We start from the raw sequence: 57,671 nt of genomic DNA on the forward strand, positions 1-57,671 counted from the left end.
ACCTGCCCGGATCGGCCTCAGGCGCTCATCCGCCAGTGCACCACGTACCCGGCGGCCTCGGCCGCGATCAACGCGTCCAGCTTCGCCAGGTTCGTCCGCCGCGACATCCGGAACGCCCGCCCGCGCCGCGCGTCCAGCACCAGCGGCGTCGCGCCGGGCAGCACGTCCGCCATCGTCTGCTGCATCACCCGCAGCGCCACGTTCGCCGCCTCCTGCGTCAACGGCGCCTCCTTGACGTACACCGTCACCGCGGCCCGCGACCCGTCCGGCGCGATCAGCCCCAGGTGCGGCCGGACCCGCAGCGTCAGGTCGCCCGCCTGCCACCGCGCCGCGCCCGTCGGCACGCCCGTCGCCCGGGTCGACCGCAGCCACGGCACGAACCCCTCCCGCACCTCCTCGAACGCCCGCGCCTGACCGGACCGGCCGTGCTCGTGCGCCGCCGCCACCGCCTTCTCCAGCTCCGCGGCAGGGTCGGGAGAGTTGGCCGCGCGCCGTATCGCGTCGCGCACGGGGTTGTAGAACCCGGCCACCCACTGCTCCGAGGACAGGTAGATGCGCCGCTGGTCGGACACGATGCTGATCCGGCCCCGCTGGCCGCTCATGGCGTACTCGGTGAAGGACAGTGCGGTCACGCTGATCGGCTCCACGACAGGCTCCCCTCGCGCGGTCGAACTCGTGTTCGATTCTACCGGCGGGGTCCGACGAAAACGGCCTGCGAACGGGCTACCCCCGGACCCTCGCGAGCAGCGGTCCCAGCTCCGGGTCCTCCGCGATCTCGGCGAAGGTCGCGACCAAGGTCTCCTCGTAGAACGAGGACGCGGTCGCGTGCACCTCGCGCCCGGCCGCCGTCAGGCAGCCGAACACCCCGCGCCGATCGGTCTCGCACACCACGCGCTCGGTCAGCCCCGACTGCTCCAATCAGGTGATGAGCCGGCTCACCGAACTCTGGTTGAGCCCGACCGCCCCGGTCAGCTCCTGCATGCGCAGCTCGCCGTCCGGCGACCCGGCCAGGGCGGACAGCGCGTCGAACTCCGACATCCCCAGGCGGAACCTGCGCCGGAGGGCGCGCTCCAGGTCGGCGTCGACCCGGTCGTGCAGCGCCCGGAGGTCCGACCAGGTGGCGCGGACGGACAACTTCGACCCCCTGGGCGACGGGTGCGGGGGCCCATCGTAGGTCGGTCCACCACCCCGCGGGTCGCGGTCGGGCCCACGGCCTAAGCTGCGGCCGGGGAAGGGAGCCGAGCGTGCCCGAGCGACCGGACATCGACCTGACCAAGCCCAGCGCCGCCCGCGTCTACGACTACTACCTCGGCGGCGCGCACAACTTCGCGGTCGACCGCGAGATGGCCGAGCAGGCCATCCGCATGTGGCCCGAGCTGCCGCTGATCATGCAGGCGAACCGGGCCTTCCTGCGGCGGGCGGTGCAGCACTGCGTCGAGCGCGGCGTGACCCAGTTCCTCGACCTGGGCTCCGGCATCCCCACCGCGGGCAACGTGCACGAGGTCGCCCGCGCCGCCGACCCGGGAGCGCGGGTCGTCTACGTCGACAACGACCCGATCGCGGTCACCTACAGCCGCACCATCCTCGGCGACGACCGGCAGACCGCCGTCGTCCAGGAGGACCTGCGGCGACCCGCCGACGTGCTGTCCTCCCCGCAGGTGCGCGACCTGCTCGACCTCTCCCGCCCGGTCGTCGTGATGATGGTCGCGGTGCTGCACTTCGTGCCCGGCGACGCGACCGGGGTCGTCGCCGCCTACCGCGACGCCGTGCCGCCGGACAGCCTGCTGGTCGTGTCGCACGCCACCCACGACGGCCAGGACCGGCAGGCCGACGAGCACACCGACCTGTACCGCCGCCGCACCGCCACCCCCATGACCATGCGCACCAAGGCCGAGGTCGAGGAGCTGTTCACCGGCTTCGACCTGGTCGAACCGGGCGTGGTGCACCTGCCCCTGTGGCGGCCCGCGTCACCGGAGGACGTCGGCGAGCACCCCGAGCGCGTCGCCGGCCTGGCCGCCGTGGGCGTCAAACGCCGGACGAACGGCCCGGTTCCCACCTTCGAGTGATCGAACAGCCCGCTGACCTGTCGATGTCGTAGTTTCGAGACCTGGCAGGTGCGGCTGCCACCGAGGCTCCTCCTGACCCGGTTGGAGCGAGTGCCTCCAGAGCGCGTCCGACGGCGGCGTGCCCGCATCCCCACCGACTCCCGCGATCCGGCGTGCCCGGACCGCGGTGGCGCCGACCGGGCGGCGGCCGGAGGTCCCTCGTGCTGACAAGCTCCGATCTGCGCAAGCGCTGCCGGTGCACCGGCGAGACGCCGAACGAGGTCCGCAGACAGCGCGGCGGCGGCGACCCGGGTCCGCTCGTGCCCGTCGCCGGTCCGGGTCAGCAGCGCTTCGAGGCCGGGATGCTCCAGGCGGTGGTCCGCGCCATGGCCCGCATGCGGCGGCGCGGCCACCCGCTGCGCCCGACGGCCATGGTGGACCGGGTCCGGCTGGACGCCGGCACGGTCGGCCTGCGCGTGCACGACACCGCGCTCGACCACCTGCTCGCGGAGGTGCTGCCGGTGCTGTCCGGCGACCGGCTGCGCGGCGTCCCCGGCGTGCGCGCCCACCCCGGCCGCGACCACCTCGACCTGCGCGGCCCCGACGGCGGGCTGCGACTGCTCGGCGTCACGCGGAAGCGCTGGCGACAGGCCGTCGAGGCGGGCCTGCCCACCAGGGCGCCGGACACCGGACCCGACCGGCGCACCTCGTGGCCCACCGCCGTGATGAGCGGCGTCCTGCGCAGGCTCCCGCTGTGGCGCGGCGCGGCGTGGCTCGACGGCGTGGTCGTCGGCGACGCGCTGGAGCTGTACTGGCGCAACGGCCCGCCCGCCGAGGCGGTCGCCGCGATCCTGACGCGTTCCGCCTGCGCGGTCCCCGGCGCGGCGGCGCGGCCCTACGCGTTCCGCGACGCCGTGCGCGGCGTGGCCCTGACCGAGTGCGCCGAACCGGCCGGGCGGGTCGACCACCCGGACCCGAAGTGGGCGTGGGACCTGTGGCTCGCCACCACCGCGCCGGGCGGCGCCGTGCACGAGCGGGCCGTCCGGCCGGTGCGCCCCGCGGCCGACCTGCCGGACGTGTGGGAGCAGCCCGAGATGCGCGCCGCGCTGGCCCTGCGCCGCATGGACGCCGTCTACCGGCTGCTGCTGCGCCACGGCGTCACGCGCCACCGGCTCGCCACCCTGACCGGCCAGTCGCCGCGCGAGGTGGACGACGTCCTGGCGGGCGGCCGGGTCGAGTCCTACGACGCCCTGGCCGGCATCGCCGAAGCGCTCGGCGTGCCACCGGGCTACATGGGCCTGGCCCACGACGAACGCCCCGTCCACGACGAGCCGTGCCACTGCGAGCACCTCGACGAGCGCACCAAGCGCGACCGCTTCCTCGCCCACGCGGCCCTGGTCACGGTCGGCGCCGACCTGCCGACGTGGGGCTGCCGCACCCCGGTGTGCCGCTCGAACCCGCCCCGGTGACCCGGTGCGGGCCGACCACCGGCCGGCCCGCACCGCGCGGACTAGCCTGCGGCCTTCTCGCCGTCGAACAGCCGCTCCCGCACCCGCTCCTCCTCGGTGACCTCGATCCGGCGCACCGCGTACCGCAGCATCGGCGGCGCCATCAGCGACGTGACCACGGCGACCAGCACGACGATCGTGTACCCGGCGGTGGTCAGCACCCCCAACCGCAGGCCCACCATCGCCACGACGACCTCGATGACGCCGCGGGCGTTCAACCCGGCCCCGAGCGCCAGCCCCTCCCAGTGGCTGAGCCTGCTCAACCGCGCGCCCAGGTAGGCCCCGACGAACTTGCCGAGGATCGCGATGACCAGCACCACCACCGCGGCCAGCAGGACCGGGGGCTTGGCCAGCTCCGTCAGGTCCATCCGCAGGCCGGCGGTGGCGAAGAAGATCGGCGCCAGCACGCCCATCACGAACGTCCGCAGCGGCGCGATCTTCTGCCGGTCCAACAACCCGGAACTGCTCAGCAGCACGCCCATCACGAATGTCCCCAGGATCGGCTCCAGGCCGAGGGCGTGCGTGCCCGCCGCCGAGGCGAACAGCAGCAGCGCCACCACCGCGACCGTGACGGCGGGGTCGTCGGACCTGTTGGCCCGGGTCAGGCCGAACTTCACCACGGGACGCCCCAGCAGCAGGGCGACCGCGAGCACGCCGACGAGGCTGCCGATGGTCAGCGCGAGGTGCCCGGCCCGCATGCCGGTGGTGGCCATGGCCGACACGACCGACAGCAGCGACCAGCCGACGACGTCGTCCACCGCGGCGGCGCTGATGGTGAGCTGCCCGATGTTGCGGTGCAGCAGCTTCATCTCCAGCAGCGTCTTGGCGATGACCGGGATGGCGCTGACGCACATCGCGACGCCGAGGAACAGCGCGAACACCAGTCGCTCGCTGCCCCCGGCGACGAGGGACTCGGGCAGCACCATGCCCACCGCGACACCCAGCCCGAGCGGGATGAACAGCCCGCCGGCGCTGACCCAGGCCGCGGTGCGCCCCTTGCGGCGCACCAACCCCATGTCGACGTGCATGCCGGTGAAGCCGACCAGCATCAGCACCCCGAGTTGCCCCACCGCGTCCAGCAGGTGGATCTGCGCGGCGTCGGACGGGAACAGCCAGTTCGACAGAGGGGGGATGACGTGCGCCAGCAGGGAGGGTCCGAGGATCACGCCCGCAGCCAGCTCACCCACCACCGCGGGCATGTTGAACCGGGCCGCGAGCTTGCCCAGGGCGAAGGCGACGCCCAGCAGCACGGTCAGCTGCAGCAGGAAGACGAGCATCGGGTGCGCGGCGATGGGCGTGGGTGGTGCGGCGAGCACGATCATCCTTAGTCCTCCCCGGCGAACGAGACCTGCCTCACGACCTTTCGCGCATCCGGGGGCGTCGCGAAAGCCAAAAGAGAGCACTCGCATCGTCTTGCCGAACCGAGCGGCCGACGGGAGTTGACAGGCGGGAGGTGACAGGCGGCGGGGGAGACCGCGCCGCCGCGCAGGGGTGGAGCGGACCGGGCGTGTGTGGGCCGATCCCGACCGGAGACCGGCCCCACCGCCATCAACAGCGCTTGCGCGCCCCCGGCAGGATTCGAACCTGCGACCTCGGGATTAGAAGTCCCTCGCTCTCTCCACTGAGCTACGGAGGCTTGAGGGGCTGGTGACCACGCGGTGTAGCAGCGTAGCCGCCCCACCGGACACATCGTCCGGAAGACGTCCGGTGTTTCCGTCCAGGCGTCGGAAGCGTGATCAAGACGGGTGTAAAGTGACCCAGATCACGGTTTGGGGGCCGTGGAGGCCCGCTGGACGAGTGAAACACCGAGTCTCGTCGGCTCGTCCGGTCTGCCCCCGTCGAGCAAGCGGAGCGCCAGTTCACCCGCCCGGCGGCCCTTCTCGGCCAGGGGTTGACGCACCGTGGTCAACGGTGGGTCGGCGTGCTCTGCCGCGGGGACGTCGTCGAAGCCGATCACCGACACGTCGTCGGGCACGCGCAGGCCCAGGTCGCGCACGGCCTGGAGGGCGCCGAACGCGAGTTCGTCCGACATGCACAGCAGCGCGGTCGGCCGGGTCGGCGACGAGAGCAGTTCGCGCGCGCCCTGCCGGCCGAGTTCGCGGCTGCTGCGGGCGCACTCCCACACCGGTGCGCCGTGCCCGACGACGTCGAGGTAGCCCTGCAGCCGCTCCGTGGTGACGCGGAACGGCGACGTCGCCGCGCGCTCCGGCGTCACGCGGCCGCCGCGGCCGTCGGGGTGCAGGGCGAACGCGACCACGCCGACGTGCCGGTGCCCGAGCGACCGCAGGGACGACGCGGCCAGCCGCGCGCCGCCGGCGTCGTCGACCTCGACCCGCGCCGTGCCGTCGAGGACGGGCTGGTCGATGACGACCAGCGGCAGCCCCCGGACGCGCACGGCGTCGAACGCGGGCGCGTCGGAGGGCAGGGAGTAGGCCACCACGACGTCGGCCTGGGCGCGGGCCACGGTCTCCCTGCGCGGACCGCCGCGGTCGCGGCCGGGCATCAACACCAACGTGTGGTCGTGGCCGTCCACGGTCGAGGCCAGGCCGTCGAGCACCACCGACAGCGCCGGATCGGAGAACGAGGCGGACAGTTCCTGTCCGAGCATGAACCCGACGGCGGCGCTGTGCCGGGTCGCGAGGCTGCGCGCCACCGGGTCGGGGCCCGCGTAGCCGAGGGTGGCCGCGGTCTCCAGGATGCGCTCGCGCAACGCGGCGGACAGCTGGTCGGGCCGGTTGTAGGCGTTGGACACGGTCGCCCGCGACACGCCGACCACGCCGGCCACCGTGTCGAGCGTCGGCTTCCGAGGGCGGTCCACGCGCTGAGCGTAGCCAGGTAATCGAGTGGAAGTTCTGAAGCGCTTCAGACACACTGGCCCGCATGCCCACGCCACGCCTCGCCGTCTTCGCGGTGTTCCTGTTCAACGGGGCGCTGTTCCTGTCCTGGGCGGCCCGCATGCCCGCCCTCGCCGCGCAGGTCGGCGCCACCGAGGCCACGCTCGGCCTCGCCCTGCTCGGCGCGAGCCTCGGCCTGGCGCTGACCGCGCCGTTCGCCGCGCGCGCCTGCGCCCGGGTCGGCGCGCGGAACCTGGTCGTCGTCGGCGCGGTGGTGACCGTGTTCGCCGTGCCCTCCCTCACGCTGGCCGCGTCACCGCTGCACCTGGGGCTGGTCCTGTTCGTGCTCGGCTCGTGCAACGCGATGCTCGACGTCGGCATGAACGTCGCCGCGGTCGCCGTCACCCGCGCCCTGGACCGGCCGCTGATGCCCCAGTTCCACGCGGGGTTCAGCGTCGGCGGTCTGGTCGGGTCGCTGGGCGCGGCCGCCGCCGCGAGCGCCGGCTGGGGCCTCACCCGCCACCTGCTCACGGCCGCCGTCGTCGGCGCGGTCGTGGTGGCCTGGGTGGTCAGGGCCGTTCCCGGCGCGACCGGCGAGGCGACCGCGCGGCCGGCGGGCGACCGGCCCGTGCTCACGCGCCCGCTGCTGTGGCTGCTGGCCGGCGTGACGCTGTGCTCGGCGATCGCCGAGGGCGCGGCGTCGGACTGGTCGGCCCTGTTCTTCGTCACCGAGCGCGGGCTGGACGAGGCCGCCGCGGCGGCGGGGTACGCGGGCTTCTCGGTCGCCATGGCCGCCGCCCGCCTGCTCGGCGAGCCGGCGCAGCGCCGCCTCGGGCCGCACCGGCTGCTCGCGGCGGGCGCGGTCGTGGCGTCGGCCGGGTTCGCGCTGACCGTGCTGGTGCCGGTGGCCGCGGCCGGCTTCGTCGGGTTCGGGCTCGCGGGCCTGGGCCTCGCCTTCGCGTTCCCCGTGGTCATGGACCTCGCGGGCGACGCGGGCAAGCGCGCCGACGGCACCGGCGGCGAGCGGGAGATCGGCCTGGTGACGACGGTCGCCTACACCGGTTTCCTGGCCGGTCCGCCGCTCGTCGGCGGCATCGCGCACGCGAGCAGCCTGTCGGTGTCGCTGGGGTTCGTGTCGGTCGTGATCGCGCTGATCGTCCCGGTGGTGTGGCTCGCGCGCCGGTCCCGCGACCGCGAGTTCACGCGTTCGGGAGCCGGTTCAACCCTGCCCTGAGCAGCGGTTGCATGGTGGCGATCATCTGCTCGTCGACCCCGCCGGGCTGGGCCATCGCCACCAGGATGCTGCGGTTGGCGTTCACCGCCAACGTCGCCGTGCACGTCATCTCCTGGCCGCTCAGGTCGCAGTACACCCAGGTGGAGTGCCCCTCGACGACGACCTCGTGCCCCCGCTCCTGCCGCTGCCGCACCTGCTCGTACTTCTGGTAGAGCGCGGCGACGACCGTGCGGCCGGCGGGCGTGCCGTCGTCCAGGACGTACTGGCACGACTCCTGGATCACGTCGTCCTTGCGCGCCGGCTCCTTCCTGAGCGGCCCGATGGCCTTGAGGTCGTCGGCGCTGAGCAGCGAGCACGGCTCGACCCCGACGACAGTGCGCGGCCGGGCGATCCTCGGCGCGCCGCCCCCGCCCGCCGGCGTCGTGGTGCCCGCCGTCGACGTCGTGGCGTCGACCTGCGGCAGCGCGTCGCCGTTGACGGTGTAGCTGCACCCGGCCGTCACGATCAGGGCGAGGGCCAACGCGGGTGCCGAGCGGGAGCTGGTCACGTCGGGCAACGGTAGCGGGTGTGATCTGCGCACGTCCGGCGGTTGGTCGAGCGCCACCCGGGCCGCCTAGGCTCGTGTCGTGCCCACTGAAGCGCCCACCAGAACCCAGCGCACCGGCCTGGTCCCCCTGCTGGCCGTCGGCGCGACGATCGCCGCGCTGATCGCGGCGGGACTGCTGGCGGTCACCGGCGACGACCGGCCGGGGCTGATCGTCGTGCGCGTGCTGACCGAGTCGGCCGCCGTCGTGACGATCGGGTCGCTGCTGCTCGCGGCGTTCCTCGTGCCGCCGCAGGGCAGCGGGACGCTCGCCGCCGACGGGTACGCGGCCCTGCGCACGGCCGGCTGGGCGGCGCTGGCGTGGACGGCGGGCGCGGTGGCGTCGGTGCCGTACACGGTGGCCGACGCGCTGGGCCAGCCCGTGTCGGTGCTGCTGGAGCCGTCCGTGCTGTTCCGGGTCGCGGGCCTGGTGGAGCAGGCGAAGGCGTGGATGATCACCGCCGTCCTGGTCGCGCTGCTCGCGCTCGGCTGCCGCCTGGTGCTGTCCTGGGGCTGGACCTCGGCGCTGTTCTTCCTGTCGGTGTTCGCCCTGGTGCCGGTCGCGGTGACGGGGCACTCGTCGGGCGGCGGCTCGCACGACGTGGCCACGAACAGCCTGCTGTACCACCTGGTCGCGGCGGCGCTGTGGGTCGGCGGCCTGATCGCGCTGCTCGCGCACGGCCGTCGCGGCGGCGACCACCTGGGCCTGGCCACGTCGCGGTTCTCGAAGCTCGCCCTCGTGTGCTGGATCGTGATGGCCGTCTCCGGCGTGGTCAACGCCTACGTGCGGCTGCCGCTGGACCAGCTGTTCGGCAGCGACTACGGGCTGCTGGTGCTGGGCAAGACGGTGGCGCTGGTGGTGCTCGGCGTCGTCGGGTACTTCCAGCGCGAGAGGGGCGTGAAGGAGGTCGTCGCCACGGGCTCCGGGCGGTCGCTGCTGCGGCTCGCCGGCATCGAGGTACTGCTGATGTTCCTCACGCTCGGCCTGGCGTCGGCGTTGAGCCGCACGCCCCCGCCGGTGGAGGGGAGGGCCCTGCCCAGCTCGGTGGAGCTGAAGATCGGCTACGACCTGTCCGGCTCGCCCACGCTGGCCCGCACGCTGTTCGACTGGCGGTTCGACCTGGTCTTCGGCACGGTCTTCCTGGCGCTGGCCGCGGTCTACGTGCTGGGCGTGCTGCGGCTGCGCAAGCGGGGCGACGCGTGGCCGGTCGGCCGCACGGTGGCGTGGGTCGCGGGCTGCCTGACCGTGGTGTTCGCCACGTCGTCGGGCCTGGGCCGGTACGCGCCCGCCATGTTCAGCGTGCACATGGAAGCGCACATGCTGCTGTCCATGCTGGCGCCGATCCTGCTGGTGCTGGGCGGTCCGGTGACGCTGGCGCTGCGCGCGCTGCCGACCGCGGGGAGGGGCAACCCGCCGGGGCCGCGCGAGTGGCTGCTGGCGTTGACGCACTCGCCGGTGGCGAAGCTGCTGACCAACCCGTTCGTGGCGCTGGCGCTGTTCGTGGGCTCCTTCTACGGCCTGTACTTCTCGGGCCTGTTCGACGCGGCCCTGGACTACCACTGGGCGCACCTGGCGATGAACGCCCACTTCATCCTGGTCGGCTACGTCTTCTACTGGCCGGTGATCGGCATCGACCCGTCGCCGAACAGGCTGCCGCCGCTGGGCCGGCTGGGGCTGCTGTTCGCCTCGATGCCGTTCCACGCGTTCTTCGGCATCGTGCTGATGAGCTCGCAGACGGTGATCGGCGAGGACTTCTACCGCTCGCTGGCCCTGCCGTGGGTGCCGTCGCTGCTGGAGGACCAGCGGCTGGGCGGCGGCATCGCGTGGGCGGCGGGCGAGGTGCCGCTGGTCGTGGTGATGGTGGCGCTGCTCGTGCAGTGGGCCCGGTCGGACGGCCGCGAGGCCCGTCGGTCGGACCGGCGGGCGGACGCGGACGGTGACGCGGACCTCGCCGCGTACAACGCGATGCTGCGCAAGATGTCCGGGAAGAACGACTAGAGCGGCCCGCGGGCCGCTCCTCCGCCGAGTTGTCCACAGGCCGCCGAGTTGTCCACAGTTCGCCGACTCGCCCTGTCGCACCGCCTCCACCAGCGGCAACCTGGTCTCGTCCGACCACTTCGGAGGAGGAGACATGGCCTACAACGAATCCCGCGTCACGGTCTGCGGCAACGTGGCGAGCGGCATCGCCCACAGCAAGGCCCGCACCGGCTACAGCAGGGCGAGCTTCCGGCTGTTCACCGCCGAGCGCCGCTGGGACGGCGAGCAGCGGGCCTGGGTCGACGGCGACCAGATGTTCCTGTCGGTCACGTGCTGGCGGGCGCTGGCCGACAACGTGCACGCCTCCCTGGACAAGGGTGATCCGGTGGTGGTCAGCGGCCGGATGACGATCAAGGAGGTGGAGTGGGAGGGCAAGCCGCGGCAGGTCCTCGACATCGAGGCCACCTCGGTCGGCCCCAACCTCGCCCTGTGCACGTCGATCACCACGCGCCCGCGACGGACACCCGGAGTCGTCGGGGCACGGGCCGCGCCGGAGCCGGAGCGGCCGGAACCCGCGCCCGTGGCCGCCGAGGCACCCGCCCTGCCGAAGGCGCGCAGGTCGGGCGGGGCGGCGGCGGTCCGGGAGGGCGAGCCGGCGCTGGTGCGGGCGGACGACACCGCACGTCCGAAGGAGGTGGCCGAAGCGCCGCTCTGAACCAATCGGGCCACGAAACCTTCCCAAGACCCGATCGCGGCGGAGAATGCCCGGGCAGTCGTCGCCGTTGCGAGCGTGGAGGAGGGAGGTCGTGGGTCGGCGCCAGGGGCGTGACCCGCGCGCAGGCATCGGGGGTTGACACCGCTACGAGTTCGCGCATCCGACCGGACGTGCTGGTCGCAGGGTCGCGCCTGAGCGGCTGAAGGGCCGTGTGACAGGTGTGGGTGACCCACGTTCGCGTTAACTCTGCGTTGTCCCCGCGTCGTTGCCGGCGTCCGAGGTTAGGGCCCGATCGGCACCGCTCTACGATCGCGGGCATGGCCGAGTTCATCTACACCATGAAGAAGGTGCGCAAGGCGCACGGGGACAAGGTCATCCTTGATGACGTCACGATCATGTTCTACCCCGGTGCGAAGATCGGCTTGGTCGGCCCGAACGGCGCCGGCAAGTCGAGCGTGCTGAAGATCATGGCCGGCCTGGACACCCCGGGCAACGGCGAGGCCTACCTGTCGCCGGGCTACTCGGTGGGCATCCTCCAGCAGGAGCCGGCGCTCAACGAGGACAAGACCGTCCTGGGCAACGTCCAGGAGGGCCTGGGCGAGATCAAGGTGAAGCTCGACCGCTACAACGAGATCGCCGAGAAGATGGCCGTCGACTACTCCGACGAGCTGATGGAGGAGATGGGGCAGCTCCAGGAGGAGCTGGAGCACGCCGACGCGTGGGACCTCGACTCCCAGCTGGAGCAGGCGATGGACGCCCTCCGCTGCCCGCCGCCCGACGCCGACGTCAAGGTGCTGTCCGGTGGTGAGCGCCGCCGGGTGGCGCTGTGCAAGCTGCTGCTCAGCAAGCCCGACCTGCTGCTGCTCGACGAGCCCACCAACCACCTGGACGCGGAGAGCGTCCTGTGGCTGGAGCAGCACCTCGCGCAGTACCAGGGCGCCGTCCTGGCGGTCACCCACGACCGGTACTTCCTCGACAACCTGTCCCAGTGGATCCTGGAGCTCGAACGCGGTCGGGCCCACGTCTACGAGGGCAACTACTCCACGTACCTGGAGAAGAAGGCCGAGCGCCTGGCGGTCCAGGGCAAGAAGGACCAGAAGCTCCAGAAGCGGCTGAAGGACGAGCTGGACTGGGTCCGGTCGGGCGCCAAGGCCCGCCAGGCCAAGTCCAAGGCCCGCCTCGGCCGCTACGAGGAGATGGCCGCGGAGGCGGAGAAGACCCGCAAGCTCGACTTCGAGGAGATCCAGATCCCGCCGGGCCCGCGTCTGGGCAGCGTCGTGGTCGAGGTCAACAACCTCAAGAAGGGCTTCGGCGACCGGGTGCTGATCGACGGCCTGTCGTTCAGCCTGCCCCGCAACGGCATCGTCGGCGTGATCGGTCCGAACGGCGTGGGCAAGACGACGCTGTTCAAGACCATCGTCGGGCTGGAGAAGGCCGACGCGGGCGAGGTCAGGATCGGCGAGACGGTCAAGCTCTCCTACGTCGACCAGAACCGCGGCGGGCTGGACCCGAAGAAGAACGTGTGGGAGGTCGTCTCCGACGGTCTCGACTACATCCACGTCGGCAGCGTCGAGATGCCGTCGCGGGCGTACGTCAGCGCGTTCGGCTTCAAGGGCCCCGACCAGCAGAAGCCGGCGGGCGTGCTCTCCGGTGGCGAGCGCAACCGGCTGAACCTGGCGCTGACCCTCAAGGAGGGCGGCAACCTGATCCTGCTGGACGAGCCGACGAACGACCTGGACGTCGAGACCCTCGGGTCGCTGGAGAACGCCCTGGAGCAGTTCCCCGGCTGCGCCGTGGTCATCTCGCACGACCGGTGGTTCCTCGACCGCGTCGCCACGCACATCCTCGCGTGGGAGGGCACGGACGAGAACCCGGCGAGCTGGTACTGGTTCGAGGGCAACTTCGAGGGGTACGAGAAGAACAAGATCGAGCGACTCGGTGCGGACGCGGCTCGTCCGCACCGCGTGACCTACCGCAAGCTCACAAGGGACTGAGGGCCGGGTACGACACGTGGCGGCGAGGGGCGAGGCGCAGGCGGACGTCGAGGTGAGCACGCTGGTCGTGCCCGCCTGGCGGCTGCGTTGGCGGGCACCGGAGCTCGCTCTGGTGCTGGGCGAACGCGCCGTCGCCCTCGCCTCCACCCGGCGCGACGAGGTCGACAGGTTGCGCGCGGAGGCCCTCGTGGTCTTCGCGAGCAACCGCATGGGCCGCGGCGTGAAGACCGCCGACCGGGCGCTCGACGCCCTGAAGGCGGCCGAGGCCGCGGCCCAGCACGAGACGGCCTGGCGGCTGCGGGTCGAACTGGCGGACAGCGCCAGGTCGGTCGGCGCGCCGCTGACCGGCTTCGCGGCCGTGCGGCCGGTCCTGGAGGCGGACGGCGTTCCGGCGGGTCTGCGCGCCGGTGCGCTGGTGCAGGCCGCCGAGTGCCTGGTCTCGGTCGGCAGGGGACCGGCGCTGGGTCGGGCGCTGGACGAGGCGGACCGCCTCTACCAGGCCGACCCGGTGCTCGACCACGACACGACTTTGCTGCACCGCGGCCTGCTCCGGGCCGTCGCGGCGGGCCGTCACCGCCGCTGGGGCGACCTGGCGGCGGCTGTCGAGGCGTGCCGGGAGGGCCTGTCCTTCCTGGCGGGTCTCCAGGACCCCGAGTCCGACAACGGCCAGGTGAGCGGCAGGCTCAGCGTCGAGCTGGTCTGCGCCCTGCTCGACTCGGGCAAGCCGGGCGAGGCGTCCGAGGTCGGCACCCCGCTGCTGGAACGCCCCGTGCGCGCCCCGTCGGCCACCGCCGCGGGTTGGCTGAGGCTGGCGCTCGCGACCCGCGTCCACCTGCCCGCCGGCCGGGTCGCCCTGGCCCGCGACCTGCTGCGCGACGTGGCCGACAGCGCCGAGCGCCACCAGCTCGACACCCTGCTGGCGGAGAGCCTCCTGGCGCTGGCCCACGTCCACGAGGTCGCCGGCAACCTGACCGACGCCCTGACCGACCTGCGGTCCGCGCACGCCGCCGAACGCAGGCGCGCCCGAGCCGTCTACGCCGTGCGGGCCAGGCTCGCCGCGGAGTTCTCGGGTGTCCACCGCCACCCGGCCGGCGGACTGCACGACGACCTGATCGCCCTCCTCGACGCGGGCAGCACCGCCACCACCGCACCGCCCGCGGCACCCGCGGACGCGAACCTGACCCCGGAGGCCAGGCAGCAGCTGCGCCAGTGGCGCCCGGTCCAGGTGCACCGCAACGAGGGCATGCGCGTGAAGCGCTCCCGCCGGGCCGCCGAGGACATGACGGTGGACGGCATCTCGGCGGCGAGGGCCCACGCCGCCGACCGCTGGCGCCTGGTCCAGCCCTTCGGCACGGACGAGCCCGACCACACCCCGAGCACCAGCGCCCCGGCCGCCGACGCCCAGGCCAGGGGAACCCAGACCGCCGGAACCCAGGCCGCCGAGGCTCCGGTCGGCGGCGCTCCGGGCGCCGATGCCTCAGTTGCCCACGCTCCAGGCACCGACGCTCCAGGCAGCGGCACCTCGGGCACCGGCGGCTCGCCGGCAGCGCTCCAGGCCAACGCACATCAGGCCAACGCACATCAGGCTGCCGCGCTCCGGATCGACACGCCTCAGACCGTTGCAGCCCGGACCGGCGCGTTCCCACCCGCCGCGCCGACTGGGGGCGCGCCGACTCCTGCTGGGCCGATCCCTGCCGCGCAGGCCTCGGCCGAGCAGCCACCCGCGAGCCAGCCACCCACGAGCCAGCCGCCCTTCGGGCAGCAGTTCGCGAGCCGTCCGCCCGGCAACCCGCCGCAGTTCGGCAACGCACCGCAGGCCGAACAGCCGGGCGGACGACGCCGGGCACCCGACCCACCCCCGCAGCAGCCGACGCAAGGCCGTCCCGAGCACGCCAGAAGCGGCCAGGCCAAGCCCATCGCACCAACCGCCCTCTCCCAACCCCCCATTCCTCCAGGCGGCTTGGCACAAGGCCCCACCACTCCTCCCGGCGATCGGCTTCCGGGTCCTCTGCCCGGCATGCCCCTGCCGGTGTTCCCCACCCCGCCCGTTCCGCCGGCCTCGGCTGCCTTCCCCGCGCCGCCCGTCTTCCCGCCCGCGCCGGACGTGCCCGTCAGCCTCGACCCGTCCGCGATGTCGAGCGCCGAGAGCCGTCCGCGCGTCGAACCGGAATCCGTGGTCGAGAAGACCGCGTTGATCCCACGCATCCCGGCTGAGCCCTCGCCGACCTCCGAGCCGGTCGTCGAGGCCGGCCCTCCTGGTGCGGCGGGCGAGGACGGGGAAGGGGGGCGGAGCGTTCCCGCTGCCGGGTTGATCGCTGCCGCCGGCGCCATGCGCAGCGGGCGGCGGCGTGCTCGGGAGGCTTCCGAGGAGGAGGCCGAGCGGGACGCCGGGGAGTCGAACGTGCTCGACAACCTCAAGGCCGCCGGGCTGCTCGACCCGCAGCGTGCCGGTGGGCGGCGTCGGGCTCCCGAAGTCGAAGCCGCCGAAATCGAGGCCGCGCAGGTTGAAGCAGCACAGGTCGAAGCGCCTGAGGCGCCGGGAACTCCTGGGGCACCGGGAACTCCCGAGGCGGTGCGGGCGGTCGGGACCTCCGAGGGCGAGACGGTGAAGTGGAAGGTCGAGGCCCCCGCCCGGCTGCGCGCGGACGGGCCTGCCGCCGACGAGCCTGCTGTTGACGAGCCCGCCGTTGACGAGCCCGCCGCCGATGAGTCGGTTGCCGACGAGCCCGTCGCAGACGAGCCCGTCGTGGACGAACCGGTCCTCGACCCGCCGGTCGGGGACGTCGACATGTTCGGCTCTCCGACGATGGTGCAGCCCGCCATCCGGGATGATGTCCCGCCTGTCGGACTCGGTGCCGCATTTGCGAAGGGGCCGCTCATCCCCACGGCACGGGTACCCGACCCGCCGGATTTCCCGGCGTCCGCCGTGGACGCGTTCCCAATGCCGCCGCTCGGCGTCGACCCGCGTCGGGATGACGTCTCGGTGACACCGGTCCCGAGCAGTCACGAACCGGTTACCGGAACATTCCTGACGAGTGGTGGAACTCACTCCGCCGCGCCGCAGAATTCGTGGCTCGGCGCGGTCGAGCGTGACGGGGTTGCGCCCTCCGCAACGCCTGGCGGGCCGGTGGGGGCGGATGCGGTCCTGGAATCCGACCGATCCGTCGACCTCGGACACCATCAGCCGCAGCCGGTGCCGGTGCCGGTGCCGGTGCCACAGTCGGAGCCAGAGCCGGTGCGCGAGCCGGAGTCGGACCTGGAGCCGAGGTCCGAGCCGGACCCGGAGCCGCTACGGGAGCCGGAGCCCGTCACGCCGCCCGCGCCGGAGCCCGTCACGCCGCCGTCCGTGCCCGAGCCGAGTCAGGTGCCACCGGTGCCCGAACCCGACCAGGTGCCGCCGGTGCCGGTCCCGGAGCCCGTGCCCCCGAAGCCGTCGCCCTCCGGGTTCCTGGGCGCGGCCGACGTGGAGGACGAGGGGCCGGAGCAGCCGTTCGTCACGTCCGTCGTGGTCGGCGGTCGCACGATCGACCTGCCCGCCGTGGTCCAGCCGCCCGTGCTCGAATCGCCCAGTGCCACCCGGGCCGCCCGCGCCGCCCGCCGCCCCAAGGGCGACCTGACCCTCGCGGAGTTGCTGGCCGAGGCGCTGGTGGCCTACGAGGACGCGCGGCGCGAGGGCGACGGGTTCCCGGATGACGAGATGGACGAGGACACCGCGCCGGTCCGGTCCCCGGAGCCCCAACCCCTCCCGGTCGAGCCGCCGCAGGCCGAACGGCCGCCGGTCGGACCTCCGCCGATCGCACCGCCCGGGGTCGAGCCCGTCCCGGACAACGAGACGACCGCACCCATCCGCCGCCTGGACGCACCCCGGTTCGACACCTGGACGCTTCCCGAATCTTGAAATGATTTGAGGTTCTAATAAGGTTTCCCGCGGGTAACAAAGTGGGAAATGCACCGGGCTGCGGTAAAATTCTCACTTTCGCGCAAGTGGTTCGATTCAGTGCGAGGGTTGCGGGTAACGGGTTCGCGCGCGTCTGGTTAAGTGGTGCGCGGACCCGGTACACAGAGGTACCGGATAGCGTGGAGTCGCCTGAACATGACCTCGACTGGAGTCCCGTCCCGATCCGAGCACGCCACCGGCAACGGCGCCGTGGCCCGCACGGCCAGTCCTGAACAGGCCCGTGACGAATTGATCGAACGGGCCGCAGCCAACGCCCCCGAGCTCACCGACCTGATCCGCCTGTACTACCGGCACGTCCCGGCCGAGGAGGTCATCGACGACGACCCGGTGGACCTGGTGGGCGCGGTGCGCTCGAACTACCAGCTCGCCGAGGCCCGCGTGCCCGGGCGCCCCGTGGTGCGGATCATCAACCCGACGCGCGCGCACGACGGGTGGGCGTGCCCCGCCACGGTCGTGCAGGTCGTCACCGACGACATGCCGTACCTGGTCGACTCGGTGGCCTCCGAGCTGACCCGCGGCGGCGTGCAGGTGCAGCGGGTCGTGCACCCCATCGTGGTGGTGCGCCGCGACCTGGTCACGGGCGCCCTGCTGGAGGTCCTGCCGACGGCGGACCCGGCCAAGCCGCCCGCCGACGCGATCGCCGAGTCGTGGATGTGCGTCGAGGTCGACCGGCTCACCGACCCGGACCGGGCGCGCGAGCTGGAGACCAGGCTGCACACCGTGCTCAACGACGTGCGCGAGGTCGTCGAGGACACCGACAAGATGGCCGGCACGGCGCTCCAGCTGGCCGACCAGCTGGAGGCCGACCCGCCGCCGCTGCCGAAGCACGAGGTGTCCGACGGCGCGAACCTGCTGCGCTGGCTGGCCGACGAGCACTTCACGTTCCTCGGCTACCGCCGGTACGAGCTGCTCCACGACGACCCGGCCACGGACGGCGAACCCGCCCTGCGCGCGGTCCTGGCCAGCGGGCTGGGCGTGCTCCGGCAGGACAGCCTCGCGGCGCGCAGCCTCACCGCCGGCCCCGACGCGGGCGCGCAGGCGCTGTCGCCCGAGCTGCTGGTCCTCACCCAGGCCAGCGCCCAGTCGAGCGTCCACCGCTCGGTCTACCCGTACTACGTCGGTGTGAAGACCTTCGACGAGAACGGCGCCGTGACCGGCGAGCACCGGTTCCTCGGCGTCTTCTCCACCACCGCCCTGCACGAGGACGTGCTGGACATCCCGGCCATCGAGCGCCGGGTCCGCGACGTCATCCACCGCGCCGGCTTCCCGCTGCACTCCTACTCGGGGCAGCGGATGCTGGAGGTGATCCAGAACTACCCGCGCACCGAGCTGTTCTCGGTCGACACGGACACGCTCTACCAGACCGTCACGGGCGTCATCGCGCTCGCCGAGCGCCGCAGGCTGCGCCTCTTCCTGCGCCGCGACCCGTACGGCCGCTTCTACTCCTGCCTGGTCTACCTGCCGCGCGACCGCTACACCACGACGTCGCGCCTGGCCATGCAGGAAGTGCTGATCGACCAGCTCGGCGGCCTGAACCTGGAGTACAGCGCCCGCGTCGGCGAGTCGGCGCTGGCGCGCGTGCACTTCACCGTGCACACCGACCCCAAGAGCCTGGTCGAGCCCGACACCGGGTACATCCAGCAGTTGCTGGCCGAGGCCGTGCGGTCCTGGGACGACCGCATGGTCGAGGCCGTGCTGGACGACCAGGGGCAGGGGCTGGGCGCCGAGTCGTCGTCGGAGCAGGGCCAGCGGTTCGCCGCGGCCTTCCCGGAGGCCTACAAGGAGGACTTCACCGCGACCGAGGGCCTGGCGGACTTCCGGCGCATCGAGGCGCTCAAGCCGGGCGACCTGGACATGGTGTTCTACGTGCCGCGCGCCGCCGAGGCCGGTGAGCGGCGGTTCAAGCTGTTCCTGGTCGGCGCCCGGATCACGCTGTCCGACGTGCTGCCGATGCTCCAGCGCATGGGCGTGGTCGTGGTCGACGAACGCCCCTACCAGCTGGTCCGCGAGGACGGCGCCGAGTGCTGGATCTACGACTTCGGCCTGCGCATCGACCAGGGCGTGCTGGACAAGCTGTCCGGCGACGACCTGGAGTCGGTGCAGACGCGGTTCCAGGAGGCGTTCGCGGCGGCGTGGCGCGGCGAGGCCGAGGTGGACGGCTTCAACACCCTCGTGCTGAAGGCCGGCATCACCTGGCAGCAGGCCGCGATGCTGCGCGCCTACGCCAAGTACCTGCGCCAGGCGGGCACCCCGTACAGCCAGGACTACATCGAGGACGCCGTCCTCGCGCACACCGACGTCGCCAAGGCCGTGGTGGAGCTGTTCGAGGCCCGGTTCGACCCGGGCCTGACCGAGGAGCAGCGCGACAGCCGCACCGAGCACCTGGCGTCCGGGATCACGGCGCTCATCGACGACGTGACCAGCCTGGACGCCGACCGCATCCTGCGCAGCCTGCTGACCCTGGTGCAGGCGACGCTGCGCACGAACTACTTCGTGCGCGACGCCGGTGGCAACCCCCGCGCCTACCTGGCGGTGAAGCTGGACCCGCGGGCCATCCCGGACCTGCCGCAGCCGCGTCCCCGCTTCGAGATCTTCGTGTACTCGCCGCGCGTCGAGGGCGTGCACCTGCGGTTCGGGCCGGTGGCCCGCGGCGGCCTGCGCTGGTCCGACCGGCGCGAGGACTTCCGCACCGAGATCCTGGGCCTGGTCAAGGCGCAGGCGGTGAAGAACGCGGTGATCGTGCCGGTCGGCGCGAAGGGCGGCTTCGTCGTGAAGCGCCCGCCCGCCGGGACGGGCGACCAGGGCCTGGACCGCGAGGCGTTCCTGGCCGAGGGCATCGCGTGCTACCGCATGTTCATCTCCGGCCTGCTGGACCTGACCGACAACCTGAACTCCGGCACCGTCGTCCCGGCGCCGCAGGTCGTCCGGCACGACGGCGACGACACCTACCTGGTGGTCGCCGCCGACAAGGGCACGGCGCAGTTCTCCGACATCGCGAACGAGGTGTCGGCGTCCTACGGCTTCTGGCTGGGCGACGCGTTCGCCTCCGGCGGCTCGGTCGGCTACGACCACAAGGCCATGGGCATCACCGCCCGGGGCGCGTGGGAGAGCGTGAAGCGGCACTTCCGCGAGCTGGACCTCGACACCCAGTCCGAGGACTTCACCGTCGTCGGCGTCGGCGACATGTCCGGTGACGTGTTCGGCAACGGCATGCTGCTGTCCGAGCACATCCGGCTCGTCGCGGCGTTCGACCACCGGCACGTGTTCATCGACCCGGACCCGGTCGCCGCGACGTCCTACGCCGAGCGCAAGCGGCTGTTCGAGCTGCCGCGCTCGTCGTGGGACGACTACGACCGCTCGCTGATCAGCGCGGGCGGCGGCGTGTGGCCGCGCACCGCGAAGTCGATCCCGGTCAGCGAGCAGGCCCGCGTCGCCCTGGGACTGCCCGAGGAGGTGACGAAGCTGTCGCCGCAGGAGCTGATGAGGGCGATCCTGGTGGCCCCGGTCGACCTGCTGTGGAACGGCGGCATCGGCACCTACGTGAAGGCGGGCGTCGAGTCGCACGCCGAGGTCGGCGACAAGGCCAACGACGCGATCCGCGTCAACGGCGCCGACCTGCGGGTGAGGGTCGTCGGCGAGGGCGGCAACCTGGGCCTGACCCAGCGCGGCCGCATCGAGTTCGCCCGTTCCGGTGGACGTGACGGGCAGGGCGGCAAGGTCAACACCGACGCCCTGGACAACTCGGCGGGCGTGGACTGCTCCGACCACGAGGTCAACATCAAGATCCTGCTCGACGAGCTGGTGCGCGACGGCAGGCTCGACAACGGGCAGCGCAACGAGCTGCTGGGCCAGATGACCGACGAGGTCGGCGAGCTGGTGCTGGCCGACAACTACTCGCAGAACTTCGTGCTGGGGGTGTCCCGGGCGCACGCCGCGCCGATGCTGCCGGTGCACGCGCGGCTCGTCGCGGACCTGGAGCAGCGGGGCGTGCTGGACCGCGCGCTGGAAGCGCTGCCCAGCGCGGCGGAGTTCAAGGCGCTGGAGAAGGCGGGCCAGGGCCTGACCTCGCCGGAGCTGGCCACGCTGCTCGCGCACGTGAAGCTGGCGCTGAAGGAGGAGGTGCTGGCCGGCGACCTGCCCACGGTGGACGTGCTGGCCCGCAAGCTGCCCGCCTACTTCCCGAGCGAGCTGCGCGAGCGGTTCGGCGACGCCGTCGCCGGGCACCCGCTGTCCCGCGAGATCATCACGACGGTGCTCGTCAACGAGGTCGTCGACGGCGGTGGCGTGTCCTACGCCTACCGGTTGGCCGAGGAGATCAGCGCGTCGGCGACGGACGCGGTGCGCGCCTACGCCGTGGTGACGTCGATCTTCGACCTGCCGTCGCTGTGGCGGGAGATCCACGCCCTGGACAACGTGATCGCCACGCACGTCCAGGACGACATGGTGCTGGAGACGCGCCGCCTGCTGGACCGGGCGTCGCGGTGGCTGCTCACCAACCGCCCGCAGCCGTTGCCGGTGGGCTCCACGATCGCCCGCTTCCAGCCGGTGGTGGCCGCGCTGGCGCCGCGCGTGCCGGACATGCTCCAGGGCAACGAGCGGGAGTCGCTGCTCGGGCAGGTCGAACGGCTGGTGTCGCACGGCGTGCCCGAGGACCTGGCCCGCCGGGTCGCCTCGCTGCTGTTCACCTACGGCCTGCTCGACGTGACCGAGGTGGCGGAGCTGGCCGAGCGCGACGAGCGCGAGGAGGGGCGGACCGCCGGGGCCGAGCGGACGCACGAGGAGACGGCCGAGCTGTACTTCGCGCTGTCGGACCACCTCGACGTGGACAAGATGCTCAGCTCGGTGTCCGGCCTGGAGCGCATCAACCGCTGGCACGCGCTGGCGCGGCTGGCGCTGCGGGACGACTTCTACTCGTCGCTGCGGTCGATCACGATCGACGTGCTGCGGTCGGGCGACCCGGGTGACGGCCCGGTGCAGAAGATCGCCGAGTGGGAGCAGGCGAACGCGTCCCGCCTGAGCCGCGCGCGCGCCGCGCTGGAGGAGATCAACCGGGTCAGCAAGCTCGACCTGGCGACGCTGTCGGTGGCCGCGAGGCAGGTCCGCAGCATGATCCGCTGACGACGCGACCCGCTGACGACGGGGGCGCCGCGGGACCTCCCCGCGGCGCCCCCGTCGTCGGTCGGTGTCAGCCCAGCAGCCACGGCCCGGTGTAGTTCAGGTCGTACGGCATGTCCGCGGGCGTGCCCGCGGCGTCGAAGCAGCGGACGTTGATCCCGCTGGTCCCGCTCCAGTGGTCCACCTTGCAGAACTGGCCGTCCCAACCGCCGGACGCCGCCGCGTGGACGTTGCCGGTGGCGAGGTCGGCGTGGGTGAAGCGCAGGGAGTAGGCGCCCGTGCCCAGTCGGGTGGCCGTCGCGCCGCCCGCCGGGACCTCGTGCAGGTAGGACGCGGCGGGCGGGTACGACGCCTCGGTGGGCCGGTGCGCGAGGGCGTAGCCGGACCGGTGCCCGTCGGTGTTGCAGCACCCGCTGAGCCCGAGGGTGTTGGTGCGGTCGGTGAAGGTCAGCGCGAACCGGCTGTCGACCGGCGTGCCGGCCACCGAGTGGCACCGGACGGAGATCGAGATGACGCTCCCCGGTGTGGTCCAGCCGAAGCTGAAGACCGCGCACCGCTCGCCGCCCGACCCGTAGGCCGTCACCTGGGCGTGCCCGCCCCGCACGAGGTGGCCGATGCCCGGCACCAGGACCTCGTAGGTGCCGACGCCCGTGCGGAGGACGGTGTTGGACTCGCCGACCGAGTTGTACTGGTACGTCGGGGTGGGCGTGTACGACGGGCTGGTCGGGTTGCCCGCGAACAGGTAGGCGCCCGGGTAGGTCTGCCCGTACTCCAGGCCGCGCCACTGCGTGACGTTGGTGAAGTTCGCGGTGAACCGGCTGTCGACCGGCGTGCCGGCGTGGGTGGAGCAGCGGACGGTGACGACCTGGTCGTCGCCCGACACGAACCAGTTCCCCACCTTGCACCGGTGCGTGCCGGGGCCGTACGCCGTGGCGTGGGCGACGCCCCCGACCACCCCGAGGCCGGGGAAGCGCACCGCGTAGACGCCTAATCCCGATCGGGTGATCGTGTTGGCGGCGGTCAAGCCGGTGCTGTTCATCTGGTAGGTCGGGTGGGGTGCGTAGGACGCGGCCGTGGGGTTGTCCGCCCACACGTAGCCCGCGCCGCGCACCGGCCCGCTGTCGGCGCTCGCTGAGCCGCCGGTCACGACGGCGGTCAGCGCGATCACGGCGACCACCGCCGAGTTGATGAGTGCCCGCATCCGGTTCCCTTCGTCCTGGTCGAGTCCCGGGATCGTGGCGCACCGCGGCACCGGGCACCAGCGAAGCCGACGGATCATGCGGAAGGGGACGTGGCCGGGGCGGGGGCGCCGGGCGCGTCCCCGCCCCGGCGGGCGCGCTAGTTGCGCCAGGTGTCGTCGAGCGCGGCCGGCGCGGTCGCCGTGCGGTTGCCGCCCGACTCCCACGTGACGTTCCCCGACGCGTCCTTGCGGACGTACTTGTACTGGAACGCCGTGCCGCTCGGCAGCGACACCGACGCCCGCCACGTCGGGTAGGTCGCCGGGGACAGCGCCACCGCGTCGGCCGGGTTCCACGAGCCCAGGGACGGGTGGTCGCCGACCACGAAGACGTTCTGCCCGGTCACGGTCGTCGCGTTCACCGCGAACGACGACGCGCCGGTCGGCGGGGGCGTGGTGCCGCCGGTCGAACCGACGTGGATCGCCAGTGCCTCGCCCGCGCCCAGGGTGGCGGTGAACTGGCCGTTCGAGCCGACCACCACACCGGCGCAGCCCTCCCGCTGCACGTTGCAGTAGGTGCCGGCGGGCAGGGACGTCTGGAACGTCCGGGTCAGCGACGAGCCCTCCCGGTTGATCGCGACGAAGCCCTTGTTCCCGCGCCCGAACGCGATGGCGTCACCGCCGTTGTCCCACCAGTTCACCACCGCCGTGCCGGCCACGGTGTTGCGGAACGGCACCATGTTCGCGATCTGCGTCCACCGGTGCTGGCACTTCCAGCCGCCGGTGTAGCACTCCGAGCCGCCGGGCGGGCCCGCGTCGTGGTCGGAGAACTCGTAGCCGGAGTACACATTCGGGGCGCCGTAGGGCCAGGCCAGCATGAAGACGTTGGCCAGCGTGTAGGTCGACCCGTCCTTGTAGGTCAGGGTGGAGCCGTTGCGCTCGGTGTCCCAGTTGTCGACGAACGACCGCGCCCGGTTGCCGGGCAGGAACCCCCAGGACTGGCCGAACGTGCTCAGGTACGCCAGGTTCTCGTTGGCGAAGATCCGCTTGATGTCGTAGGCGTAGCGGAACTCGTCCACGTCGCCCGACCCGGTGTACTCGCCCGGCTGCACGGCCTCGCCCGCGCCGTAGATGACCTCGTGCACCCAGAACACGTTCGGGTTGCTCAACCTCGACTTGATCGCCGACAGGTCGGCCGCCGCGATGTGCTTGGCCGCGTCGATGCGGAACCCGTCGACGCCCATCGCGATCAGCCGGTTCAGGTACTCGGCGATCCTGCCGCGCACGTGGTCGCTGCCCGTGTTCAGGTCGGACAGGCTGACCAGCTCGCAGTTCTGCACGTTGTCGCGGTTGCGGTAGTCGGTGATGTTCGTGCGGCAGGAGTGGAAGTCCTGGTCGGCGTAGTAGCCGGGGTAGTTGTACTTGGTGAACGACGAGCCGCCGGTGCCGGTGCCGCCGGAGATGCCCGCCATGTGGTTGACCACCGCGTCCGCGATGACCTTCACGCCGGCCGCGTGGCAGGTGTTGATCATGTTCCGGAACGCGGCCTCGTCGCCGAGGCGACCGGCGATGCGGTAGCTGACCGGCTGGTAGGAGGTCCACCACTGCGGGCCCTGGACGTGCTCGGTGGCGGGGGAGACCTCGACGAACCCGTAGCCCTTGGGGCCCAGGACGTTCGTGCACTCGGTGGCGACCCGGGAGAACGGCCACTGGAACAGGGTGGCGGTGACGTCCTTCGGGCCGGGCGGGGTTGCAAAACTTTGCGGAGCCGACAGGAGGCTCAGCGCGAGCACGGTTATCGCGAGCAGTGCTCGCCGGGATGCGGAAACCACGGTGTCTCCTCGATGGCAGGGTGTGCTCTAGGTCATACCAGCTGCCAGACTTGCTGAAAACACTTGCAAAGTATTTCATTGCCCTCCGGCCGAAGCCGAACCGATCCGGAAGGACTCCCCATGGCTCAGGACTGGTGGCGCGAGGCCGTCATCTACCAGGTGTACGTGCGCAGCTTCGCCGACTCGAACGGCGACGGCGTCGGCGACCTGCCCGGCATCCGCTCCCGGCTGCCCCACCTCGCCGACCTCGGCGTGGACGCGGTGTGGATCACCCCGTTCTACGCCTCCCCGATGGCCGACGGCGGCTACGACGTGGCGGACTACCGCGACGTCGACCCCTCGTTCGGCACCCTCGACGACGCCCGCGCGCTCATCGCCGACGCGCACGACCTGGGCATCCGGGTCATCGTGGACCTCGTCCCCAACCACACCTCCGACCGGCACGAGTGGTTCCAGGAGGCGTTGCGGGCAGGCCCCGGCTCGCCCGAGCGCGCCCGCTACCACTTCCGCGACGGCCTCGGCGAGGGCGGCGCGACCCCGCCGAACGACTGGGAATCGGTGTTCGGCGGCCCCGCGTGGACCAGGGTCCCGGACGGCCAGTGGTACCTGCACCTGTTCGCGCCCGAGCAGCCCGACCTGAACTGGGACCAGGCGGAGGTGCGCGACGAGTTCCTCGACGTGCTGCGGTTCTGGCTCGACCTCGGCGTGGACGGGTTCCGCATCGACGTCGCGCACGGGATGGTCAAGGCCGACGGCCTGCCCGACGTCGGCACCCCGAACCACCTCACGCTGCTGGGCACCGAGGCGCTGCCGTTCTTCGACCAGGACGGCGTGCACGAGATCTACCGCGACTGGCGCAAGGTGCTCGACTCCTACCCCGGTCAGCGGATCGGCGTGGCCGAGGCGTGGACGCCCACCCCCGAGCGCACGGCCCGCTACCTGCGGTCCGACGAGCTGCACCAGGCGTTCAACTTCCACTACCTGACCGCCGACTGGGCCGCCGCCGACCTGCGCGAGGTCATCGACGACTCGCTGGCCGCGATGGCGCCGGTGGCCGCGCCGACGACCTGGGTGCTGTCCAACCACGACGTGCGACGGCACGTCACCCGGTACGGGAGCGTGGCGCGGGCGCGGGCCGCCGCGCTGCTGATGCTCGCGCTGCCCGGCAGCGCGTACGTCTACCAGGGCGAGGAACTGGGCCTGCCGGAGGTTCCGGACCTGCCCGAGGAGGTCCTCCAGGACCCGGTGTGGGAGCGGTCCGGGCACACCGACCGGGGCCGTGACGGCTGCCGCGTTCCCATCCCGTGGACGTCCGACGGCCCGTCGCTGGGCTTCGGCGACGGCGACCCGTGGCTGCCGCAGCCCGCGGACTGGGGGCGGCTGAGCGTGGCGGCCCAGACCGGCGACCCGAATTCGGTGCTGGAGCTGTACCGGTCGGCGCTGGCGGCGCGGCGGGCGCACCCGGACCTCGGCGCGGGCTCCGAAGTGGAGTGGCTGGACGCGCCGGCGGACGTGCTGTCGTTCCGCCGCAACGGTTTCACCTGCGTGGTCAACACCGGTGCGGGGACCGTGCGGCTGCCCGCCGACGGCGAGGTGCTGCTGTCCTCCGCGGGTGTCGCGACCGAAGGCGCGGACCTCCTCGTGCCGCCGGACACGACCGTGTGGCTCACGCGCCCGTAGAGTCACGGGGTGTGACAGCGCGCCTCAGTGACATCGCGAACCAGGCGGGCGTGAGCGAGGCGACCGTGAGCCGGGTGGTCAACGGCAAGCCGGGGGTCTCCTCCGCCACCCGGCAGGCCGTGGTCGCCGCGATGGACGTCCTCGGCTACGAGCGCCCGCCCAGGCTCCGCCAGCGCAGCGCCGGGTTGATCGGGTTGATCACCCCCGAGTTGAACAACCCGATCTTCCCGGCGTTCGCGCAGGTCATCGAACAGGTGTTGACGCGCGACGGCTACACGCCGGTGCTCTGCACGCAGACGCCCGGTGGGTCCACGGAGGACCAGTTGACCGAGATGCTGGTCGACCGGGGCGTCACCGGCATCGTGTTCGTCGCGGGCCTGCACGCCGACACCACGGCCGACATGGACCGGTACGTGAAGCTGGCCGGGCGCGGCGTGCCGTTCGTGATGATCAACGGGTTCACCGACCAGGTGTCCGCGCCGTTCGTGTCGGTCGACTACCGGACCGCCGTGCGACTCGCCGTGTCCCACTTGGTGGAACTCGGGCACGAGAAGGTCGGGCTCGCCGTCGGCCCGCCGCGGTTCGTGCCCGCGCAGCGCATGGTGGAGGGCTTCACGCTCGTCCGCCCGCACGCCTCCGACCTCGTGGAGCACTCCCTGTTCACGGTCGAGGGCGGCCAGGCGGCGACCGGCGCGCTGCTCGACCGGGGGTGCACGGCGATCGTGTGCGGCAGCGACCTGATGGCGTTCGGCGCGATCCGCGCGGCCCGCCACCGGGGCCTGTCCGTGCCCCGCGACGTGTCCGTGGTCGGGTTCGACGACTCGCCGCTGATCGTGTTCGCCGACCCGCCGCTCACCACGATCCGCCAACCGGTCGAGGCGATGGGGCAGGCCGCCGTGCACGCGCTGCTGGAGGAGATCGGCGGCACGCCCGCGCCGCACGCCGAGTTCGTGTTCCAGCCCGAGCTGGTGGTGCGCGGCTCCACGGGCGCGGCCCGCGGCCGGTGAACGTCCCCGCCGCCCGGATGAGGGCGCAGCGGCTCTCGCCGACCCGCTCGACCGGCCCGCCCCCGCCGCCCGCCTGGCGGAGGTCGGCATCCCGCTCGACCCGGCGTCGCAGGCCCCCGCGCACCCGCTCGCGTTCGCCGCGCACTCCGGCGTGCTCCGGCGGGACCTGGACGACACCCACCGGCTGCTGCGCGCCGACCGCGAGCCGCGCCGCGCGGACGACGGCGTGCGCGAGCTGTGGCGGCGCTACCGCCGCGCGTACGGCCCCGCGTGCCGGACGACTTCGCCGCGTGGAGCGGCCTGCCCAAGAGGATGGCCGGGGACCTGCCCGAGGTGGTCGGCGAACCGGCCGCGCCCACCGGCGCGGTGCGGCTGCTCGGCCACTTCGACCCCTACCTGCTCGGCTACCGCGACCGCTGCGCGGTGCTCGACCCGGCGCACGCGCGGCTCGTGCGGACCGGCGGCGGGTTCCTCACCCCGCACGTCGTGGTCGACGGCCGGGTCGTGGCCGTGTGGCGGCGGGTGCGCGGGCGCGTCGGGGTGATCCCGTTCGGCGACCGCCCGGACATCGCGGAGGAGGGCGCTGACCTGGGCCGCTTCCTCGACGTGGACGCCGCCTCAACCCGGCGGTAGCGCCTGGATAGTGTTCCTGCCAGGCATCGACACCGGGAGGCGCGTTCAAGTTGGGTGTGTTCGTCACGGGTGTGCGCCCGCGCTGGTCGGACATGGACGCCTACGGCCACGTCAACCACGCCAACACGGTGACGCTGCTGGAGGAGGCCCGCATCGACCTGCTGTTCACCGAGGCCGCCCGGCACGGCGTGCCGGACATGGCGCGGGGCGTGGTGGTGGCCAGGCTCGTGGTGGACTACCTCGCGCCGCTGGTGTTCACCGGTGACGAGGTCGTGGTGGAGATGTCGGTGCGGGAGCTGAAGGCCGCCTCGTTCACCCTCGACTACAGCGTGCGGGACGGCAAGCAGGAGGGCAGCGCCGTCGTCACGACCGCTGAGACCCTGATGGTCCCGTACAACTTGACGGCCGGGCGCCCCCGCCGTCTCCTCGAAGCCGAGCGCGACTTCCTCGCGGGCTGGCGTGCCGGAGGTAATGGTGCCTGAACTGGTCTTCACCGATCCCGCCGAGCGGGACGACCTCGGCGCGTTCGTCGCCCGCGCCGTGCGCCTGGACCCCCAGTCCGTGGTGCGGCTGCGCAACCGGGAGTCCGGCGACCTGCTGGACGCCTGGGTGGCGACCCCGTTCGACGCGCTGGCCACCCGCACGGTGGCCGGCCGGGTGACCCCCGCCGACGTGACGGTGTCCGCGACCGACCTGCTCACCGGCCTGGCCGTGGTGCGCGACGCCACCGTCGACCCCGGTCCGGCCCGGGACATGATGTGGCGCTCCGCGCTGCCGCCCGCGACCGGCTGGCTGGCCGTGGACCGGCTGCCCGGCAGCGTGGTGTCCGACCTCGCCGAGAAGGGCGTGGCGGTGGCGCGCGAGAACGCCGGGCCGCGAGGCAACCCGCCCGCGTCGCTGCTCGACCAGACCGTGCTCACGGTCAGCGGCTCCGGCCTGGACGTCAAGGTGCCCATGCGGTGCCTGTTCGCGCTGTCCGGCATGGGCTTCCTCGGCGGCGACGACGTGCGGATCACCGCCACCGACTCGTGGCTGCGCATCGACGCCCGCTTCGGCGCGGTGGTCCGCCGCCGTCACTCCATGCTCCCCCTGCTGGTCTGATCCCACTCACGTTCGAGTGCCCTTTCGGGGTCAGCCGACTACTTTGGGTGGTCGAGCTGGTTGTGGGGGTACTGCGTGGAGTTCAGGGTGTTGGGGCCGGTCGAGGCCGTGGTGGACGGTGGCACGGCCCCGGTCGGCGGGCCGAAGCCGAAGACGTTGCTGGCATTGCTGGCCGTCCACGCCGGCAGGGTCGTGTCGCTCGACCAGCTGGTCGACGCCGTGTGGGGGGAGCACCCGCCGGAGCGGTCGCGGTCGGCGATCTACACGTACGTGTCGTCCCTGCGCCGGGCACTGGGCGACGTGCTGTCCCGCTCCGGCGGCGGGTACCTGCTGGCCGCCGATCTCGACCAGGTCGACCTGCACGTGTTCACCGCCGAGGTCGCGCAGGGGCGCGAGGCGCTCGCCGAGGGCGACCTGGAGGGCGCGGCGGCCCGGTTCGCCGCGGCCCTGGGCGCGTGGCGCGGCACCCCGCTGGGCGGCGCGCAGGGCGCGTGGGCCGAGGGCGAGCGATCGAGGCTGGAGGAGCTGCGGTTCGGCGCGCTGGAGGACCGCTTCGACGCCGACCTCGCGATCGGGCGCGGCGAGTCCCTGGTCCCCGAACTGAGCGCGGCGGTGGCCGAGAACCCGCTGCGCGAGCGGCTGCGCAGCCAGCTCATGCTCGCCCTGCACCAGGCGGGGCGGCAGGGCGACGCGCTCGCCTGCTACCAGGAGGGCAGGCGGGTCCTGCTCGACGAGCTGGGCCTGGAGCCGGGCCCGGCGCTGCGGGCCACCCACGAGCGCGTCCTGCGCGGCGGGACGAGGACGCAGGACGTCGAGCCGGCACCCCGCGCCGCCCGGACACCCGGCCAGCTGCCGTTCGACATCGCCGACTTCACCGGTCGCGTCGCGGAGCAGGACCGCCTGGTGGCGCGGCTGACGACGGCCACCGGCGCGGTGCGGGTGTGCGCGATCTCCGGCCCGCCGGGCGCGGGCAAGTCCACGCTCGCCGCGCACGTCGCCCACGTGGTGCGTGACCACTTCGCGGACGGCCAGCTCTACGCGGACCTGCGCGGGGTGCACGCCGTGCCCGCTGCGCCGGCCGAGGTGCTGGCGGGCTTCCTGCGCGCCCTCGGCGTCGCCGACGCAGCCATCCCGGCGGAACCGGAGGAGCGCGCGCAGCTCTACCGCACCCTGGTCGCCGACCGCCGGGTGCTGATCGTCCTGGACGACGCCCGCGACGAGCGCCAGATCCGCCCGCTGCTGCCCGGCGGCGCGACCTGCGCGGTGCTGGTCAGCAGCCGCGAGCGCCTGGGCGCGCTGAGCGGCGCCGCCCAGCTGCACCTGCGGGTGCTGCGCGAGGACGAGGCCGTGGAACTGCTCGACCGGGTCGTCGGCGACGACCGGGTGCCCGCCGAGCACGGCGCCGCCCGGGAGATCGTCCGGCTGTGCGGGCGCCTGCCGCTGGCGCTGCGCATCGCGGGTGCCCGGCTCGCCGCGCGGCCCCAGTGGAAGTTGTCGCGGCTGGCCGACAGGCTGGGCGTGCAGCGGCGCGTGCTCCAGGAGCTGACCCTGGGCGACCTGGAGGTGCGCGGCAGCCTCGCGCTGAGCTACGACGGCCTGGGCGAGCGGGAGCGCACCGCCCTGCGCCGCCTCGGGCTCCTGGACGTGTCGACGTTCGGCGGCTGGCTCCTCGCGCCGCTGCTGGACTGCACCCCGGACGAGGCGGAGGAGGTCGTGGAGCGGCTCGTGGACTCGCAACTGCTCGACCTGACCGCGTCCGACGACGGTGCCGCGCTGCGCTACAGGCTGCACGACCTGACCCGCGCGTTCGCCCGCGAGCGCGGTGAGGCCGAGGAGCCCGAGGGGCAGGTGCGGGCGGCGTGCACGCGCGCCGCCGAGGCGTGGCTGTCGCTGGTGGAGCTGGCGGGTAGCCGGATGCCGCACGCCAGCTTCGGCGACGCGGTCAGCGCCCTCGACCCCCGCTACTTCGACCCGACCACCGCCGACGACGTGCTGGCCGACCCGGAGGCGTGGTTCGGCGCCGAGCAGGCCGGTCTCGTGGGCGTCGTGGAGCGGGTGTCCGAGCTGGACCTGACCGACGTGGCCGTCCGCCTCGCCGCGGCGCTGTGCTCGTCGCGGTTCTCGGTGCGCAACCTGTTCGGCCAGTGGTGGCGGACGCACTCGGCCGCCCTGGAGGCGGCCCGGCGCGCGGGCGACCGGGCGGGAGAGGCGCGGCTGCTGTCCGGCCTGGGCTGGCTGCGCTACGAGCAGGACCGGTTCGACGAGGCCGCGTCGTACTACCAGCAGGCGCTGGAGGCCTACCGCGAGGACGGCGACGTGCCGAACCAGGCGTCCACGCGGCTGGCGCTGAGCACGGTGCTGCGCGAGCGCGGCGCGCTGGACGAGGCCGTCGCGCTGCTGGACGAGGCGCTGCCGGTGCTGCGCTCCTCGGGTGCGCGCCACCTGGAGGCGCAGGCCCTGCACGGCCTGGGCCGCGTGCTGACCGAGCGGGGCGAGCTGGGGCGGGCACTGGACGCGTGCGAGCAGGCGGTGCGCGTCTACCAGGCGGTCGGCGACCGGCGGGCCGAGGCGATCGCGCTGCGGTCGGTGGGCATCGCGCACCGCGCCGCCGGGCGCTGGGCCGAGGCCGCCGAGTGCTGCGCCCGCGCCGTCGAGCTGCTGCGCCCGCTCGACGACCGGCTGATGTCGGCCTACGCGACCCAGGCGCTGGCGAAGGTCCGCATCCGGCAGGGGCGCGGCGACGCGGTGCGCAGCGAGTTGCTGGAGTGCCTGGCCACGTGCAACGAGATGCAGGACGGCTTCGGCCAGGCGCTCGTCCTGCGCACCCTGGGGGAGTTGGAGCTGGCCGTGGGGCGCCCGGACGTGGCCCGCCGCTACCTGGACCGCTCGCTGTACTGGTGGGAGGCCTTGGCGCTGTCCGTGTGGCGGGCCCGGACGCTGCGCGACCTGTCGGCCACCCTCGCGGCCCTCGGTGAGCCCGACGCGGCCGACGCGGCGTGGACCGAGGCCCTGGGGATCTTCACGACGCACGGCAGCCGCGAGGCGCACGAGCGGCGCCCGACCATCCCGGCACCGCGGGCGAACGCGATCGTCTGTACCGTTTAAGGTCGGCTGACCTGTGTAATTCGGGCCGGGAACCACACGTTCCCGGCCCTTTTCACAGGTCGTGGCCGCCTCAAAACCGACTCAAAACGCGCTTTGAGCTTTCTCGCAGACCTCCCGGACAGAGTTGTGCCGACACCAGGGCACGACCGAGGAGGAACCGAGATGAAGGTCCTGACCAGCACGAGCGCGACCAGGGTCGCCACCGCCTCCGTAGTGGCGGGCCTGCTGACAGCGGGACTGTCCGCCGGTGCGCTCACGACCGCCGCGCAGGCCGCCGAACTGCCTCCGGGGGCCGGCCGCGTCGGCGTGCTGTCCGGCAGCGGCCAGGTGCACGTCAAGGAGGGCAACCTCCACTCCCCGTGGGTGCTGGACATCGCCACCGGCATAGACCGGTTCGACCTGGCGGGCGACCGGGTGGGGGTGCTGGACACCGGCGGCACCCTCTGGGTGAAGAAGGACAACCTCCACACCCGGTGGGAGCGCTTGGCCGACGGGGTGCGGGACTTCCGGCTCGCCGGCGACCGGGTCGGCATCGTCCGCACCGACGGCACGGCGGCCGTCAAGGAAGGCCCTCTCGACTCCCGGTGGGACGAGCAGGCCAACGGCGTCGGGGAACTGGAGATCACCCCCGACCGCATCGGCGTCGTCGCCACCGACGGTCAGGTCAACGTCAAGGAGGGCGGCCTCGACGCCCCCTGGGTCCCCCAGATCGGGTCGATCGCGAACCTGGAGCTGTCCGGTGACCGCATCGGCGTGGTGCGCACCGACGGCACGGCCGCGGTGAAGGAGTCCAACCTCTGGTCGAACTGGGTCGAGCAGACCAATGGCGTCGTCGACCTGGAGCTGTCCGGCAGCCTCGTCGGCGTCGTGCTGGACACCGGCCTGGCCACGGTCAAGGAGGGCAACCTCTACGCGGGCTGGGTCGACCAGCTCGGCGGCGCCGCGGACCTGGAGATCTCCGGTGACCGCATCGGCGTGCTGCGCACCGACGGCTCCGCGGTCGTGAAGGACGGCGGCGTCCACGGACCCTGGGTCGAGCAGACCAGCGGTCTCAAGCAGCTCCGCCTGGCCACGGCCGCCCCGACGTCGACGGCCGGCCACGTGTCGATCGGCGACATCACCGCGATCTACGGCTCCTCGTACTCCACGGACACCGTCGCGGCGGGCCTGCCGAGCCTCAACCAGGTCATGGCGGAAAAGGGCATCACCACCCCGACCCGCAAGGCCGCGTTCCTCGCGACCCTCAAGCACGAGAGCGGCTTCCGCTACAACGCCGGTGAGGCGGGCAACAGCGACGTCTACCGCGGTCGCGGGTTCATCCAGCTGACCTCCGCCGCCAACTACGGCTCCGCCGGTCGGGACCTGGGCCACGACTTCCTGAACAACCCGTCCGACGCCGCCTCGCTCCAGTGGAGCGCCAGGATCGCCGGCTGGTACTGGACCGTCGCCCGCAACATCAACGCCGCCGCCGACGCCTACGACATGGGCGCGGTCGGCCGGGCCATCGGCTACTCCTACGCGCTCGACCCGACCGAGACCGGCAACCGCTGCACCTCCTACAAGCGGGCCCTCGCGCACTTCAACGGCGGCAGCCTGCCCGTCCCCGAGTCCGCGATCGACTGCACCCGCTGACCCGGACCGCTCGACCGACACCCCTGGCTCGACCCGACAGCCCTGAGAGGAACACGACGATGTCGATCAAGACCACCGTGCGCCGCGCGGTGACCACCGCCCTGGCCACCGCCCTGCTGGCCCCCGCCCTGACCCTGCTCGGCGGCACCGCCTTCGCCGACACCCGCACCGACATCCGCGACCTGGCCAGAAACAACATCGGTAAACAGACCTGCAGCACGAACAGCCTGGGTGGCCAGGGCTTCATCGACTCCTGCCGCATGGCCCACCCGTGGTGCGCGGACTTCGCCCGCTGGGTCTGGGGCAAGGCGGGCCTGAACACCGACCGCCTCACCCCCGCCGCGGGCAGCTTCTACCTCTACGGCCAGAACAAGGGCACCCTGCACAACGACGCCGGCTACGTCCCGCAGGTCGGCGACGCGGTGGTGCTGAACTACCAGGGCAACGGCTACGCCGACCACGTCTCGATCGTCGACTCGGTCACCGCGACCGCGATGACCACGATCAACGGCAACTACGGCGGCTCCGGCCCCACCACCTCGTCCGTCCAGTACGCCACCGGTGGCAACCGGGTGGGCCAGTACATCGCGGGCCAGCGGATCTCCGCCTTCGTCAGCCCGGTCGGGGTCGGCAACCCCGTCCCGACCACGACCCCGCGCATCGGCATCCTCACCACCACGGGGGCCGTCCTCGGCAAGGAAGGCGCGCTGAACACCGGCTGGACCACGGTCCACGGCGGCGGCATCGCGAAGGCGAAGTTCGACGGCGACATGGTCGGCGTCCTCGACGCGGGCGGCACCCTGCACGTCAAGCAGGGCGACATGCACCAGGAGTGGTTCCCGCAGATGGGTGGCGTGAAGGACTTCGCGCTGGAGTCCGCCTCCGGTCGCATCGGCGTCCTGCGCACCGACGGCACGGTGGCGGTGAAGGAGGGCGGCCTCCAGGGCAGCTGGGTCGAGCAGACCAACGGGGTGGCCGAGCTGACGCTGTCGGGCAATTGGATCGGCGTGGTCTACACCAACGGCGTCGCCTCGATCAAGCAGGGCAACCTGTACGACTCCTGGGCCGACCAGCTGGCCGGCGTCAAGAACCTGGCGATCGACGCGACGTCCGGTCGCATCGGCGTCCTGCGCACCGACGGCACGGTCACGGCGAAGGACGGCGTCTACGGCACGAACTGGACCGAGCAGACCAACGGCGTGGTCGACCTGGAGATCTCCGGTGACTGGATCGGTGTGGTGTTCGCCAACGGCATCGCCTCGGTGAAGGCCGGCGGCCTCCAGGACGGCTGGGCCAACCAGCTCGGCGGCGTCCAGGACATGGAGATCGACGCGGCCACCGGCCGGCTCGGCTTCCTGCGGCCCGACGGCACGCTGGCGGCCAAGGCCGGCGGTGTCCACGGCACCGAGTGGCACGAGATGGCCGACACCGTCGTCGACTTCGACGTGACCGGCTACTGACGACACCCCGCCCCGCTGGGCCCCCGACCGGAAACGGTCGGGGGCCCAGCGGTCGTTCACCGGGAGGCGCGCGTGGTCGTGCCGATCAGCAGGGCGGAGGTCCTGCGCCGGGCCGCCACGTGGGTGGGTGTGCCCTACAGCCAGTGGGCGTTCCACACGAACGCCCACGGCACCTACCGCACGGACTGCTCGGGATTCGTGTCGATGGCGTTCGGGCTGCCCGACGTGCCGCACGGCGGCCTCAACACGGTCGACCTGATCGGGGTGAGCACGCCGATCGACAAGGACGACCTGCTGCCCGCCGACGTGCTGATCGACCCGACCGGCGACCGCACGACGCGGCACGTCGTGCTGTTCGAGGCGTGGGCCGACGACGAGCGGGCGCACTACCTGGGGTGGGAGCAGTGCGGCGGGCTCGGCACGGTCCGCCGCACGCTGGTCTACCCCTACCACGGCGGGCCGCGCGGCTACCGGCCCTACCGGCTCCGCCACGTCCACGACCTGGACTTCTGACTCCCGGGGGACGCTCGGACCGGGACGCCCCACCCCGGGGGAGTGGTGCGGGCGCGGGCGAGGGGACCGGGCCCGCACCACGTCCGCCCGGGGATCGGCCGGGGCGTCGTGTCACACGAGCCAGACCGCCGTGTCAGGGGGCAGCTGGTTGCCGTCCATCGGACCGCTGGCCAGCAGCACCCCGCCGGGCGGCAGCGGCACCGGGCCGCCGGAGGTGTTCAGGGCGCAGATCAGGCCGCCGCCCTTGCGCCGGAACGCGAAGCAGCCCGCCGGTGCGCCGTACCACTCCAGTTCCTCGCCGTTGAACGCCGCGTTCGACTTCCGCAGCTCCAAGGCGTGCCGGTAGAACGACAGCATCGAGCCGGGGTCCTCCAGCTGCGACTCGGCGGTCAGGCCCGCCCACTCGCCCGGCTGCGGCAGCCACGTGCCCGCGGCCTCCGAGAAGCCGAACGGCGGCGTGTCGCCCTCCCACGGCAGCGGCACCCGGCAGCCGTCGCGCCCCCGGTCGGCGTGCCGCGAGCGGACCCAGATCGGGTCCTGGAGAGCCCAGTCGGGCAGCTCGACGTTCGGCAGGCCCAGTTCCTCGCCGTTGTAGAGGTAGACGACGCCGGGCAGCGCCAACTCCACCAGGACCATCGCCCGCGCCCGCTTCGCGCCGAGCGCGCCGCCGCCGTAGCGGGTGACGTGCCGGGGCACGTCGTGGTTGGACAGCGTCCAGGTCGGCGGGGTGCCGAGGCCGCGCACGGCGTTCAGCGAGTGGTCGACGGCCGCGCGGACGGCGTCGGCGTCGAACGGCGCCTCCAGCAGCCGGAAGTTGAAGCCCAGGTGCAGCTCGTCGGGCCGCACGTACGCCGCCCACCGGGCGTCGTCCTTGACCCAGATCTCGCCGACGGCCATCCGGTTGGGGTACTCGTCGACGACCTTGCGGATCAGCCGGTGCACGTCGTGCACGGCGTCGTTGTCGAACCGGGGGTCCACGGCGTTGTCGTGCCGGACGCCCGAGCCGAGTTCGGCCCTCGGGTCCACGTTCCGCAGGTCGCGGGGCTTGGCCATGCCGTGGGCCACGTCGATGCGGAACCCGTCCACGCCCCGGTCCAGCCAGAACCGCAGGGTGCGCGCCAGGTCGGCGGCCACCTCGGGGTTCTCCCAGTTCAGGTCGGGCTGCTCGGGCGCGAACAGGTGCAGGTACCACTGGCCGTCGGGCACCCGCGTCCACGCCGGGCCGCCGAACTGGCTGGGCCAGTTGTTGGGCGGCACGGAGCCGTCGAAGCCACCGCCGTCGCGGAAGACGTAGCGCTCCCGCTCGGGAGAGCCGGGAGCCGACCGCAGGGCGGCCTGGAACCAGGCGTGCCGGTCGCTGGTGTGGTTGGGCACGACGTCGATCGTGACCTTGATGTTGTGCTCGTGGGCCTCGGCGACCAGCCGGTCGAAGGCCGCCAGGTCGCCGAACAGCGGGTCGACGTCACGGGGGTCGGCGACGTCGTAGCCGTGGTCGGCCATCGGGGAGGTGAAGAACGGCGTGAGCCACAGCGCGTCGACACCCAGCAGTTCGAGGTAGCCGAGCCGGGACCGGATGCCGTCGAGGTCGCCCACGCCGTCACCGTTCGCATCGGCGAACGACCGGACGTAGACCTGGTAGAAGACGGCGTCACGCCACCAGGCGGACTCGTCGGCGATCTCTTGGGGGAGGTCGGAGGATCGTCGCACGAGAGGTCATCCTGCCATTCGCAACCGACAAGCCGTCCCCGTTCGGGTGATCACCGGTTCACGACCAGGCGTTCATGAGGCTGTTCGCGGCCATGTCGAGGTACGCCCAGAGCTGCTTGCGGTGCTCGTCGGACATCTCCTCGGCGTCCACCGCGACCTTCATGCAGCGCAGCCAGGCGTCCCGCTCCACGGGCCCGATGACGAACGGCGCGTGCCTCATCCGCAACCGGGGGTGACCGCGCGTGTCCGAGTACGTGTGCGGGCCGCCCCAGTACTGCATCAGGAACAGCCGGAATCGCTCCTCGGCCGGGCCGAGGTCCTCTTCGGGGTAGAGGGGGCGCAGGACCGGATCGGTAGCCACCTCTTCGTAGAAGCGCTTGACGATCCGGTGGAAGGTGTCGTACCCGCCCACCGCGTCGTAGAAGTTCTCCGGAGGAGTGGTCACCCCTCCATCCTGCCACCCGCCCCCGACGAACCCCGATCGAGAGTCCGACCCCCGGGTCCCGGGAGTCGGGCTCCCGGGTCCTGGGACCCGGGGGTCGGACTCCCGGCGCGGCTAGGACTTGAGCGAGATCCCGGCGTCCTCCAGGGCCGGCATCAGCTTGGCCCGCAGGGCCCGCTGCACGGCCCACTGGCGGCCGGGGCGGACCTTCACGGTGACGCGCATCGTGATCCCCTCGGGCGTGACCTTCTCCACACCCAGTACCTGTGGCTTGTCGGTCACGTCCTTCGCCATCAGCTCCTCCGCGGCGGCTTTGTCGACCGCCGCGGTGAGGACCTCGGTCGCCGTGCTCAGGTTGGCGCCGTAGGCCAGCGGCAGGTCGACGACCGCCACCGCGAAGCCCTGGGACGAGTTGCCGACCCGCAGGATCTCGCCGTTGCGGACGTACCAGACCGTGCCGTTGGTGTCGCGGATCGTGGTGATCCGCAGCGCCACCGCCTCGACGGTGCCGGTCGCGGGCCCGAGGTCGACCACGTCGCCCACGCCGTACTGGTCCTCCAGCATCATGAACATGCCTGCCAGGAAGTCCTTGACCAGGTTCTGCGCGCCGAAGCCGATCGCGACGCCGAGGATGCCCGCCGACGTGAGGATCGGCGCGACGTTCATGCCCAGCTCCGTCAGGACCTGGATGAACGCCACGCCGAACACGATGATCGTGATGAACGACTTGAGCACCGAGCCGATGGTCTTGGCCCGCTGCTCGCGCCGCTCGGAGACGAACGCCCCGAGGGCCTGGGGCGCCCGCTCGCGCAGGGGCCTGAGCAGCTTGGGCTTCTTGCCGCCGTTGCCGCGGGTCATCCGGTCGATCAACCGCCGCAGCACCGCCCGGACCACCACGGCGATGATCACGATCAGCGCGATGCGCAGGGCGCCCTCGGCCATCTTCGGGCCGTTGGTCAACCACCACTCCACGGCGAGGGTCGACTCCACGTCCACGTTCACCCGCTCAGTCCTCCTAGCTAGCTCACAGCTCCAGGCCCGTCGCCCGGGCCAGGAAGGTCAACTGGTCCACGGCCAGCCCCACCGACCGGCTCACCGATCGTCCCGCGTGCCCCACCTCGGTCTCCCGGCGGATCAGCACCGGGTGCTTGGTCGGATCGCTCGCCGTCGCGCCCTGCAGCGCCGCGCACATCTTGCGGGCGTGGTTGGGGTCCACGCGGCTGTCCGACTCGAACACCGTGAACAGCACCGAAGGGTACTCAACACCCGGCCGCACCCGGTGGTACGGGGAGTAGGCCAGCAGCCACTCCAACTCCTCCGGCACCGACGCCGAACCGTACTCCTCGGACCACAGCCGCCCCAGCAGGAAGCGCTCGTACCGCACCATGTCCAGCAGTGGCGCCGAGCACACCACGGCCGCGTACAGCTCCGGCCGCTGGGTCAGCGCGGCGCCGACGAGCAGGCCGCCGTTCGAGCCGCCCATGATCGACAGCTGCTGCGGCGTGGTCCACCCGTCGGCGATCAACCGCTCGGCGGCGGCGTGGAAGTCGTCGAACACGTTCTGCTTCGACTCCCGCATGCCGGCCCGGTGCCACTCCTCGCCCTCCTCGTCGCCACCGCGCAGCGACGCGTGCGCCCACACCCCGCCCGCCTCCGCCCAGGCCAGGGTGGTGGCGCTGTAGCCGGGGCCGCGGCCGACCGCGAAGCCGCCGTAGCCGGTCAGCAGCGTCGGCCGGGGCAGGTCGGGGTGCCGGGACCCGGACACCACGAACATCCGCACGACCGTGCCGTCGGCCGACTCGTAGGCGACCTGCCGGGTGGACAGGTCCGGGATGTCGACCGCGCCCGGCGCGGCGGCGTGCAGCTCCACGGCCCCGGTCGCGACCGAGAACCGGTACACCGACGTGGGCGTGGTGAAGTCCGACCAGCCGAACCACAGCACGTCGCGGTCGCCCGGCGTGCGCACGTCCGCGGTGGACATGCCGTGCAGCGAGCCGGTGCCCGGCAGCGGCACCTCGCGCACCCACGTGCCGTCCGCGTCGTGCAGGTGCAGCTCGGACACCGCGTGCCGGGTGCGCGCCAGCACCAGCGAGCCGTCCAGCCACACGGCCCCCTCCAGCACCGAGTCCGGCTCCTCGGCCACCAGCTCGGTCCAGTCGCGGGGGGACGCCGGGTCGGCCGAGCACAGCCGGAACCGCGGCGCGTCGAGGCTGGTCAGCAGGTACAGGCGCCCGTCGGGCTCGATCCACGCGGTGCACTGCGCGCCCTCCTCGGTGAGGACCACGGGGTTCAGCGCGCCGTCGCCGTGCAGGTCCGCGATCCACACCGAGTCCTTGCGCACGGTCCCCGGTGCGCCGTTCACCACGAGCCACCGGCCGTCCTCGGACACCGACAGCCCGTAGTAGTACGTGTGGTCGAGACCGTCGCCGTGCACGTTCACGTCCTCGGACGCCGGCGCGCCCACGCGGTGCCGCCACACGCGGCGGTGGAACTGCCGCTCGTCCTCGGGCACCAGCGCGGGGTCGACCCGCCGCACGTAGAAGAACTCCTCGCCGCCGGGCAGCCAGCCGACCGGCGAGTACCGGCAGCGGTCGACCGGGCCGTCCAGCAGCTCCCCGGTGTCGACGTCGAGGACGTGCAGCAGCGAGTGCTCGTCACCGCCCACGGACACCTGGTAGGCCAGCCGAGTGCCCTCCCGCGACGGCGACCAGCGGTCGAGCGTCGTCCGACCGGACGGGTCGAGCGCCGAGGGGTCCACCAGCGCCCGCTCCACGCCGTCGACCAGCACGTACAGCACGGCGTGGTCCTGGTCGGGGTCGCGGCGCGCGTAGAACGCCCGCCCGGCCCGCCACACCGGCGTGCCCACCGAGCCGGTCCGCATCAGCTCGGCCAGCCGGGCGCCGAGCCGTTCCCGGCCCGGCATCGCGTCGAGCCACGAGCGCGCCAGCGCGTCCTGCGCCTCGGACCACGCGGCGGTGCGCGGGTCCGCCGGGTCCTCGAGCGCGCGGTAGGGGTCGGCCACCAGGTGCCCGTGCAGGTCCTCGACGAGGTCGAGCCGCTCGGCGGTGGGATAGGTGATCGTCGCAGGCAGCGCTGCGCGGGAGTCCTCGGTCACCCGGGTCAGCGTAACGACCCTGATGAAAACGATCACCAATTGGGGTGTGTTCACCGAAGTTTCGGCCACGACTCCGTGACACGTCACATATCACAGGTGATTTTTGAGGGTGATCTGTGGTCTTCTGTAGTTGAACCGGTGGAGGTGGTCGCGTGCCAGACCGACAACCCACCCCGATCGGCGCCCTGGTGAACGCCGGGCTCGCGCCGTCGGTCCCGTCCGGCCAAAAACAGCCCGGTGTGCACGCTGTGGTCGGCGGGGAGGGAGCCGGTCAGGCGCCCTTGGTGCTGCCCTGGGGAAGACGCAAGGTCCTCCTGCTCAACGCCACGTTCGAGCCGCTCACCGCCCTGCCGCTGCGGCGCGCGGTGGTGCTCGTCGTGTGCGGGAAGGCCGAGGTGGTGCACGGTGACCCGGCGGGTGCCGTGGTGCACTCCTCGACGTCCGAGGTCGTCGTGCCGTCGGTCATCAGGCTGTCGAGCTACGTGCGGGTGCCCTACCGCGGCCGGGTGCCGCTGACCCGCGCCGGGCTGATGCACCGCGACCGGTACCGCTGCGCCTACTGCGGCGGGCGTGCCGAGACGATCGACCACGTGGTGCCGCGCAGCCGGGGCGGGCCGCACACGTGGACCAACTGCGTGGCGTGCTGCGCGAAGTGCAACCACCGCAAGGCGGACAAGCTGCTGTCCGAGCTGGGTTGGCGGTTGCGCGTGGTCCCGAACGCGCCCCGCGGGCCGCACTGGCGGCTGCTGGCCGGCGTCACCGAGGCCGACCCGCTGTGGCTGCCCTACCTGGGCGAGCCCGCGGCCTGAGCCGATCCGGTGGTCACGCCGCGAGGGCGAGGTCCCCGCGGCGCGCCGTGATGCGCACCGAGTCCGAGGCCGTGATCCGGACCGAGTCCGACGCGGTGATGCGGACGGAGTCCTCCGCGGTGATGCGCACGGAGTCGGCGGCGGTGATCCGGACCGAGTCGTCCTTCGCGGTGATCCGGACCGAGTCCGAGGCCGTGATGCGCACGGAGTCCGAGGCCGTGATGCGCACCGAGTCGTCCTTCGCGGTGATGCGCACCGAATCGGCCGTCGCCGAGAGGTGCCAACCAGCCGTAACTGCCTCGCCCGATTGGGTGTACGGCAAAAGAGTGACGGTGGCGACCTGGGCGCGGTTTTCGGTGTACATGTCGTGTCCTCCGAGGCTCAACGGGCGCAAAGTAGAAACCAGCAGTCGATGCGCAAGACCCGTACAGGTGAAAAGCTAGAAGCCGAGTGGGCCCAGGACAAGACGCCAAACCGGCCGCCATGAACCCCCGTACGGCGGCAGACCGCCTGGGTGTACGCACTGCGACGATCGAGAGTCCGAACTAGTACATCCGGCACTGATCGACACCGACCGTGACGTTCTCCCAGGTAGGACGTAGTCCACATCACACCGGCACGTGGCGTGCGGCGGAGCCGCCGGCCGTGATCGACGCGGGCTCCGGCCCCCGCCGGGCCGCGGTCACCACCGATCACCGCGCGGAGCGTGATGGGCGGTGCGCGCACGAGGGGCCCGTTCACAGTTGTGCGCCCGGCGCGACCCGCGCGAACGGTGCCCTCACCCGGACTGGTGCGGGTCGATCGGTTACCGTAACCGCCGTGACCATCGTGGAGACCGTGCTCGTCTTCGCGCTGATCCCGCTGGCCATCTACGGCGTGATCACGCTACTGACGCTGAGGCCGAAGGCCACCCGCATCCAGCGGTACCGCCCGGGCCAGGAATGGGGCTACGCCCCCGTGTGGTGGACCGCGAACCCCGCCGGGCTGTCCGGTGGCGCGCACGCGCCCGCCGCGGTCCCGGGTGAGGGCCGCACCGCCAAGGGAGGCGCTCGTGGCAACTGGTGAGCTGAACCGGGTCGAGGTCGACCCGTCGACCCTGCCGGTCGGCGCGGCCGTCACCAACAGCGGCCGCGTGTCCGTCGCGAGGATGCACGCGCCGCACGCGCCGAGCCTGCCGTTCACGCCGGTGCAGCTGGCGACCTTGGACGAGGCCCTGACGCTGGCCAGCCGCACCACCGGGCTGGACTTCAGCGTCTACCTCGGCGCCCTCGGCTCCGACTCCCGCGCCCGCGCCGAGGAGCTGCACGCCGCCACGCCCCGCCCCGCGCACGCCGTGCTGGTCGCGGTGTCGCCCGGTGAGCGGGTCGTCGAGGTCGTGACCGGCGAGGAGTCCCACCGGCGGCTCGCCGACCGGGGCGCCAAGCTCGCCGTCATGAGCATGGTCGCGTCCTTCAAGGAGGGCGACCTCGCCGGCGGTCTCCTCAGCGGCCTGCGCATGCTGGCCGACCAGGCCGGACGCCCGGCCCGCTAGAACATCCGGAAGTGGAAGGCCCCGGTCACCCGACCGGGGCCTTTTTTCTCACGATTTCTTGGCCACCTGTACGAACGCCCGCAGTCGTCGGGGGCTGATCTCCAGCACCGCGGCGGGGTTCTTGCTGTCCCTGAGCGCGCCCAGGTGGCTCGCCACCTCGACGCAGTCGTTGGCGCTACCGCTCCTGCTCGACTTCCTCCACCGAACCTCCATGCGCACCCTCCAGGCCGTCGAGGTGCCGCGTGATCAGGGAGGCCGACTCCTCCCGGCTCAGCGCGGTCTCCAGCAACCTTGGCACCCAGCCGCGGTAGCGGGCCACCACGTCCTCCTCCTGGACGAACAGGCAGCTGACGTTGTTCTCGAAGTGGACGTAGGAGACCGCCGCGTCGTCGATCAGCAGCGAGAACTGCCCGTCGTGACCGGGGTGCCAGTCGGTGGCGCTCGGCATCACGCGCAGGTCGACGTGGGGTTCCGCCCCCATCCTGAGCAGGTGCGACAGTTGTTCCAGCATGACCTCCGGGTCGCCGAACCGCTGGCTCAGCACCCCTTCGCCGATGACGGCGGTGTAGCGGACCGGGTCGTCGCGCGTCAGCACCGCCCTCCTCCCCATCCGCAGCGCGACCCGCGCGTCGATCTCGTTCCGGGGCTTCCGGGCGCGCTCCATGATCGACCGCGTGTAGCCGGGGACCTGGAGCAGGCCGGGCACGAGCTGTGGCGACCAGTTGACGATCTCCGCCGCCATGGCCTCGATGTCGATCAGGCAGGCCAGTTGGATGCGCTCCTGCGGAACGTCGATGACGTGCAACGGCGAGCCGCTCGTGTCGGCGGCCAAGTCCAGGATTCCGTCCCGCTCCGGACCCGCCACCTCCAGGGCGTTCAGGATCAATTCCACTTCGTCCCGGGCGAGGAACCTGCTCCCCGTTTCGCTGCGCGAAAGCAACGAATCTGATACTCCTAGTTGTCGGGCGAGCTTGCGCTGGCTGAGCTTGCGACTTTCCCGGGCGTTTCTGATACGCGCACCAAGCGCGATGGCCCGGGAGGTGCTTCGATGCATAACCCAAGCTTAAGGTGGGACCACCGGTACTGGTGGTCGCCCGATGAGGGTGTTGACGAAAATTCCGGCTCCCTACATCCTGCTGCGCAAATCTATTCCGTTGCGGGGGGAAATGTTGGAGCAAGAGGAAAAGGTCCCGGCGCGCCTGAGCACGGCGCGGAGCAGGGAGTTGGGGGAGGAGCTGCGGAGGGTGCGGCACCGGTCGCGGATGTCCTCGGCGCAGGTCGCCGAGGCGCTGGGGTGGTCGCTGGGCAAGCTGTCGAAGCTGGAGACCGGCAGCCGGGGCACGAGCCCGTGGGAGATCGGCACGCTGCTGGGCCGCTGCGGTGCGGACAAGGCCACCCGGGATCGGGTGCTGGCCATCGCCGTCGAGGCGGACACGGGCAACTTCGTGCGCCGCAACACCCCGTCGGCCGACACGCTGCTGGCCCTGACGTTGCACGAGAACGCGGCGCGCACGGTGATGGCCTACGAGCCGCTGACCGTGCCGAGCCTGGCGCAGACGGAGGACTACGCGACCGCCCTGACTGGTGACCGGTCGGTCGCCCGCGCCCGCGCCGCCCGCCAGGACAACCTGCGCCGCCCGACCGGCCCGGAGACGGTGGTCTTCGTGCACGAGGCGGCGCTGCGGCTGGTCGTGGGCGGGACGAAGGTGATGCGCGACCAGATGCTCAGGCTGGCCCTGATGTGCGGCTGGTCGAACTTCAGCCTGCTGGTGGTCCCGATGGCGGCGAACTCGCACGGCGCGCTGAGGAACCCGGCGACCCTGCTCACGTTCACCCCGCCCACCAAACCGCTGGCCTACACCGAGACCGACAGCGCCACCGTCTTCCACGACGACCCGGCCGTCATCGCCGAGTACGAGGCGAAGATGCGGGCGCTGAGCCACCTCGTGCTGTCGGCGGAACAATCCAGGGAAGTCTTCGCCCACTGGGCCGACGCCTACGACAAAAGGGGCCGCTGATGTCATTCCGCCCGTTCCGCTGGCTGCCGCACAACGGCAAGCGCCACGCCGTGAAAGAGGACGCCGTGGCCTACGAGGAAACGACCACCCTGTGCGGCGAGGAAGTCACCATCCCGGCCGGCCGGCTCGGCAAGGCGGAATGGTCGTGGCCCACCTGCCGCGACTGCGACGCCGCGTGGCGGGCCGCGGAGGGAATCCTCCCGATCCCGCACCAGCTCAGCGCGGCCGACGTGTCCGCGCGAACCCCCGGAATTCCCGCGGTGACCCGGTGACGGTGCCCGTCCCGCCCACCCGTGCGACCTCCCGACCGCCGCCTCGCAGTTCCACCGCCTCGCGGTTCCGCCGACACCGGTCCGGGAACGGCTGAGGGGCGGCACCCGTGGATGCCGCCCCCCACCTCTCCTGCCCGGCCGCTCAGGACCGGTCGAACTCCTGGGCCGCCAGGGCGCGCACGATGCCCGCGCGCCCCTCCGACACCAACCGCCGCAGGGCCGGCGGACGCTCCTCGGCCAGCCACGCGTCAGCGGCCTTCACGGTCTCCTCCGCGATCGACCACGACGGGAACAGGCCCACCACCATCGACTGGGCGCGCTCGCTCGAACGGCGGTCCCAGACGTCGGCCACGTCGGCGAAGTAGCGCTCCACGAACGGCTGGAGCAGCGCCTTCTGGCCGGGGTGCTGGATGCCCGCGATGACGGCCTCCGACACCGCGTTGGGCAGCTCGTCGTCGTTGACCGCGCGGTCCCACGCCTCGGTCTTCGCCTCGACCGTGGGGCGAAGGGCGCGTGCCGACTCGGCACGCCGGCGACCGGTGGCGGTGGGGTCGCGCTCCTCCTCGGCGGCGATGTCCTCCAGCGAGGCGGCGCCGTGCGCGACCAGCGCCTGCAACAGCCGCCACCGCAGGTCGGTGTCGACGTCGAGGCCGGGCAGCGAGTCGGTGCCGTCGAGCCAGCTCCGCAGCACCGCGACGGTCGCGTCGTCGAGCACGGACCCGGCCAGGGCGTTCACGAACGCCAGCTGGTGGTCGGAGCCGGGCTCGGCGGCGCGGGCCAGTTCCAGCGTCTTCGCGGTGAACCGCGCCCAGCCCTCGTGGCGCCACGAGGCGTCGGCGTACGACGACAGCGCGGTCTGGGCCTGGAGCAGCAGCCGCTGCACGACGCCGACCTCGGTCTCCGCGTGCAGGCCGCCCAGCACCAGGTTCACGAAGTCGCGTGCCTTCAGCTCGGCCTCGCGGGTCATCTCCCACGCGGCCGACCAGCACAGCGTGCGCGGCAGCGGCTCGGCGATGTCGGCGATGTGGTCGATCAGCGACGCCAGCGAGTCGGGGTCGAGCCGCATCGTGCAGTACGTCAGGTCGTCGTCGTTGACCAGCACGATCTTGCCGCGGTGCACGCCGACCAGCTCGGGCACCTCGGTGCGCTCGCCCGACACGTCCAGCTCGACGCGGTGGGTGCGCACCAGCTTGCCGGACTCGTCGGCGTCGTACACGCCGACCGCCAGCCGGTGGGTGCGCAGCTCGCCCGCGCCCGGCCGGGCGCCGCCCTGGAGCACCGCGAACTCGGTGAACCGGCCCTCGGCGTCGACCGAGTACTTCGGCCGCAGCAGGTTCAGGCCGGTCGTCTCCAGCCACTGCGCGCTCCACCACGACAGGTCGCGGCCGGACGCCTCCTCCAGCGCGCCGAGCAGGTCGGCGAGCGTGGCGTTGCCCCAGGCGTGCTTGCCGAAGTACACCTTCAAGCCGGACAGGAAGTTCTCCAGCCCGACGTAGGCCACCAGCTGCTTGAGCACCGAGGCGCCCTTGGCGTAGGTGATGCCGTCGAAGTTGACCTCGACCGCCTGGAGGTCCGGGATGTCGGCGGCCACGGGGTGCGTGGACGGCAGCTGGTCCTGCCGGTAGGCCCACGACTTCTCGATCTTGGCGAACGTCGTCCACGCCTGCCGGTACTCGGTGGCCTCCGCCTGCGCCAGCACGGACGCCCACGTGGCGAACGACTCGTTCAGCCACAGGTCGTCCCACCAGCGCATGGTCACCAGGTCGCCGAACCACATGTGCGCCATCTCGTGCAGCACGGTCTCGGCGCGGCGCTCGTAGAGGTAGCGGGTGACGCGGCTCCGGAAGACGTAGTCCTCCAGGAACGTGACGCAGCCGGCGTTCTCCATCGCGCCCGCGTTGAACTCGGGCACGAAGCACTGGTCGTACTTGCCGAACGGGTACGGCACGCCGAACGCGCCGTGGTAGAAGCCGAAGCCCTGCTTGGTCTCGGTGAACAGGCGCTCGGCGTCCATGTGCGGGGCCAGCGACGCGCGGCAGTAGATGCCCAGCGGGATCGTGGTGCCCCCGTCGGTGAACTCGTCGCGCCACTCCGCGTACGGCCCCGCGACCAGTGCGACCAGGTACGTCGACATGGGCTTGGTGGTCTCGAAGGTGTGCACGTCCGCGCCGCCCGGACCGTCCTCAGTGGACATGATCGGGGCGTTGGACACCACCTTCCAGTGGTGCGGCGCAGTGACCTTCAGTGAGTAGACCGACTTCAGGTCGGGCTGGTCGAAGCACGCGAACATGCGCTTGGCGTCCGCGGTCTCGAACTGCGAGTACAGGTACACCTCGCCGTCGACCGGGTCGACGAACCGGTGCAGGCCCTCGCCGGTGTTCATGTACCGGCAGTCGGCCTCGACCGTCAGCTCGTTGACGTCGGCCAGGTCGGGCAGGTGCAGGCCGTCCTCCTCGCGGTAGGACGACACGTCGATCTCGCGGCCGTTGAGCACGGCGCGGTGCACGGTGGCGGCCACGACGTCGACCCACGATGACGCGCCCGGCGTCCGGCTGCGGAACGCCACCGTCGTCGTGGAGCGGAACGTGTCCGACCCGGGCTTTCCGCCGCCGTCGGTCAGGTCCAGCTCGATCCGGTAGGAGTCGACTTCCAGCAGCGCAGCCCGCTGCTGCGCCTGGTCGCGGGTGAGGTTGGGTGCCGCCATGGTCACCTCGTCTGCCGGCGCACGGGGCGCTGACCTCGTCGGAACGGGGAAGGGTGTCGTGCGGGTGAACACGACTCCCGCATCCAATCACGTGGGACGACCGGAAGTGGACTGGCGTCCGAGGGAAGACTGCGCGGGTCCGGTTGGTTGTGCAGGATCGGGGGACCGCACCGGCGGTCGGCCCGCCGCACGCACGGATGGAGAGCACCGCATGTCGACAGAGGGACGCACGAAGGTCGACTTCTACTTCGACCCGATCTGCCCGTTCGCGTGGATCTCGTCCCGATGGATCCTCGAAGTCGAGAAGCAGCGGGACATCGACCTCGACTTCCGGGTGATGAGCCTGTCGGTGCTCAACGAGGGCCGCGACCTGGACGACCACTACCGCGACATGATGGACCGGGGCTGGGGGCCGGTGCGCGTGGCCATCGCGGCGGCGAAGCTCAAGGGCGACGGCGTGCTGCGCGACCTGTACACCGCGCTCGGCACCCGCATCCACAACCAGGGCGACAAGGACTGGGACGCGGTCGTGGTGGAGGCGCTGGCCGAGGTGGGCCTGCCCGCCGAGCTGGCCGGGGCCGCGCACACCGACGAGCACGACGCGGACCTGCGCGCGTCCCACCACCGCGGCATGGACCCGGTGGGCACGGACGTCGGCACGCCCACGATCCACATCGACGGCGTGGCGTTCTTCGGGCCGGTGCTGAGCAGCATCCCGCGCGGCGAGGCCGCGCTGAAGGTCTTCGACGGCGCGGTGGCGCTGGCGAGCTACCCGGAGTTCTACGAGCTGAAGCGCACCCGGACCGGCAAGCTGAACTTCTCCTGAGCCGCGCGGCGTGACACTCTGAGGCTGTTTTCTTCGTGGAGTGTCACACCGTCGTCCGGGAGTCGCAGTGATCGAGGTCGTCAACCCGACCACCGAAGAAGTCGTCGGCACCGTCCGCGCGGGCACCGCCGGTGACGTCGACACCGCCGTGACCAGGGCGGTCGCCGCGTTCCCCGGGTGGGCGGCGACGTCCGTGGCCGACCGGCTCGCGGTCGTGCGGGCCGTGGCCGACGGACTGGCGGCGCGGGCCGACGAGCTGGCGTCCACGATGACGGCGGAGATGGGCACGCCCATCACCTTCGCCTCGAAGGTGCAGGTCCCTAATCCGATCGGCATCGTCCGCGGCATCGAGACGACACTTTCGAGTGGTTATTTCGACGGTGAGGAGATCGGCAACTCGCTCGTGCTGCGTGAGCCGGTCGGCGTCGTCGCGGCCATCACGCCGTGGAACTTCCCGTTGCAGCAGATGGTCGCCAAGGTCGTGCCCGCCCTCGCCGCGGGCAACACCGTGGTGCTCAAGCCGAGCGAGCTGGCGCCGTTCACCGCCGACCTGCTGAGCGAGGTGCTGCACGGCGCGGGCGTGCCCGAAGGCGTGTTCTCCCTCGTCCACGGCACGGGCCCGGTGGTCGGGGAGGCGCTCGCGGCGCACCCGATGGTGGACATGGTGTCGTTCACCGGGTCCACCCGCGCCGGACGCCGGGTGTCCGCGCTGGCCGCCGAGACGGTCAAGCGGGTCGCCCTCGAACTGGGCGGCAAGTCCGCGAACGTCGTGCTGGACGACGCCGACCTGACCCGCGCGGTGAAGATCGGCGTGGCCAACGCGTTCATGAACAACGGCCAGGCGTGCAGCGCGTGGACCAGGCTCCTCGTGCCCGCCGACCGGCACGACGAGGCCCTGGAGGTCGCCGCGGCCGCCGCCGCGAAGTACGAGCCGGGCGACCCCGCCCTCCCCGCCACCCGCCTGGGCCCGGCCGTCTCCGCCGCCCAGCGCGACCGCGTGGTCGCCCACATCCGCGCCGGCATCGCCGAGGGCGCGAAGCTCGCCCTGGGCGGCCCGGACCGCCCCACCGAACGCGGCCACCACGTCGCGCCCACCGTCTTCGGCCACGTGGCACCCGACATGTCGATCGCCCAGGAGGAGATCTTCGGCCCGGTCCTGTCGGTCATGCCCTACCGCGACGAGGACGACGCCGTCCGCATCGCCAACTCCACCATCTACGGCCTGGGCGGCGCGGTCTTCTCCGCGGACCCCGACCGCGCCCTCGCCGTCGCCCGCCGCCTCCGCACCGGCCAGGTCGACATCAACGGCGCGGCCTTCAACACCAGCGCCCCCTTCGGTGGTTACCGCCAGTCCGGCAACGGTCGCGAGTTCGGCCCCCACGGCCTGGCCGAGTTCACCGAGCTGAAGTCCGTCCAACGCTGACCCCACCCGCGAGTCGTCCCCCCAGCCCCCGCGAGTCGTACGTCCGGGCCGCGCGAGTCCAACGTCCAGCCCCCGCGAGTTCTACACTCGCGAGTAGGTAAGGCGGTCCTGAACGTAGAACTCGGGGGTCCCGGGCGTACGACTCGCGCGACCTGGACGTACGACTCGCGCGACCTGGATTTACGACTCGCGCGGGTCGGGGTTACGACTCGCGGGTCAGGTGGGGCGGAGGACGCCGTCGACCAGGCGGGGGACGGCGGTGCTCACGTCGACCTCGCAGGCCAGGGCCACGTCGGCGGCGTGCCCGGCGGCGATCAGCTCGCGCCCCGACACGCACCCCGCCACCGCGTCGACCACGGACGTCCGCCGGTACGCCTCGGCCGCCATCCCCGCCTCGACCGACGCGGAGCCGTGGTCGAGCAGCGCGGACACCACCGCCCCCGCGCCCAGCAGGTCCTCGACGGCCGGGCGGAGCGGCCCGAACGCCGCCGTCCGGGGGCTGGCGACGTCGATCCCCCAGCGCTCACCGGCCGGCACCACGCCGATCGGCCCGCCGTCCGCCGACGACAACGCCGCCGCCGCCACCGCACGCGCGTTGCGCAGGCACGCCGCCAGCACGATCGACCCGGTGTCCGCCGCCATCGCGCACAACGTGGCACCGTTGGGCGACGGCAGCTCCAGCTCCACCCCCGCCGGCACGCCCACCAGCGACGACGGCCGCAACGACCACGACGGGTCGACAGGCCGCGCGGCCCGTTCCCGGTCCACCCACCGCACCGGCCGCACCGAACCGCCCCGCGCCACCACCACGTCCGTCGCCGTGGTGAACGACAGCACGTCCACCACGACGAGCACCGCGCACCGCCCCCCGAGCGCGGCGACGCCCTCGCCACCCCACTCCAGCCGGAGCCGGCAACCCTCTTGACCGAACATTCGGTCGAGGATGGCAGACTCCCTGACGTGCGCGTTTATCTGGGATCGGACCACGCGGGCTTCGAGCTGAAGACCGCCCTCGCCAAGCACCTCAGCGACGCAGGCCACGACGTCGTGGACGTCGGCCCGGCGGTGTACGACGCGGAGGACGACTACCCGCCGTTCTGCATCGAGGCGGCCACCAGGGTCGTCGCCGACCCCGGCAGCCTGGGCATCGTGATCGGCGGTTCCGGCAACGGCGAGCAGATCGCCGCCAACAAGGTGCCCGGCGCCCGCGCCGCGCTCGCCTACAGCGTGGAGACCGCGAAGCTCGCCCGCGAGCACAACGACGCCCAGCTGATGGGCATCGGCGCGCGGATGCACACCACCGAGGAGGCGTTCGCGATCGTCGAGGCGTTCCTGGCCACCCCGTTCTCCGGGCAGGAGCGGCACGCCCGCCGCATCGGCATCCTCGCCGACTACGAGCGGACCGGCGAAGCCCCCGCCCTGCCCTGATGATCCGCGAGCTGCTGTTCCGCGACCTCGACGGCACCTACCTGACCGAGCCGCGGACCGTGATCGAGGCCGCGTTCGACGAACCCCGTTACCTCGAACGGGTGCCGGCCCTGCGCGCCGTCGTCACCGACGACTCGGCGCGGCGCCACCACCGCTACCTGGCGGTGGTGGCGCTCGCGTCGTGGGGCCACGACCCGGTCTACCCGGTGGTGGAGGGCATCGCCGAGGCCGGTCGGCGCTCGCCGTGGTTCAACACCCTGGTCGCCGAGGACCGCGACGGCACGTTCCCGGAGCTGGCGGGCGCGGTCGCCGAGGGTCGCCGGTTCACCTCGTCGGCCGCGCGGCTCGCCGCCGTGAACGCCCTGATCGGCCTCGGTGACGAGGTGTTCTTCGGCTGGCCGCTGCGGTACGCCGCCGACGAGCCGGGCACCGCCGACGCGCTCACCGCCGTGCTCGACCGAGGCCTCGACCGGACCGACGAACCGGACTTCGACCGGAACGCCCAGCTCGCCGCGCTGTGCTCGGTGCTGGCCGCGCACGCCCCCGAGCGCGCCGTCGAACCCGCCCGCCGCCTGCTGCGCCGCGACTCCCGGCAGCTCGTCCGCCTCTACCTGAACCCGGTGGTCCCGTTCCGTGCCTGAAGGCCACACCCTGCACCGCCTCGCCCGCCTGCACCAGCGCCGCTACGCCGGTTCGGTCGTGCGGGTGTCGAGCCCGCAGGGCAGGTTCGCCGCGTCCGCCGTCGACGGCAGGCTGTTCGAGCGCGCCGAGGCCCACGGCAAGCACCTGCTGCACGTGTACGGGCCGGACGCGACCGTGCACGTCCACCTCGGCCTGTACGGCGGGTTCACCGAGTCGCCGCACCCGGTCACCGAGCCCGTCGGCCAGGTGCGGATGCGGGTGGTCGGCCCCACGCACTGGACCGACCTGCGGGGGCCCACCCGGTGCGAGGTGCTGACCGACGACGAGGTCGCCGCCCTGCGCGCCCGCCTCGGCCCCGACCCGCTGCGCCGCGACGCGAAGCCCGACCTGGCGTGGGCGAAGGTCTCCAGGTCCCGCCAGTCGATCGCCGTGCTGCTGATGGACCAGTCCGTGCTCGCGGGCGTGGGCAACGTCTACCGCGCCGAGGTGCTGTTCCGGCACGGCCTGAACCCCTACGTCCCGGGCCGCGACCTGGACGAGGCGCTGTGGGACGACATGTGGCTCGACCTCGTCGTGCTCATGCGCGCCGGGGTGAAGGTCGGCCGGATCGACACCGTGCGGCCCGAGCACCTGCCCGAGGTCACCGGCCGCGCGCCGCGCGAGGACCGGCACGGCGGCGAGGTCTACGTGTACCGGCGCACCGGGCAGCCGTGCCTGCTGTGCTGCACGCCCGTGGCCGCCGCCGAACTCGCCGGCCGCAACCTCTACTGGTGCCCCCGCTGCCAGCCGGCGCGCTAACGGAATACCGTCCCCGCACGATCCTGTCACGCAGGAGATGGAGGGGGCGTGCGGTGACCGATCCCGTGTTCGGTGGCGACGAGGTGCGCACGGAGCAGGAGATCGCCCGCTGGGCGGCGGGCGTGACGGCCAAGGCCGAGAAGTACCAGGAGATGAGCAGGCAGGTCGCCGGGGTGAGCATCACCGAGGTGTCCCGCGACGGCCTGGTGCGGCTCACCGTGGACGCCACCGGGGCCATGCAGACCCTGGAGATCAGCGAACGGGCCTCCGGCGGCGCGCAGCTCGCCGCGACCATCCTGACGACCATGCGCCGTGCGCAATCCCGAATCGCCGGCGCGGTCTCCGACGTGGTGGGCGCGGTCGGCATCCGGGAACCGGGAACCGCCGACGCGCTGGTCTCGTCGTACCGCCGGCGCTTCCCCGAACCACCGTCGGACACCCCGCCCTGGGCGGACCAGGTCCGTCCGACCGCACCACCACCGCCGCCGCCCACGCGGCGACCCGTTCAGGACGACGACGACTGGGAAGGCCCCTCGGTCACCGAGTGAGGGGCATCGAGTGCTTGAGGGGCGGAACGTGAGCGGTTACGAGGTCCCGGTCGAGGAGCTGCGCGGGCACGCGGACCGGCTGCGCGGGGTGGAGGACCAGCTCAACCAGGCGCTGGACGCGGCCCGCCAGGTCAGCATGTCCGGTGAGGCGTACGGGAAAATCTGCACGATGTTCCCGCCGATCGTGTCGTTCGTCAGCGGCGCGGGCATCGAGTCGCTGAGCGAGTGCGTGACGTCCGTCGGCGACACCATCGCCTCCGTGCGCGGCGCGGCCGACGACTACGAGGACGTCGACCGGGGCAACGCCTCCGCGTTCGCGGGCGGTGCGGCGTGAACAACCCGTTGGTGGCGGAACGCCGCGACTCCACCACCGGTTACACCGGGATCGGCATCGCCGAGTCCGCCGCGGACCTCTACAACGGCGTGTCGTCCGGGTCCTGGGTCGAGGGCGGCCTCGGGTTCGCCGGCACCGGCCTGGAGATGCTCTCGCTCGCCCTCGACCCGCTGGGCACGCTGCTCCAGTACGCCGTGTCGTGGATCATCGAGCACGTCGGGCCGCTGCGCGACGCCCTGAACTGGCTGGCGGGCGACGCCGACCAGATCGCCGCGTACGCCGCGACGTGGCAGAACGTGTCGCAGTCCGTCGGCCGGGCGCACGAGGCGCTGACCTCCGAGGTCGGCCGCGGCACGGCCGGCTGGACGGGCGCCGCGGCCGACGCGTACCGCCGGTCGGTCGCCGAGCAGGCCGAGCACATCACCGCGGCGGCCGGGTGCTCCGCCACCGTCGGCACGGTCGTGCAGGTCGTCGGCGTGCTGGTCGGGACGGTGCGCGGCATCGTGCGCGACCTCGTCGCCGAGTGCGTGGCCACGCTCGTCGCCCGCATCCCGCAGTGGCTGGCGGAGGAGGCCGTGACGCTCGGCTTCGCCACGCCGCACGTGGTCGCCTCCGCCGTGGCGATCATCGCCAAGTGGGTCAACCGGATCTCCGACGTGATCACGAAGCTGGTCCGGTCGGTCGGCAGGCTCCGGCCGCTGATGAACCGGCTCGGGGAGATCTGGGAGGCGATCAAGAGGGGCCTCCGGGCGCTGAAGCGGGCGGACGCGCCCGGTGCGCCGCGCACGCCCGACCCCGTGACGCTGCCCGGTTCGCCGGACGTGAAGCCGCGGGGCGGGACCACGCCGTCCGGGACGACCGCGCCGTCGGGCACGTCGGGCACGTCGGGACCGACCGTGTCCGCGCCGCCGACGACGCACACCCCGCCCGCGCACACCCCGCCCGCCGGCACGACCACGCCGTCCGGCGCCCCCGTGTCCGCGCCGCCCGTGACGCACGCACCGTCCGGCGGCACGACCCCGTCCGGGACCACCTCGCCGTCGAGCGCGCCGGTGACCGCGCCCCCGGTGGCGCACGGACCGTCCGGCGGCACGACCACGCCGTCCTCCACGACCGCGCCGCCCGTGACCCCGGTGTCGGGTGGTGGCGGCGGCGGGTCCGGGCCGAAGATCATCCGGCGCGACGACCACTTCCCGAACACCGTCAACAGCGGCGGCATCCGCAAGTCGCACCTCGACGCCGACGGCAACCTGGTGCCCGCCAACCCGCACGGCAAGACCGAGCCGTGGCAGCACGTGCTGGGCGGCAAGGACAAGGCGGCCAAGGCCGACAGCCCGTACACCTCGTTCAGCGTCGAGGGCGCGGACGCCAAGCTGTACGGCAACAAGGAGGTCCGCCTCGACCACGAGCGGCTCCAGGCCGACATCGACGCGGGCAAGGTCACCGACGTGGAGATCCTGCCGCCGGCCAAGGTGGAGGCGTCGCTCCAGGGCGAGGTGGACCGGCTCGCCGGGCGCGACGTCGACGTGACCCTGCCGCACGACGCCACCCCCGACCAGGTGCGGAGGTTCGCCGAGGACCTGGGGCTGTCCAAGGGGAAGACCGAGTCGATCATCAGCCGCCTCCAGGGCCTGCTCAACACCCGTCGCGACGGCGAGTGGCTGATCAAGGGCACGGTCCCGGCCGAGTACATCCAGGGGCCATACGATGTCTGAGGTGGACAGCCGGGTCAGGGAACTGCTCTACACCGACTTCGACGGTCACCCGGTGGGCGACCCGGACGAGGTGATCAACGCCGCGTTCGACGACGACCGGTACACAGCGCGGATCGAACCGCTGCGCCAGGTCCTGGCCACCGGCGCGCCCTACGAGCGGTTCCTGGCGTGCTGCGCGCTGGCCACGTGGGGCGAGTTCGACGGCTACCGGGCCGTGGTGGACGCGGCGGCCGACCCGGACGCCGCGCCGTGGCGCGGCGAGCTGGTCGACCGGCGCTACTCGGTGGACGAGACGTTCGCGCACCTGGCCCGCGCGGTCGGGCTGGGCGAGGACTTCGCCGACCCCAAGGGCACCGAGGACGAACGGGTGGGCGCGCTGCGGGCGCTCGTGCGGATCGCCGACACCGAGTACTTCGACTGGCAGCTGGCGTTCGCCCTGGACAAGCGCGCGCTGCCGCGCGTCGTGGACGACGTGGCGGCCGTGGTGCGGCGCGGGACCGACCGGCTGGCGTCGGGCGAGCGGCCGTCGTTCGACCTGGGCGTGCAGCTCGCGGACCTGGCGGCGGCCGTGGCGCAGGTCGACGAACGCCTCGCCGTCGGCCTGGGCGGCGACCTCGTGCGCGTGGACAGCTCGCCGAAGGTGCTCGTGCACCTGGCGGCCGTCGTGTCGCGCGGCACCGGGGCCCCGAGCCTCAAGTTCGCCGACTACCTCGCGTCGGTCGGCGACGGCTCGGTGCGCAAGGCGCTGGCCGACGCCCTGACCCGCCGCGACGGGTAGGGCGCCGGCCGGAGCGCGCTAGAAGTCGAACCCGCCGAAGTCGCCGCCGAAGTCGCTGCCGCCGTAGTCGCCGCCGAAGTCGCCGCCCGTGTCACCACCGTCACCGCCGTCGGCCGCCTGACCGTCGGCGAACCCGTCCGCGTAGGCGACGCCCGCCATGCCCGAGAACATCGCGCTGAACAGCAGCATCGAGCCCACGCCCCAGGCGCCCGCGACCAGCGCCGGCTTCCACCACGGCTCCGAGTACCAGCCCTGCGGCACCGGCCGACCGGCCACCATGCCGCCGGGGTAGTAGTGCGGCGTGCGCGAACCGGGCTGCGGCGAGGCCACGTAGCGGTGGCCCTCCACCTCGACGTCGCGGTTCTCCGACACCTTGCCCGCGCGGCCCTGACCGGTGAGGTCGGGCAGCTCGGGACCCGGGTCGATGCCCATCGCGGTGCGCGCGGCCCGCACGTAGTACAGGCCCTCCATCGCGGT

Annotated in this window: 48 protein-coding genes, 1 tRNA gene and 1 pseudogene (1 of these 50 cut by a window edge); 31 read left to right on the forward strand and 19 right to left on the reverse strand. The window is 72.7% G+C overall.

Translation table 11 applies throughout. The annotated features are described in order from the left end of the window. Positions 1 to 17 precede the first annotated feature (17 nt). The 3 genes from CKY47_RS26820 to CKY47_RS26830 form a co-directional block, all read right to left on the reverse strand. Positions 18 to 647: a hypothetical protein gene (locus CKY47_RS26820; RefSeq protein WP_306749017.1), complete on the reverse strand. Its 630-nt coding sequence runs from the start codon at positions 645 to 647 to the stop codon at positions 18 to 20. A gap of 76 nt (positions 648 to 723) precedes the next feature. Further along, complete coding sequence (locus CKY47_RS26825) at positions 724 to 918, reverse strand: winged helix DNA-binding protein (protein WP_306749018.1); 195 nt, start codon at positions 916 to 918, stop codon at positions 724 to 726. After that, positions 919 to 1,134, reverse strand: coding sequence for a winged helix DNA-binding protein (locus CKY47_RS26830; RefSeq protein ID WP_306749019.1), 216 nt, complete (start codon positions 1,132 to 1,134; stop codon positions 919 to 921). It abuts the gene before it with no gap. Positions 1,135 to 1,244: 110 nt separating this feature from the next. On the opposite strand from CKY47_RS26830, the gene CKY47_RS26835 reads away from it, so the two are divergent. Further along, on the forward strand, positions 1,245 to 2,066 hold the full coding sequence (locus CKY47_RS26835; protein ID WP_306749020.1) for an SAM-dependent methyltransferase: 822 nt from the start codon (positions 1,245 to 1,247) through the stop codon (positions 2,064 to 2,066). A gap of 200 nt (positions 2,067 to 2,266) precedes the next feature. Next, positions 2,267 to 3,514 (forward strand): helix-turn-helix domain-containing protein, encoded by a 1,248-nt coding sequence (locus CKY47_RS26840; RefSeq protein ID WP_306749022.1) that lies wholly within the window; start codon positions 2,267 to 2,269, stop codon positions 3,512 to 3,514. A 41-nt stretch (positions 3,515 to 3,555) separates the two neighbouring features. On the opposite strand, the gene CKY47_RS26845 is transcribed toward CKY47_RS26840, so the two are convergent. From CKY47_RS26845 to CKY47_RS26855, 3 genes are all read right to left on the reverse strand, one after another. Continuing rightward, a complete protein-coding gene (locus tag CKY47_RS26845; protein ID WP_306749023.1) occupies positions 3,556 to 4,875 on the reverse strand; it encodes a cation:proton antiporter in 1,320 nt (439 codons plus the stop codon). A gap of 241 nt (positions 4,876 to 5,116) precedes the next feature. Further along, positions 5,117 to 5,189, reverse strand: a tRNA-Arg gene (locus CKY47_RS26850). A gap of 126 nt (positions 5,190 to 5,315) precedes the next feature. Then, a complete protein-coding gene (locus CKY47_RS26855) occupies positions 5,316 to 6,371 on the reverse strand; it encodes a LacI family DNA-binding transcriptional regulator (protein WP_306749024.1) in 1,056 nt (351 codons plus the stop codon). 62 nt (positions 6,372 to 6,433) lie between these two features. Here CKY47_RS26855 and CKY47_RS26860 point away from each other — a divergent pair, with 62 nt between their 5' ends. Further along, entirely contained in the window at positions 6,434 to 7,621 is a 1,188-nt protein-coding gene (locus CKY47_RS26860) for an MFS transporter (protein ID WP_306749025.1), read from the forward strand. Here the strand turns inward: CKY47_RS26860 and CKY47_RS26865 are convergent. Next, positions 7,587 to 8,168 carry a DUF3558 family protein gene (locus tag CKY47_RS26865; protein ID WP_306749026.1) on the reverse strand — a complete coding sequence of 194 codons (582 nt, stop codon included), beginning with the start codon at positions 8,166 to 8,168 and terminating at the stop codon, positions 7,587 to 7,589. The genes CKY47_RS26860 and CKY47_RS26865 overlap by 35 nt on opposite strands. Before the next feature lie 79 nt (positions 8,169 to 8,247). Here CKY47_RS26865 and CKY47_RS26870 point away from each other — a divergent pair, with 79 nt between their 5' ends. From CKY47_RS26870 to CKY47_RS26890, 5 genes are all read left to right on the forward strand, one after another. Beyond that, positions 8,248 to 10,203, forward strand: a complete 1,956-nt coding sequence (locus CKY47_RS26870; protein ID WP_306749027.1) for a bifunctional copper resistance protein CopD/cytochrome c oxidase assembly protein — start codon at positions 8,248 to 8,250, stop codon at positions 10,201 to 10,203. Between the two features lie 133 nt (positions 10,204 to 10,336). After that, entirely contained in the window at positions 10,337 to 10,897 is a 561-nt protein-coding gene (locus tag CKY47_RS26875; RefSeq protein WP_306749028.1) for a single-stranded DNA-binding protein, read from the forward strand. 317 nt (positions 10,898 to 11,214) lie between these two features. Then, complete coding sequence (ettA, locus tag CKY47_RS26880; protein WP_306749029.1) at positions 11,215 to 12,891, forward strand: energy-dependent translational throttle protein EttA; 1,677 nt, start codon at positions 11,215 to 11,217, stop codon at positions 12,889 to 12,891. A 16-nt stretch (positions 12,892 to 12,907) separates the two neighbouring features. Continuing rightward, positions 12,908 to 16,789 (forward strand): hypothetical protein, encoded by a 3,882-nt coding sequence (locus CKY47_RS26885; RefSeq protein ID WP_306749030.1) that lies wholly within the window; start codon positions 12,908 to 12,910, stop codon positions 16,787 to 16,789. A gap of 195 nt (positions 16,790 to 16,984) precedes the next feature. Beyond that, positions 16,985 to 21,967, forward strand: a complete 4,983-nt coding sequence (locus CKY47_RS26890; protein WP_306749031.1) for an NAD-glutamate dehydrogenase — start codon at positions 16,985 to 16,987, stop codon at positions 21,965 to 21,967. 67 nt (positions 21,968 to 22,034) lie between these two features. On the opposite strand, the gene CKY47_RS26895 is transcribed toward CKY47_RS26890, so the two are convergent. Further along, a complete protein-coding gene (locus tag CKY47_RS26895) occupies positions 22,035 to 23,165 on the reverse strand; it encodes a hypothetical protein (protein ID WP_306749032.1) in 1,131 nt (376 codons plus the stop codon). Positions 23,166 to 23,302: 137 nt separating this feature from the next. Continuing rightward, complete coding sequence (locus CKY47_RS26900) at positions 23,303 to 24,973, reverse strand: carbohydrate-binding module family 20 domain-containing protein (protein WP_306749033.1); 1,671 nt, start codon at positions 24,971 to 24,973, stop codon at positions 23,303 to 23,305. 120 nt (positions 24,974 to 25,093) lie between these two features. Between CKY47_RS26900 and CKY47_RS26905 the strand changes: the two genes are divergently transcribed. The 9 genes and pseudogenes from CKY47_RS26905 to CKY47_RS26945 all read left to right on the forward strand — a co-directional run bounded on the left by CKY47_RS26905 (position 25,094) and on the right by CKY47_RS26945 (position 36,104). Continuing rightward, positions 25,094 to 26,653 (forward strand): glycoside hydrolase family 13 protein, encoded by a 1,560-nt coding sequence (locus CKY47_RS26905; protein ID WP_306749034.1) that lies wholly within the window; start codon positions 25,094 to 25,096, stop codon positions 26,651 to 26,653. An 11-nt stretch (positions 26,654 to 26,664) separates the two neighbouring features. Further along, a complete protein-coding gene (locus CKY47_RS26910) occupies positions 26,665 to 27,660 on the forward strand; it encodes a LacI family DNA-binding transcriptional regulator (protein ID WP_306749035.1) in 996 nt (331 codons plus the stop codon). A gap of 144 nt (positions 27,661 to 27,804) precedes the next feature. Then, a pseudogene (locus CKY47_RS26915) lies at positions 27,805 to 28,293 on the forward strand (DNA glycosylase AlkZ-like family protein); the annotation flags it as partial. A 50-nt stretch (positions 28,294 to 28,343) separates the two neighbouring features. Next, positions 28,344 to 28,775, forward strand: coding sequence for an acyl-CoA thioesterase (locus CKY47_RS26920; protein ID WP_306749037.1), 432 nt, complete (start codon positions 28,344 to 28,346; stop codon positions 28,773 to 28,775). Then, entirely contained in the window at positions 28,768 to 29,394 is a 627-nt protein-coding gene (locus CKY47_RS26925; RefSeq protein ID WP_306749039.1) for a DUF8010 domain-containing protein, read from the forward strand. The genes CKY47_RS26920 and CKY47_RS26925 overlap by 8 nt, the downstream gene beginning before the upstream one ends. 75 nt (positions 29,395 to 29,469) lie before the next feature. After that, positions 29,470 to 32,499: an AfsR/SARP family transcriptional regulator gene (locus tag CKY47_RS26930; RefSeq protein ID WP_306749040.1), complete on the forward strand. Its 3,030-nt coding sequence runs from the start codon at positions 29,470 to 29,472 to the stop codon at positions 32,497 to 32,499. A gap of 162 nt (positions 32,500 to 32,661) precedes the next feature. Then, complete coding sequence (locus CKY47_RS26935) at positions 32,662 to 34,131, forward strand: glycoside hydrolase family 19 protein (protein WP_306749041.1); 1,470 nt, start codon at positions 32,662 to 32,664, stop codon at positions 34,129 to 34,131. A 59-nt stretch (positions 34,132 to 34,190) separates the two neighbouring features. After that, positions 34,191 to 35,591, forward strand: a complete 1,401-nt coding sequence (locus CKY47_RS26940) for a CHAP domain-containing protein (RefSeq protein ID WP_306749042.1) — start codon at positions 34,191 to 34,193, stop codon at positions 35,589 to 35,591. Positions 35,592 to 35,663: 72 nt separating this feature from the next. Next, positions 35,664 to 36,104 carry an NlpC/P60 family protein gene (locus CKY47_RS26945; RefSeq protein WP_306749043.1) on the forward strand — a complete coding sequence of 147 codons (441 nt, stop codon included), beginning with the start codon at positions 35,664 to 35,666 and terminating at the stop codon, positions 36,102 to 36,104. A gap of 111 nt (positions 36,105 to 36,215) precedes the next feature. On the opposite strand, the gene CKY47_RS26950 is transcribed toward CKY47_RS26945, so the two are convergent. The 4 genes from CKY47_RS26950 to CKY47_RS26965 form a co-directional block, all read right to left on the reverse strand. Further along, a complete protein-coding gene (locus tag CKY47_RS26950) occupies positions 36,216 to 37,811 on the reverse strand; it encodes a glycoside hydrolase family 13 protein (protein ID WP_306749045.1) in 1,596 nt (531 codons plus the stop codon). A gap of 58 nt (positions 37,812 to 37,869) precedes the next feature. Further along, positions 37,870 to 38,256 carry a globin gene (locus CKY47_RS26955; protein WP_306749046.1) on the reverse strand — a complete coding sequence of 129 codons (387 nt, stop codon included), beginning with the start codon at positions 38,254 to 38,256 and terminating at the stop codon, positions 37,870 to 37,872. A 111-nt stretch (positions 38,257 to 38,367) separates the two neighbouring features. Then, positions 38,368 to 39,249, reverse strand: coding sequence for a mechanosensitive ion channel family protein (locus tag CKY47_RS26960; protein WP_371320738.1), 882 nt, complete (start codon positions 39,247 to 39,249; stop codon positions 38,368 to 38,370). A gap of 28 nt (positions 39,250 to 39,277) precedes the next feature. Further along, positions 39,278 to 41,368 carry a prolyl oligopeptidase family serine peptidase gene (locus tag CKY47_RS26965; RefSeq protein ID WP_306749047.1) on the reverse strand — a complete coding sequence of 697 codons (2,091 nt, stop codon included), beginning with the start codon at positions 41,366 to 41,368 and terminating at the stop codon, positions 39,278 to 39,280. 152 nt (positions 41,369 to 41,520) lie between these two features. On the opposite strand from CKY47_RS26965, the gene CKY47_RS26970 reads away from it, so the two are divergent. Continuing rightward, a complete protein-coding gene (locus CKY47_RS26970) occupies positions 41,521 to 42,177 on the forward strand; it encodes an HNH endonuclease (protein WP_306749049.1) in 657 nt (218 codons plus the stop codon). Positions 42,178 to 42,190: 13 nt separating this feature from the next. Here the strand turns inward: CKY47_RS26970 and CKY47_RS26975 are convergent, their stop codons facing one another. Then, positions 42,191 to 42,541 carry a DUF2345 domain-containing protein gene (locus CKY47_RS26975; protein WP_306749051.1) on the reverse strand — a complete coding sequence of 117 codons (351 nt, stop codon included), beginning with the start codon at positions 42,539 to 42,541 and terminating at the stop codon, positions 42,191 to 42,193. 455 nt (positions 42,542 to 42,996) lie between these two features. Here CKY47_RS26975 and ctaJ point away from each other — a divergent pair, with 455 nt between their 5' ends. Both ctaJ and CKY47_RS26985 read left to right on the forward strand, forming a co-directional pair. Then, positions 42,997 to 43,242 (forward strand): aa3-type cytochrome oxidase subunit CtaJ, encoded by a 246-nt coding sequence (gene ctaJ, locus CKY47_RS26980; protein ID WP_306749052.1) that lies wholly within the window; start codon positions 42,997 to 42,999, stop codon positions 43,240 to 43,242. Next, positions 43,229 to 43,708 carry a DUF5130 family protein gene (locus CKY47_RS26985; protein WP_306749053.1) on the forward strand — a complete coding sequence of 160 codons (480 nt, stop codon included), beginning with the start codon at positions 43,229 to 43,231 and terminating at the stop codon, positions 43,706 to 43,708. Before ctaJ ends, CKY47_RS26985 begins: the two co-directional genes overlap by 14 nt. A 48-nt stretch (positions 43,709 to 43,756) precedes the next feature. On the opposite strand, the gene CKY47_RS26990 is transcribed toward CKY47_RS26985, so the two are convergent. Then, positions 43,757 to 43,864 carry a DUF397 domain-containing protein gene (locus tag CKY47_RS26990; protein WP_371320736.1) on the reverse strand — a complete coding sequence of 36 codons (108 nt, stop codon included), beginning with the start codon at positions 43,862 to 43,864 and terminating at the stop codon, positions 43,757 to 43,759. A gap of 19 nt (positions 43,865 to 43,883) precedes the next feature. Continuing rightward, positions 43,884 to 44,762 carry a helix-turn-helix domain-containing protein gene (locus CKY47_RS26995; protein WP_306749055.1) on the reverse strand — a complete coding sequence of 293 codons (879 nt, stop codon included), beginning with the start codon at positions 44,760 to 44,762 and terminating at the stop codon, positions 43,884 to 43,886. A 115-nt stretch (positions 44,763 to 44,877) separates the two neighbouring features. Here CKY47_RS26995 and CKY47_RS27000 point away from each other — a divergent pair, with 115 nt between their 5' ends. Together CKY47_RS27000 and CKY47_RS27005 are read left to right on the forward strand one after the other, a co-directional pair. After that, positions 44,878 to 45,726, forward strand: coding sequence for a helix-turn-helix domain-containing protein (locus CKY47_RS27000; protein ID WP_306749056.1), 849 nt, complete (start codon positions 44,878 to 44,880; stop codon positions 45,724 to 45,726). Beyond that, positions 45,726 to 45,998, forward strand: a complete 273-nt coding sequence (locus CKY47_RS27005) for an HC3 family zinc finger protein (protein ID WP_306749057.1) — start codon at positions 45,726 to 45,728, stop codon at positions 45,996 to 45,998. Before CKY47_RS27000 ends, CKY47_RS27005 begins: the two co-directional genes overlap by 1 nt. 142 nt (positions 45,999 to 46,140) lie before the next feature. Here the strand turns inward: CKY47_RS27005 and pepN are convergent, their stop codons facing one another. Beyond that, positions 46,141 to 48,702 carry an aminopeptidase N gene (gene pepN, locus CKY47_RS27010; protein WP_306749058.1) on the reverse strand — a complete coding sequence of 854 codons (2,562 nt, stop codon included), beginning with the start codon at positions 48,700 to 48,702 and terminating at the stop codon, positions 46,141 to 46,143. 211 nt (positions 48,703 to 48,913) lie between these two features. On the opposite strand from pepN, the gene CKY47_RS27015 reads away from it, so the two are divergent. Together CKY47_RS27015 and CKY47_RS27020 are read left to right on the forward strand one after the other, a co-directional pair. Further along, positions 48,914 to 49,528: a DsbA family oxidoreductase gene (locus CKY47_RS27015; protein ID WP_306749061.1), complete on the forward strand. Its 615-nt coding sequence runs from the start codon at positions 48,914 to 48,916 to the stop codon at positions 49,526 to 49,528. A 67-nt stretch (positions 49,529 to 49,595) separates the two neighbouring features. Continuing rightward, positions 49,596 to 50,951, forward strand: coding sequence for an aldehyde dehydrogenase family protein (locus CKY47_RS27020; RefSeq protein WP_306749063.1), 1,356 nt, complete (start codon positions 49,596 to 49,598; stop codon positions 50,949 to 50,951). Between the two features lie 216 nt (positions 50,952 to 51,167). Here the strand turns inward: CKY47_RS27020 and CKY47_RS27025 are convergent, their stop codons facing one another. Then, positions 51,168 to 51,884 carry a 2-phosphosulfolactate phosphatase gene (locus CKY47_RS27025; protein WP_306749065.1) on the reverse strand — a complete coding sequence of 239 codons (717 nt, stop codon included), beginning with the start codon at positions 51,882 to 51,884 and terminating at the stop codon, positions 51,168 to 51,170. Positions 51,885 to 51,911: 27 nt separating this feature from the next. On the opposite strand from CKY47_RS27025, the gene CKY47_RS27030 reads away from it, so the two are divergent. From CKY47_RS27030 to CKY47_RS27060, 7 genes are read left to right on the forward strand one after another with little or no spacing between them, the layout of a single operon-like run. Further along, positions 51,912 to 52,379: a ribose-5-phosphate isomerase gene (locus tag CKY47_RS27030; RefSeq protein WP_306749067.1), complete on the forward strand. Its 468-nt coding sequence runs from the start codon at positions 51,912 to 51,914 to the stop codon at positions 52,377 to 52,379. Further along, positions 52,379 to 53,020: a hypothetical protein gene (locus CKY47_RS27035; protein WP_306749069.1), complete on the forward strand. Its 642-nt coding sequence runs from the start codon at positions 52,379 to 52,381 to the stop codon at positions 53,018 to 53,020. The genes CKY47_RS27030 and CKY47_RS27035 overlap by 1 nt, the downstream gene beginning before the upstream one ends. Continuing rightward, positions 53,013 to 53,819 carry an Fpg/Nei family DNA glycosylase gene (locus tag CKY47_RS27040; RefSeq protein ID WP_306749071.1) on the forward strand — a complete coding sequence of 269 codons (807 nt, stop codon included), beginning with the start codon at positions 53,013 to 53,015 and terminating at the stop codon, positions 53,817 to 53,819. The genes CKY47_RS27035 and CKY47_RS27040 overlap by 8 nt, the downstream gene beginning before the upstream one ends. A gap of 53 nt (positions 53,820 to 53,872) precedes the next feature. Beyond that, positions 53,873 to 54,367 carry a YbaB/EbfC family nucleoid-associated protein gene (locus CKY47_RS27045; protein ID WP_306749073.1) on the forward strand — a complete coding sequence of 165 codons (495 nt, stop codon included), beginning with the start codon at positions 53,873 to 53,875 and terminating at the stop codon, positions 54,365 to 54,367. 28 nt (positions 54,368 to 54,395) lie between these two features. Further along, positions 54,396 to 54,701, forward strand: a complete 306-nt coding sequence (locus CKY47_RS27050; protein ID WP_306749074.1) for a type VII secretion target — start codon at positions 54,396 to 54,398, stop codon at positions 54,699 to 54,701. Then, positions 54,698 to 56,416 carry a WXG100 family type VII secretion target gene (locus CKY47_RS27055; protein WP_306749077.1) on the forward strand — a complete coding sequence of 573 codons (1,719 nt, stop codon included), beginning with the start codon at positions 54,698 to 54,700 and terminating at the stop codon, positions 56,414 to 56,416. The genes CKY47_RS27050 and CKY47_RS27055 overlap by 4 nt, the downstream gene beginning before the upstream one ends. A gap of 1 nt (position 56,417) precedes the next feature. Beyond that, positions 56,418 to 57,194 (forward strand): hypothetical protein, encoded by a 777-nt coding sequence (locus CKY47_RS27060; protein WP_306749079.1) that lies wholly within the window; start codon positions 56,418 to 56,420, stop codon positions 57,192 to 57,194. Positions 57,195 to 57,212: 18 nt separating this feature from the next. Here CKY47_RS27060 and CKY47_RS27065 read toward each other — a convergent pair whose 3' ends face one another. Continuing rightward, a protein-coding gene (locus CKY47_RS27065; RefSeq protein WP_306749082.1) for a hypothetical protein crosses the window boundary here: on the reverse strand, positions 57,213 to 57,671 show its 3' portion. Its footprint extends 279 nt past the window's final position; 459 of the gene's 738 nt are visible here — the last part of the coding sequence; the start codon falls outside the window, past its right edge; it ends in the stop codon at positions 57,213 to 57,215.

The organism is Saccharothrix longispora (assembly GCF_030852425.1).
Lineage (GTDB): Bacteria > Actinomycetota > Actinomycetes > Mycobacteriales > Pseudonocardiaceae > Actinosynnema > Actinosynnema longispora.

Coding starts and splice junctions, on each gene's coding strand:
- CKY47_RS26905 (WP_306749034.1), top strand. CDS start 25,094: ATGGCTCAGGACTGGTGGCGCGAGGCCGTCATCTACCAGGTGTACGTG.
- CKY47_RS26845 (WP_306749023.1), bottom strand. CDS start 4,875: ATGATCGTGCTCGCCGCACCACCCACGCCCATCGCCGCGCACCCGATG.
- CKY47_RS26940 (WP_306749042.1), top strand. CDS start 34,191: ATGTCGATCAAGACCACCGTGCGCCGCGCGGTGACCACCGCCCTGGCC.
- CKY47_RS27005 (WP_306749057.1), top strand. CDS start 45,726: ATGTCATTCCGCCCGTTCCGCTGGCTGCCGCACAACGGCAAGCGCCAC.
- CKY47_RS26860 (WP_306749025.1), top strand. CDS start 6,434: ATGCCCACGCCACGCCTCGCCGTCTTCGCGGTGTTCCTGTTCAACGGG.
- CKY47_RS27015 (WP_306749061.1), top strand. CDS start 48,914: ATGTCGACAGAGGGACGCACGAAGGTCGACTTCTACTTCGACCCGATC.
- CKY47_RS26875 (WP_306749028.1), top strand. CDS start 10,337: ATGGCCTACAACGAATCCCGCGTCACGGTCTGCGGCAACGTGGCGAGC.
- CKY47_RS26895 (WP_306749032.1), bottom strand. CDS start 23,165: ATGCGGGCACTCATCAACTCGGCGGTGGTCGCCGTGATCGCGCTGACC.
- ettA (WP_306749029.1), top strand. CDS start 11,215: ATGGCCGAGTTCATCTACACCATGAAGAAGGTGCGCAAGGCGCACGGG.
- CKY47_RS26995 (WP_306749055.1), bottom strand. CDS start 44,762: ATGCATCGAAGCACCTCCCGGGCCATCGCGCTTGGTGCGCGTATCAGA.
- pepN (WP_306749058.1), bottom strand. CDS start 48,702: ATGGCGGCACCCAACCTCACCCGCGACCAGGCGCAGCAGCGGGCTGCG.
- CKY47_RS27025 (WP_306749065.1), bottom strand. CDS start 51,884: ATGTTCGGTCAAGAGGGTTGCCGGCTCCGGCTGGAGTGGGGTGGCGAG.
- CKY47_RS26975 (WP_306749051.1), bottom strand. CDS start 42,541: ATGTACACCGAAAACCGCGCCCAGGTCGCCACCGTCACTCTTTTGCCG.
- CKY47_RS27035 (WP_306749069.1), top strand. CDS start 52,379: ATGATCCGCGAGCTGCTGTTCCGCGACCTCGACGGCACCTACCTGACC.
- CKY47_RS26890 (WP_306749031.1), top strand. CDS start 16,985: ATGACCTCGACTGGAGTCCCGTCCCGATCCGAGCACGCCACCGGCAAC.
- CKY47_RS26935 (WP_306749041.1), top strand. CDS start 32,662: ATGAAGGTCCTGACCAGCACGAGCGCGACCAGGGTCGCCACCGCCTCC.